Genomic DNA, 57,671 nt, shown 5'->3' with positions numbered 1-57,671 from the left:
CACCGACATCGCCGCCGGCCGGAAGGGCTGAGGCGGGCGACTGGCGCTACTGGTCCGCCGCGGCCCCGGGGAGCTCTCCCCGGGGCCGTCGCGTACCCGGCCTAGAGTTCCCGGTAGTGGTTGCCGAGCGGGCCCAGGGTGCGGCGGATCCGGGCGACCATCCGCGGGTCGGCCAGGAGTTCGTCCACCAGGACCGGCTCGCCCTCGCTGCTGGTGAGCGGGATCCGCCAGTTCGGGTACTCGGTGCTGGTCCCCGGCTGGTTCTGCATACGCCGCTCCCCCACAACGTCGGTGAGCGCCACCCCGAGCATCCGGGCCGGCGTCGCCGCGAGATAGGCGTGCATCGCCGCGACCACGGCGGCCGGATCGCCGACCGGGTCGGCGTCCTCCTCGAGGAACCCCAGGTACACCAGCAGCGCGCACCACTGGTCCACCCGGGCCTCGGAGTCCGCCAGTTCCTCCGCGGCGGGCCGGTCGAGCAGGCCCAGGCGGTCACGCAGTTCGACGTGCTCGGCGGACAGGTAGGAGGCGACCGGCGGGAGGTCGTGGGTGGCCACGGTGGCCAGGCAGTCCCGGCGCCACCGGTCGGGCTCGCACGGCCGCCCCTCCTCGTCGTTCTCGAACCACAGCACGGACGTACCGAGGATGCCCCGGCCCGCCAGGTGGTCGCGGACCCACGGCTCGACGGTCCCCAGGTCCTCCCCGATGACCACCGCGTCGGCCCGGTGGGCCGCCAGCGCCAGGGTGCCGACCATGCCCTCGTGGTCGAAGCGCAGGTAGGTCCCCTGGTCGGCGGAGGCGCCCTCGGGTACGCACCACAGGCGGAACATGCCCATGACGTGGTCCATCCGCAGGCCGCCCGCGTGGCGCAGGCTCTGGGAGAGGATCTGGCGGAAGGGCCCGTACCCGAGCTGGGCCAGACGGGTCGGGTTCCAGGGCGGCTGCCCCCAGTCCTGACCGAGCTGGTTGAACTCGTCCGGCGGGGCCCCCACGTGCAGCCCGGGGACGAGCGCGTCGCCGTACATCCACGCGTCCGCGCCGCCCGCCTGCACACCGATCGCGAGGTCGTGCACGATCCCGAGGCGCATACCGCTGTCGAGGGCGCTCTCCTGCGCCTGGGCGAGCTGTTCGTCGAGGATCCACTGGAGCCAGCGGTGGAACTCCACCCGCGGCCACAGCCTCAGGGCCTCCCGGCCCACCGCGAGCGAGCCGACGTCGCGCAGGTGCGCGGGCCAGGAACGGAAGTCGGGCCCGTGTTCCTCCGCCAGCGCCGACCACGTCGCGAACTCGACCAGGGGCTGGCCCTCGCGTTCCTGGTAGCGGCGGAGTGCCTCCTCCCGGCCCGGGGCGCGGGGCACCTGGAAGAGGATCTCCAGTGCGGTGCGCTTGGCCTCCCAGACGGCGTCCCGGTCGAGCAGGTCGGCGGTGCGGCCGTGTTCCCGCAGCGGCCGTGCCAGGCGCTGCACCCCCTCGCGCTGCGCGGGGTCGAGGCGTGCGTACTCGGGCACGTCCTCCACCCGGATGTAGAGCGGGCTCGCGTAGCGGCGGCTGACCGGCAGATAGGGGGAGGGTTCGACGGGCACCAGCGGTTCGGTGGCGTGTACCGGGTTGACGAGGGTGAAGTCCGCTCCGAGGTCGCGGGCGCTCCAGTCGGCGAGCTCGGAGAGGTCGCGCAGATCGCCGGTGCCCCAGGAAGCGCGGGAGCGCACGCTGTAGACCTGTGCCATCAGGCCCCACAGGCGCGGGTTCTCCCGCAGCGCGGTGGGGTCGATCCGGTCGGGGACCACCAGGAGCGGGGCGTCGTGTTCAGCGCCGTTGTCGGTCACCCGCAGGGTGTGCGTCCCCAGCGGCAGCCCCGGGTCGAACGGCAGCAGGGAGCCGTCGGCGGTCTCCACGGTGCTGCGGGCCCCCTCGGGCAGCACCAGATCGGGCGCCTTGCCCTCGCGAACCACCACCGCGGGCGGCAGCGGGCCGCGGCCCGGTCCCTGGCCGGGGTCCCGCGGATCCACCCCCAGGGCGGACAGGACATGGCGGATCGTGTCCGGACTGACGGGCACCTGTCGTCCCCGCCAGTCCTCGTACGTGGTCGCGACCCCGTGCTGCTCGGCCACCCGGGCCAGCTGAACGTCCCTCACAGAAACCGATCATGCCCCACAGGGGCCCGTGTACACCGGAGGACGGCCCGGTGTGGGGGCAGAAGATCCCGTCAGCCCTGTTTCTGTGTTCCCCATGGACCTCCCCTTTCCCACGACTTTTCGTCACCGTCCCGCGTTCGGGCAGTACGGGGCGCTCATCCCGTCGCGGATGTCGTGGACGAACTGCATAATCGGTGTCGTGCTCGCGAACTACCGGCGGCTCTTCGCCGTTCCCCACGTCCTGTCCCTGTTGAGCTGGTCCCTGGCGGCCCGGTTCTACACCCCGGGGCTGATGATCGCGGTCACCTTCCTGGTACAGGGCTGGACGGACTCCTACACGCTGGCCGGTCTGGTCGCCGGTGCCTTCACCCTGGGCATAGCCCTGGTCGGGCCGCTGCGCGGGCGGATGGCGGACCGCGGCAACAGCGACCGGCTGGTGCTGGTGTGCGGGGTGGTGTTCACCGTCGGCCTGACGACCCTGGCGCTGCTGCCCGCGTCCGTGTGGTGGCTGTCGGTTCCCCTAGCCCTGGGCACCGGGCTCTTCGGCACCCCGGCCAACCAGATCGTGCGCGCGCTGTGGCCGCGGCTGACCAGCGGCCCGGAGCGGCAGGCCGTCTACGCGGCCGAGGCGACCACCCAGGAACTGCTGTTCGTCTTCTCCCCGATCCTGACCGCCGGTGTCGTGGCGATGGCGGGAGCGCGCTGGGCCCTGTTGCTCTTGGGTGTTCTGGGGCTGATGGGCGCGGTGGGGTTCGCGTTGTCACTGCGCCGGGCAGGGGTGACCGGTCCGGCCCCGCGGGAGGCCGAGGGGGACGGTGGTTCCACCGGCGGGGGCCGGGGCACCGGTGCCCGTCCCGGTCGCAGCCTGCTGCTCCACCCGGCACTGTGCCTAGTGTTCGTGATGTGCATGCTCATCGTCTCCGGCGTGGTCAACATGGACCTGGTGATCGTCGCCTGGGCCAACGAGTTGAACGCACCCCAGTACGTGATGGCGCTGGCCTCGGTGTGGGCCCTGGGCTCCCTGGTCGGCGGTGCGGTCGCCGGCGCGGTGAAGGGCACCCCGAGGCTCCGGCTGCGGGCCTTCGCGGCGGCCCTGGGGATCGCGGTGCTGGTCCCGTTCGTCCCGCCGGTCACCCATCTGTCCACGCCCCTGCTGATCACCCCGCTGCTCTTCGTGTCGGGGCTGGCGATAGCGCCCACCCTGGCCGCCGTGATGGGACGGCTGGGCGAGACCGCGCCCTCCCACCGGCGGGCGGAGGCGTTCGGGTGGATGGCCACGGCGATGGGGGCCGGGAGCGGCCTCGCCGGTCCGGTGGCCGGAGCCCTGGTGGACACCCACGGGATCGCGGGCGGGGTACTGGGCGCGACCGGACTACTCCTGCTGGCCGCAGTACTGAGCCTGTTCCTGCCCCGCCCGGCCGCGCCGGCTCCGGTCAGTGCCACCCCTCGGGAACCCGGTGCGCCCATGGACGGGCCCGCTCCAACTGGGCCGACAGGGACAACAGGGTCCCCTCCCCGCCCCGCGGGCCGGTGAGCATCACACCGATCGGCAGCCCGCCGCGCGACCAGTGCAGCGGGACGTTCACCGAGGGCTGCCCGGACACGTTGTAGAGCGAGGTGAAGGGGGTGAACTCGGTCATGAGCCGGAACTCGTCCGCGGGACCGCCCGAGGTGAAGTGTCCGACCGGCACCGGGGGGCGGGCCAGGGTGGGGGCGAGCACGGCGTCGAAGCGCGCCGTGTCCGTCAGCATCGCGCGTGTGCCGTGCAGGAGCCGGGCGCTGGCCGCGAGGTACTCGGGGAGCGGGGTGGCGCGGGCGCTTTCGCGCAGCCACCGGTAGATCGGGGTCAGTTCGCCCTCGCGCGCGGGGTCGACGGGGGTGACCGAGGCGGTGGCCGCCCACAGGTACCGGAAGTCCTCGGCGAAGGTCCCGCCGAAGGCGGTGTCGGCGGGGTTGTCGATCTCCTCGACCTCGTGGCCCAGGTCCAGGAGCGTTCGGGTGGCCTCCTCGTGGGCGGCGAGCACGTCGGGGTGTACGGGGATCCCGGCGGAGCCGGTGTCGGCGTAGCGTCCGATGCGCAGTCTTCCCGGTTCGCGGCGGGCGTGGTCGGCGAAGGTCCGGCCGGGCGGCAGCGGCGGGGCGGTGTAGGGGTCGCCGGGCAGGTTGACCGCCATGACGTCCAGGAGGAGGGCCGCGTCCAGGACCGTCCGGGTGAGGGGGCCCGCCGTGGAAAGGCCCGTCAGGTCGACCTGGGCGGGGCCGCCGGAGATCCGTCCCCGGGTGGGTTTGAGGCCGAACAGGCCGCAGGCGCTGGCGGGGATGCGGATGGATCCGCCGCCGTCGCTGGCCTGTGCTGCGGGTGCGAGCCCGGCGGCCACCGCCGCGGCGGCGCCACCGCTGGACCCGCCCGGGGAGAGGTCGGTGTCCCAGGGGTTGCGGCTGGGCGGCGCAACCTCGTTCTCGGTGTAGCAGGTCGCACCGAACTCGGGGGTGTTGGTCTTGCCGAGGAAGACCGCGCCGGCGGCGCGCAGTTGGGCGACCACGGCGGAGTCGGCGGGGGCCGGGAGGCCGGGGACGGCACGTGAGCCGAAGGTGGTGCGGACACCGGCGAGGGTGTCCAGGTCCTTGATGGGCAGGGGGACGCCGAGAAGGGGCGGCAGTTCGTCCGGCGTGTCGCTCAACACCCGCTTCTCCGCATTTCGGGCCTGTTCCAAGGCCAATTCCTCAGTGACCGTAACGTAGGCACCGCAACGCTCGCCAAGCCGCCGAATTCGTTCCAGATAGTACTCAGCGATCTCAACAGGCGACAGTTCACGACTGCGGACCAAGGCCGCGAGTCGGTGCACGGGAAGGTCGTGGATTCGGGTCATGGCACCCGAGATTAACCGGGTGGTCCAACGGGCACCACGGCGGTGAGGCGGGACTTCTCCAGAGAGGTGGCCAAAGATCAGTCCTTCCCCGCCCCGCCGCCCACAACACGTATGGACACAGGGGCACAGGGGAAGAAAAGTGTGAGAAGTAATGCACTAGGACTCGGATATGGATGGAACTAACCTGTCCGTCGTGGAATCGGCAACCAGAGTGAACGGTCGTAGCCCATCGTCCGAAGGGTCGAAGCCCGAACGACCCGAATCCCTCTTCTTCCCCAACCAGCGCAAGGAATCCAGCGCCTCGAACACCAGGGCCCTCTACGGGGCCCTGAAGTCCAACGAGGCCGCGCGCAGGTGGGTCGTCCGGGGGCTGGTCGCGGCGGCGGCCGCGGGCGCCTTCGGCATGCTCACCGGCGACTGGAGGATCGGCTTCACCTTCGGACTCCTCACCCTGGTCTCGGTCATGGTGTGGAGCGCCCGGCGTGAGTCCGAGATCCCCCGCTGGCGCAAGCCCTCGGCGGCGCAGCGCCGCACCGAGGCCCAGCTCAAGCTCATGAAGCAGCTCGGTTACCGCGTGCTTCACGCACGCGCCGTACCCGGTGGCAACGGCCAGATCGACCACTTCATCGTGGGTCGGCGCGGTGCGTTCGCCATCGACTCGGAGTCCTGGGACAAGCGTCTCCCGCTGCGCAACAAGCTGGAGAAGCTCTACCACGGCCGGTTCAGCAAGAACGAACGGATCGACGAGGCCCTGGAGGAGGCCAAGCGCGCGGAGGAGCTCATCAGCAAGGAGCTCGGCCGGGACATCTCGGTGCGCGCCTCCCTGGCCATCTACGGCCCGGGCATGCCCTGGGACAGCCACCGGCTGCGGGGCGTGGACATCATCACCGGAACCAAGGTCCGCAAGTGGTTGCGCAGCGGGCGCGACCGCCTGAGCGAAACGGAGATCGAGGAGATCTACCAGGCCGCGAAGAAAGCCCTGCCGCCCCGCCACTGACGCCGTCCCGCCCCTCCCTCCCGGGCCCGGGAGACCACACCGCCGTGGTCTCCCGGGCCCGGGCCGTGTACGGGTCCCGCCAGGACCCGCTCCACCGGGCCCCACCAGGGCCGAAACCGGCACCCCCACCCAGCCCATCTCAACATGCGGAACACCTGTCTTTCGGGGCGAGACCGAAGCTGTTCCCCGAGGGGACTACCATCGAGGGGAAACACCCGTAACGATGGGAGTACGCCCCATGCCCGCCCTACGCTCACGCACGGTCACCCACGGCAGGAACATGGCAGGCGCGCGCGCCCTCATGCGCGCCACCGGCGTGGAGCGGGAGGACTTCGGCAAGCCCATCGTGGCCGTGGCCAACAGCTTCACCGAGTTCGTGCCCGGACACGTGCACCTGCGCGAGGTCGCCGAGGTCGTCGCGAACGCCATCCGCGAAGCCGGCGGAGTCCCCCGCGAGTTCAACTCCATCGCCGTCGACGACGGCATCGCGATGGGCCACGGGGGCATGCTGTACTCGCTGCCCAGCCGCGAGCTCATCGCCGACTCCCTCGAGTACATGGTCAACGCGCACTGCGCCGACGCCCTGGTGTGCGTGTCCAACTGCGACAAGATCACCCCGGGCATGCTGCTCGCGGCGATGCGCCTCAACATCCCCACCGTGTTCGTCTCCGGCGGCCCCATGGAGGCCGGAAAGGTCACGGTGGTCGACGGCACCGCCACCACGGTCCGCAAGCTCGACCTGATCAACCCCATGATCGCCGCGGCCGACGAGAGCGTCTCCCAGGCCGAGCTGGACGAGATGGAGGAGAACGCCTGCCCGACCTGCGGTTCCTGCTCGGGCATGTTCACCGCCAACTCGATGAACTGCCTCACCGAGGCCCTGGGCCTGGCCCTGCCCGGCAACGGCACGGTCCTGGCCACGCACACCGCCCGCAGGGCCCTGTACGAGGACGCCGGACGCCGGGTCGTGGAGGCCGCCAAGCGCTACTACGAGGACGACGACTCCTCGGTGCTGCCGCTGTCCATCGCCACCCCGGCCGCCTTCGGCAACGCCATGGCCCTGGACGTGGCCATGGGCGGTTCCACCAACACGATCCTGCACCTGCTGGCCACCGCCACCGAGGCCGGAGTGGACTTCGGGCTGCCCGAGATCGACGAGGTCTCCCGACGCGTCCCCTGCCTGTGCAAGGTCGCGCCGAACACCGAGAAGTACCACATCGAGGACGTGCACCGGGCCGGCGGCATCCCCGCCATCCTGGGCGAACTGGCCCGCGGTGGCCTGCTCGACACCTCGCTGCCGACCGTGCACGGCAAGACCATCGGAGAGTTCATCGGCGAGTGGGACATCGCCTCGGACACCGTGCTGCCCGAGGCCGTGGAGCTCTTCCACGCCGCCCCCGGCGGCAGGCGCACCACCAAGGCCTACTCGCAGAGCGTCCGGTGGGACACGCTGGACGAGGACCGGGAGGAGGGCTGCATCCGCTCGGTGGAGCACGCCTACACCAGGGACGGCGGCCTGGCCGTCCTGTTCGGCAACCTCGCCCCGGACGGCGCCATCGTCAAGACCGCCGGTGTGGAGGAGGAGCTGTGGACCTTCTCCGGGCCCGCCAAGGTGTTCGAGTCGCAGGATGACGCCGTCGACGGCATCCTCAACAAGCAGATCGAGCCCGGTGACGTGGTCGTCATCCGCTACGAGGGCCCCAAGGGCGGCCCCGGCATGCAGGAGATGCTGTACCCGACGAGCTTCCTCAAGGGCCGCGGTCTCGGCAAGGCGTGCGCGCTCATCACCGACGGGCGCTTCTCCGGCGGCACCTCGGGGCTCTCCATCGGCCACGCCTCACCCGAGGCGGCCGCGGGCGGCGACATCGCCCTGGTCGAGGACGGCGACACCATCAGCATCGACATCCCCAACCGGGGCCTCGTGCTGGAAGTCGCCGAGGACGAGCTGGACGCCCGCCGGGAGCGCCTGCTCAAGGAACTGGGCCGGTTCCGGCCGCGCGACCGCCAGCGGCCGGTGACCGCCGCGCTGCGCGCCTACGCGGCGATGGCCACCTCGGCCTCGACCGGCGCGGCGCGCGACGTCAGCCAGATCGAGAAGTAGGGCCGACAGCCTCAGGAACAGCAGCCGCCCCCGCAGCAGCCTCCGCCACCGGAGGACGCGGGGGCGGCGGCGCGTCCGCCCACGGCCACGGTGGACAGCAGTCGGACGGTGTCACCGTGGCCCCGGGGGCAGTCGGCGGGGGCGTCGGAGTCCGCCATGGGGCGGGAGAGCTCGAAGGTGTCGCCGCACTCGCGGCAGCGGAAGTCGTATCTGGGCATGGGCCAAGGATAGGTCCCCGGTCCGGCCCCGGACAGGGGGGCGCCCCCGAGAGTCGCCGAGAGGGGTTCGGCGCTTTCGAGGGCGCTGTCTGGGCCGGGTGGGACGCCCGGTTCCGACCCTTGCGACCGCTATGCGGCCAGATGTGCCATGTACGGCTCCCACTGGGGGTCGCCGTGCAGGTCACCGTTGATCAACCGCCAGTGGGGGCCCTTGGGCACCTTGGGGGTGATGTGCAGCTCCCAGCCGATCTCGTCCAGGAACTTGTCCGCCTTCCGGTGGTTACACGGCTTGCAGGCCGCGACCACGTTCTCCCACACGTGGGCACCGCCGCGGCTGCGCGGGACGACGTGGTCGATCGTCTCGGCCTTCCTCCCGCAGTAACCGCAGATGTGCCTGTCCCGCCGCATGAGCGCCACCCGGGTGAGGGGCACCCTTCGGCTGTACGGGACGCTGATGTAGCGCCTGAGCCTGATCACCGACGGCACGTCGTAGGAACGTGTCGCCGAGTGCAGCACCGCCCCCGCTCCGTCATCGTGGACGACTTCCGCCTTCTCGCGCAGAACAAGCAGAATCGCCCTGCGCAGGGGCAGCGTCGTGAGCGGTTCAAAACTGGCGTTGAGCAGCAGCACGTGGCGGCGGGCGGTACCTGGTGGACCACCCTCCCGGCTGCGTCGGGCGCTCACAGCGTCGCCCCAACGGCCGTGTCCGACCGCCGTGTCTCCTCCCCGGCCAGCCGTTCGGCCAGCCAGGAAACCTCCCTGTGCACCGATCCGATGATCGGTGTCCTCTTACGCCTTGCCACACGGACCTCCCGGTGGTTCCCGCCGAGTTGCGTCCCGCATTCAGTTTGCTTGGTCGGACCACCCGGGCGCCACCCCAATTTGGTCCGGGCCACCCGGAAAACGCGCGTTGTCGCTTTCCGAGACCCATTGTGCGTCCGACAAACCCGGATTCACGTTGTCGCCGCGCCGAACACACACAGTGAGATAACGGTGGATAGGGTGCGAAGCATGCGTGAACTCCGCTATCCCCCGGCCACTCGGCTGGACATCGACGAAACCCTGCACGGCCACACGGTCCGTGACCCCTACCGGTGGCTGGAGGACGCCGACTCCACCGAGACCAAGGAGTGGTCCGCCGCCCAGGACACCCTGTACAACCAACTCTCCAGCGCGTACGAGACCCGCGACTGGTTCGCCGACCAGGTGCGTTCGCTGATGGGCGCCGGGCACGTCGGGGTACCCCTCTGGCGCGGTGAACGCCGTTTCCGCAGCCGCCGCAACCCCGGACAGGAGCACGCGGTGCTCCACGTCCGGGACGGCGGGGGCCCCGAACGCGCCCTGATCGACCCCGGGGCGCTCGACCCCTCCGGCCTGACCACCCTGGACGCCTGGCGGCCCTCACCGGACGGCCGGCTGCTCGCCTACCAGCTCTCCGAGGGCGGCGACGAGGAATCACTCCTGCGCGTCATCGACGTGGACTCCGGCGAGCTCGTCGACGAACCCATCGACCGCACCCGCTACAGCCCCGTGGCGTGGCTGCCCGACGGCTCGGCCTTCTACTACGTGCGCCGCCTGCCCGAGGACGAGGTGCCCGAGGACGAGACCTCCTACCACCGCAGGGTCTACCTGCACCGCCTGGGCACCCCCGCGGACCAGGACGCCCTGGTCTTCGGTGCGGGCAGGGACAAGACCGAGTACTTCGGGGTCTCCGTGAGCAGGGACGGGCGCTGGCTCCTGCTCACCTCCGTCAAGGGGACCTCCTCGGCCACCAACGCCTGGATCGCCGACCTGGCGGAGGGACCGCTGGAGAGCCCCCGCCTGGTGACCATCCAGGAGGACGTGGACCACGACCTGCACCCCGAGGTGGGCCGTGACGGCCGCCTGTACCTGTTCACCGACCGCGACGCCCCCCGCGGGCGCCTGTGCGTCACCGACCCGGCCGCCCCCGGCTACGAGAACTGGAGCACCCTGGTCGCGGAGGACCCCGAAGCGGTCCTGGAGGGCCACGCCCTGCTCGACGGAGAGGGACTCGACTCCCCCGAGCTGCTCGTGGCCTGGAGCCGGCACGCGATCAGCGAGATCAGCAGGCACGACGCGGGTTCCGGCGAGCGCCTGGGCACACTCGCGATGCCCGGCCTGGGCAGTCTCAACGGGCTCAGCACCCGCCCCGAGGGCGGGCACGAGGCGTGGTTCGGCTACACCGACAACACACACCCCTCGTCCGTGTACCACTACGACGCCCGGAGCGGGGAGGTGACGCGGTGGGCCGACCCGCCGGGCGAGATCGAGCTGCCCGGGGTACGCACCGAACAGGTCGCCTTCAGCTCGAAGGACGGCACCACCGTACGCATGCTGGTGGTCTCCCCGGCCGAGCCCGCGGACGGTCCGCTCCCGACCGTTCTCTACGGTTACGGCGGTTTCCAGATCTCCCTCACCCCGGGGTACTCGGCCGCGATCCTGGCCTGGGTGCGCGCCGGGGGCGTGTACGCCGTCGCCAACCTGCGCGGCGGGCTGGAGGAGGGCGAGGAGTGGCACCGGGGCGGCATGCTCGGCAACAAGCAGAACGTCTTCGACGACTGCGCCGCGGCCGCCGAACACCTGGTCTCCAGCGGGATCACCAGCACGGAGCGGCTCGCGGTCATGGGCGGCAGCAACGGCGGACTGCTGGTGGGCGCCATGGTCACCCAGCGACCGGACCTGTTCGCTGCCGCGGTGTGCTCCGCGCCCCTGCTCGACATGGTGCGGTACGAGCGGTTCGGCCTGGGCCAGCTGTGGAACGTGGAGTACGGCAGCGCCGAGGACCCCGAGCAGCTGGGCTGGCTGCTGGGCTACTCCCCCTACCACAACGTGCGTTCGGGTACCCGTTACCCGGCCACCCTGTTCACCGTGTTCGACAACGACACCCGGGTCGACCCGATGCACGCCCGCAAGCTGTGCGCCTGGATGCAGCACGCCACCTCGGCGCCGATCGGAGAACACCCGGTCCTCATCCGCAGGGAGGCCGAGGTCGGACACAGCTCCCGCTCGGTGAGCCGGAGCGTCGCCCTGACCTCCGAACAGCTCGCCTTCCTCGCCCACCACCTGGGCCTTTCGATCCCCTGACCAGGGCACCGGGCCCCTGTCGGAGAGATCAAGGACACAGGAACCGGACATCCCCTGCCGGGGTTCCCGCGAGGTGTCTTTGGGACAATCGGAGAAGACCACAGGCGTGTCCCGTGCGTCACGACGAGCGCGTGAGGCACGGGATACGCCCGACCCGGGGAGGACCATCCGGGAGAGCATCGGGAGAGGACCCAGGACGTGACACAGATCGAGGCCGAGAGCCCCACCAGCGCCGAGCCCCAGCGGTACGTACACCTGGCCCAGGTGCGCTACGCCGACCTTGACCCGCAGCAGCACGTCAACAACGTCCGGATGCTCACCTACCTGGAGGACGCCCGCGTGGGCTTCCTGAACTTCGGGGTCGGCGGCCACGACCCCGAGGCGTTCGGCGCCACGGTCGTGGCCCGCCAGGAGGCCGACTACGTCGCCCCGCTGCTGCCCCGCACCGACCCGGTGCGCGTGGAGCTGTGGGTGACCGAGGTGCGCAACGCCAGCTTCAGCATGGCCTACGAGATCCTCGACGACGAGCGGGTCTACCTGCGCGCCAGGACGGTCCTGGTCGGCTTCGACGTGGCGACGCAGAGCGCCCGACGCCTCAACGACGCCGAGCGCGCACTCCTGAACAAGTACTCCTGACGACCCGCGGACACCCCGAACGGTGTCCGGGAGGGTTCACCTCCTCAGGGAGATGGTGACGGCCTCGCCGTCGTCATCGTCCCCCGTGTCCCCGCTGTCGCGGCGCACCCTGCCGTCGCCGCCCACCCGCAGTGAGGTCGGGTTGGCCACCTCCGGGGGCGTGGCCTCCTCGGCGACGTTCACCATGCTGTGCGCGGCCATGACCATGTACTCCCAGAGCTGGCGCTCGAGGGCCTCGTGCAGGCCGAGGGAGTCCACGGCGGCGCGCATGTGCTGGAGCCACAGGTCGCGCTCGGTCGCGCCGATCCGGAACGGGACGTGCCGCATCCGCAGACGCGGGTGGCCGCGCTGCTCGTTGTAGGTACGCGGACCGCCCCAGTACTGGATGAGGAACAGGCGCAGGCGCTCCTCAGCGGGTCCCAGGTCCTCCTCGGGGTACATGGGCCGCAGCACGGGGTCGTCGGCGACGCCCTCGTAGAAACGGCGGACCAGGCGGGTGAAGGTCTGCTCACCGCCCACGGCCTCGTAGAACGTCATCTGTACGGGCTCTTCGCCCGCACCCTGGTGGTCATCACGCGCGGAAGTCATCGCGTCCAGGGTATGCCACGTTCGCGGGCTCCTCCGTGGGCCGTACGTCCCGGAACGGTTCCGCACCGTCCGGCGCCGGGGCGTGTTCGGCGGACAGGCCCCGGGGCGGCGCCGTCAGGCCGAGGCTTCCAGGAGCGCGGTGAGCAGGCGGTCCCGGACCCCTCCGTCAGCGTCCAGCTCCTCGTCGGGCGCCCAGGTGCACCCGACGCTCAGCGCGGTGACCCGGCCGGTTTCCAGGACCGTGCGGACGGCGGTGAGGACCTCGTCGGTCCGCGGGCCGCCCGGCGTGGGGAAGAGCAGACCGGGCGCTTCGGAGGCGTCGATGACGTCCAGGTCCACGTGGAGCAGGAGGGGGCCCTCCGGGAGCACCGTCGGCTCGATCCCGGCGACCGTGCTCCGCCGCACGGCGGACCCGCGCAGGTACTCCACCTCCGGTGGATCGAGGTCCCGTCCGTCGACGAGCAGGAGCCGCTCCTCGTCGATGTCACGCAGCCCCAACCGGTCGGTCGCCGGGTCCGGCCGGTAACCCGCGAGCACGCGCAACGGGATCCCGCCCTCGTAACCCGACGCGCTGGTCTGCATGGTCTGGACGTCCCCGTGCGCGTCGAACCAGACGACGGCGGGGTCCACCCCCGCCCGCTGCACCCCTGCGGTGGTGCCGAGAGCCACCATGCAGTCGCCGGACAGCACCTTCGGGACACGGCCCGCGCGCACGTGAGCGGCGACACGATCGGCGACCGCCCCGTGGAGCGCCGCCATCCGGGTCCACCTGTCGGCGTCCGGCAGGTCCGCCTCCACCGTCCCAACGCGTTCCGGCAGCCGGAACCGGAAGCGGGGCAGGTACTCGTCCAGGTGATAGGGCACGCACAGAATCGTCATGCCGGGACCCTAGCCGCGGCCGTGCCCGCCCGTACACGGGTTTTCCGCGGCCCCTCGGTTCCCCGCACGGCAGGGATCCGCCCCCGGTTCCGAGCACGACCTGCTCCGAGGCGCGACCCGCGCCCCGGGCGGACGAAGGCCCCGCCGTCCGGACGGATCCGGTCGGCGGGGCCCGTGTGCCCGAGCGGTGCGGCTAGTCGCGGGTGAGCTTGCGGTGGGTGACCGCGTGCGGGCGCGCGGCCTCCGGGCCCAGGCGCTCGACCTTGTTCTTCTCGTAGGACTCGAAGTTGCCCTCGAACCAGTACCAGGAGGAGCCCCCTTCCCACGCGAGGATGTGCGTGGCGACGCGGTCCAGGAACCACCGGTCGTGGGAGGTGATCACGGCGCAGCCCGGGAAGTCCAGGATGGCGTTCTCCAGCGAGCCGAGGGTCTCGACGTCCAGGTCGTTGGTGGGCTCGTCCAGGAGCAGCAGGTTGCCGCCCTGCTTGAGGGTGAGCGCCAGGTTGACGCGGTTGCGCTCACCGCCGGAGAGCACACCGGCGGACTTCTGCTGGTCCGAGCCCTTGAATCCGAAGGCGGCGACATAGGCGCGGCTGGGGATCTCGACCTTGCCGACCGTGATGAAGGACTCGCCGTCGGAGATGGTCTCCCAGACGTTCTTGGAGTCGTCGATACGGCCCCGGTACTGGTCCACGTAGGAGATGTCGACGGTGTCGCCGACCCTGATCTTGCCCTCGTCGGGGGTCTCCTCGCCGACGATCATCTTGAACAGGGTCGTCTTGCCGACACCGTTCGGGCCGATGATGCCGACGATGCCGTTGGGCGGCAGCGAGAAGCTGAGGTCCTCGATGAGCAGCCGGTCCTCGAAACCCTTGCTGAGGTTGCTGACCTCGACCACGGTGTTGCCCAGACGCGGACCCGGCGGGATCTGGATCTCCTCGAAGTCCAGCTTGCGGGTCTTGTCGGCCTCGGCGGCCATCTCCTCGTAGCGGGCCAGACGGGACTTGCTCTTGGTCTGGCGGGCCTTGGCGTTGGAGCGGACCCACTCCAGCTCGTCCTTGAGGCGCTTGGCCTTCTTGACGTCCTTCTGCCCCTCGACCTTCAGGCGGGCCTGCTTGGTCTCCAGGTAGGTGCTGTAGTTGCCCTCGTAGGGGTAGAACTGGCCGCGGTCCAGCTCCAGGATCCACGTGGCGACGTGGTCCAGGAAGTACCTGTCGTGTGTGATCGCGATGACGGTGCCCGCGTACTTGGCCAGGTGCTGCTCCAGCCAGTTCACGCTCTCCGCGTCGAGGTGGTTGGTGGGCTCGTCGAGCAGCAGGAGGTCGGGGGCCTCCAGCAGGAGCTTGCAGAGCGCGACGCGGCGCTTCTCACCACCGGAGAGCTGGGGGACGGAGGCGTCGCCGGGAGGGCAGCGCAGGGCGTCCATGGCCTGCGCCAGCTGGCTGTCGAGGTCCCAGGCGTTGCGGTGGTCGAGCTGCTCCTGGAGCTTGCCCATCTCTTCGAGGAGGTCGTCGGAGTAGTCCGTCGCCATCTTCTCGGCGATCTCGTTGAAGCGGTTCAGCATCGCCTTGGTCTCGGCGACGCCGTCCTCGACGTTCTCCAGGACCGACTTGTTCTCGTCGAGTCGGGGTTCCTGGGCGAGCAGGCCCACAGTGAACCCGGGCATGAGCCGCGCCTCACCGTTGGACGGCTGCTCGATGCCGGCCATGATCTTCAGCAGCGTCGACTTACCCGAGCCGTTGGGGCCCACGACACCGATCTTGGCTCCGGGCAGGAACGACCCCGAAACGTTGTCAAGGACGACCTTGTCGCCGTGCGCCTTGCGCACGTTTTGCATGGTGTAGATGTACTCCGGCATGCCTCCAAGCCTAGGGCGTCGGAAACGGTGCCCCCGCCATCACCGGGGCCCGCACGCGGGCCCCGGTGCCCGGAGGACGCCGACGCGTACCGGAGCACGTCGGCACGCCCCCCGCGCGGGACCGATACGGCCCGGGCGAAGCGACCCGGTCCCGGGCCGGAACCGACGGGGAAACCGACGGTCCGGTATCCCGGTCCGGTTCACCCCCGGTCGGGGCCGGAGAACTCCCCGTCCTCCGGTTGCTCCCCGCCGTCGAGGCGTGTGGCCACGAACCCGCGCCAGCGTTCGGCGGGCAGCCCCCACCTGAGGGCCCGGGCCATGAGCACCGCCATCGCGTACCCGGGGTCAGCCGCCAGGGCCACGTCCAGCGCCGCCCGGGCCAACCGCTGGTCGTCGTACTGCCAGGCGGCCACCGCGAGCAGTGCGGCAGGGGCCGGGCGGTGACGTTCGGGGACGTGGCGGACCACCCTGGACCAGAGGCGGACGTGGATCTCGGCGCTCTCGGGGGTGATACGGGTCCACACGGCGTCGCGCACCCTGAGTTCGGTGAGGCGGACGCCCAGCCGGGCCAGGGCCGCCGGTTCGGTCACCCTCCGGTGTCCCTCCCCGCGCAGCGCCGCGAGCACCTCGGGAAGCCACCGGTCCCTCAGGGCCTCCTCCGCGTCCTCCTGGCGGACCCGCTCCTCCTCCGCCTCCGCTGCCTCGGCGGCCTCCGCCCGCGGGGCACCGAGTACCGGATCCAGAAGGAACCGGGTACGGGCGCTGCCTCCCCCGCCGCCCGGCACCAGGCCGCGCAGGACCGCCTCGGCCGGCACCGGGGAGGCGTCGGGGTCGAAGGGCACGCCCCCGGGCGGGCAGCAGCCGGGATCGCGGCAGACGTAGGACCAGTAGCGGTTCCCCGTCACCCTGAGGGCCTCCGGGACCGGCAACCCCCTGGCCCCGGCCCGGGCCAGGAGCGCGTCCACGTGCGGGGTGACGCGTTCGGGAGGGCCGAAACCGGCCACGAGCATGCCGGTACCGCCGGCGGCCAGCGCCGCGTCGACGGCCGCCGTGCCGCTCCGGGCCGGGGTGAGGACGTGGTCCAGGTGGTCGAGTTCGCCGTACAGGACGCCCAGGACGCTCCCCCGCCCGAGCACGAGGGAGACCACCGCGTCGGTCAGGGGGTGGGTCACCAGGTAGGGCAGGGCGGCGAGGAGGTCGGCCGGGTTGCGCAACCGGAGGGGGACGGCTGCGGGATCGGGGGTGACGGACGGGTCTTCGAAGGGATCAGTGGAGGGTTCATGCTGATCACAGGGCATACCCTCACGTTCGGTCATCGGGAGCGCACCCGCAAGCGACCCCCGGCGAACCTGTGGAAAACCCACCCCGCCTCCGCCATCGCCACAGGTCAGGAAGGTTCTCCCGGGCTGCCAGCCGAATCGGGGATCTCACCGCCGCGAGGGCCCGGGATCTTCCCGCTCACCTCGGGTCGTCCGACCGGCAGGCACACGCGGTCGCGACCGGTCTCCTTCGCCCGGTAGAGCGCGAGGTCGGCCGCGGTCAGCAGTTCGACGAGGTCGTTGCCGTGGTCGCCGACGACGGCGACACCGACCGAGATGGTGATCGACACCTGGACGCCGTCCACCGCGATCTCCATCCGTCCGACCTGGGAGCGCAGTCGCTCCGCCGCCTGCCAGGCCTCCGTGGTGTCGGTTCCGGGCAGCATGACCACGAACTCCTCGCCGCCGAACCTGCCGAGCAGGTCGGACTGGCGCAGCTGCTGGGCTATGGTCGTCGCGACACCGAGGAGGACCTGGTCGCCGAACAGGTGGCCGTGGTTGTCGTTGACCCGCTTGAAGTGGTCGATGTCGACGATGAGCACCGCCGCGCGCCCCCGGGCCGAACGGGTCCTGGCGATCTCCGCGGCCGCCTCCTGCTCCCAGGTGGGCGCGTTGAGCAGACCGGTCTTGGGGTCGGTCCGGGCCGCGGCCTGCAACTGCTGGTACACCAGGCTGCGCTGGAGCAGAAGGACCGGTGGAACCGCGATGACCAGGAGGAACAGGGAGATCTGCCCGAGGATGGCGACGGTGACCCCGACACATAATTCGACGGAGTCCACGAGGAACGCCTCTCGGTCCCACATGCTGCGGATACCGCCCGACCCCCCGCTCAGTCCGGCGCCCATGAACACCAGGAACGTGTTCATCAGGGTGAACCCGGCGCAGCAGGCCAACGCGACGAACACACCGTTGACGGTGGTCAGGACCTGGTGTGCGGCCGGGGAACCGCCGATCCCGGCGAGCAGCCCCACCTCGGTACCGTGCCAGACCACCGAGGCGAGGAACCCCGAGACGCCCACGGAGGCCGCGTTGAACACCCGGCGGTGCGGCAGCGTGCGTCGGCTCCGGCGCTGGAGCAGCAGGTACACGGGCACCGGAATGAGAAGCGAGTACACCGGCGGCAGGAGAAGCATGGCCGGGAACCACCAGGCTCCCAGCAGGTCGCGGGTCAGGCCGGCCGGCATGTCGATGCGGCGAATGGCCTCCACACACACCACCGCGGAGACCACGAGGGCGAAGAAGAGCGTGAGGTCCAGAACGGTCAGGGCCGTCTGCGCGGCGGCCACCCCGAACAGGAACAACGCGACGAAGACCAACAGGAGCAGGTAGACGACCAGCCCGAGGGGCTGCTGGAAGATCGGCCAGGTCCGGCGGTCGCCGGGGCGGCGTTCCTCCGCCGCCATCGGCTTCTCCGAGATGCTCACCGCTCCATCCTCCCTCCCTGTGTCACCCTCTGCCTCCGGAGCCCTACACCTGACTCTGATGTGCCCACCGCCTCCCACGGTTCTCCTTTCGACGAACCGGATTCGCCCCGCGTTCCGCCGCGGTGCCACTCGGTGACCAGGGCGGCTCCACATCCTCCCTGGTGGGCCTCTGGCAAGCACACCCTCCCTACTTTACATTACTTTGGGTAATAACTTAATTGCCTATTGTATGTGCCTTGCAGGCTGAGGCTACCGCAGCCATCACCCTCTGTTCCAGAGGGGGTTGGTTGGCGTCACGATTTAGGGCATCCTGCCAGAGGGCGCCGACGGTTTCGGCCAGAAATCTGGTCCGGTTCGTCCGTCCGTCTGTCGTACCGACCGTTCGACGCCCGTCAGCACTCAGCACTCGAACCAAGGAGCATCACATGGCCAAGAAGGTCCTTCACTGGCTGTAGTCCCCCCTTCCTGACACGAGCGGGGACGGGCCGCCGACAGGCGGCCCGTCCCCGGTCCGGGCCGGCCGGGTCTCGTCCCGGCCGGCCTTCGCTGTGTTCGTGTGCTGCTGTGGTTCGCACGCCCCCGTGTACGTCCTGCGGGTGCGGCCCGATCCGGTGGCGGTTCCGTCAGTCCCGGATCCGCGCCACCTCGTAGGCGGCCCGGAAGGCCCGGTAGCGCGCCAGTTCCTCCTCCATCGGGGCGACGACCCTCAGGCCCGCGATCTCCCGGACCCGCTCCTGAGCGGCGCGCTCCACGTTCTCGCGGCGCTGGACGGCGGCGACCTCCACGAGGTTTCCGCAGCCCACCCCGGTCAGCCAGCCCACCAGGAGGCTGGCGCCGACCACGGCACCCGAGTAGGCGATGAAGACCGGGTCGTCGAACATCCGCAGGCCGGTGATACCGCCCCCGAGCCAGCTCAACAGGGACAGCAGCGCCCAGGCGAACCCCACCCCGGCCACGGCCAGCAGCGAGTACTGCACGGTCCGGGCCAACCGCCACCACGACGGGCTGCGGTCCGGGTCACCGACCGCGCCGGCGACGGCCTCGCCCAGTTCGGCGGGGAGTTCGGCGGCACCGCTGCGAGCCGCCGCCCGCATCCGGCGGCGCCACGGGCCGGGCATCCCCTCGGACACCTCGTCCGCGGCCTCACCCAGGGCCGTCTCCAACTCGGCCTCGTGCGCGTCGACCCGGCCGCCGACACCCGGTTCGTCACGGCGCAGGAAGTCCAACTGCACGGTGGCGAGGGGGTCCTTGCGGAGCTTGGCGACGTAGCGGGCCATCGGCCAGCCGACGCGGCGCTTGCCCCTGCGGACGTCGTTGGTCTCCACCACGTCGGCGACCGCGGTGACACCGGCCGCGTTGGCCAGCCCCTCCCGGACCCGGGACCGGGTCTGCACGGATACCGTCCCGGGGACCTCCCTGTCCCCGTAGAACTCCTCGAACGGCGCGATGACCTGGTCGAGGTCGGCGACGAGCCGGTCCACCAGGGCGTGCCGCTCGGTGACCGTCTCGCTCAGGAAGTCGCGCACGTCGCGAACACCCTGGCCGGTCACGGTGGAGGTGGTGATCACCCGCGGATGCACACCCGACTCCGACTCCAGGAGGCGGCGCAGGTCGGTGAGAAGCTCCTCCAGCTCGTCCGACGCGACCTTGTCGACCTGGTTGAGGACTGCGACGGTGACCGCACCGTGCCCGGCCATCTTGGCCAGGTAGCGGTGGTGCACGGCCGCGTCGGCGTACTTCTGCGGGTCGAGCACCCACACGAGCAGGTCGACGGAGCCGATGAGCCGGTCGGCCTCGGCGGTGTGCATGCTGCGGACCGAGTCGTGGTCGGGAAGGTCGAGCAGGACCAGGCCGGTCAGTTCGGAGTTGCCCGAGTCCAGGACGCTGGTGCGCGAGTGGCGGTACCGGGTGGGCACCCCCAGCCAGCTGAGGAGCGCGTCGGCGCCCTCGTGCCCCCACACACAGGCGTGTGCCTTGGAGGTGGTGGGGCGGGTGACGCCGGTCTGCGAGAGTTCGAGCCCGCACAAGGCGTTGAACAGGGAGGACTTGCCGCTTCCGGTACCTCCGGCCAGGGCCACGACCGTGTGTTCGCCGGACAGGCGCAGACGCGCCCCGGCGTGGTCGAGCAACTGCCCGGCCCGGCCCAGGACCTCCTCGGGCAGATCGTCCCGGCCGAGTTCGGCGAGGGTGCTCAGGGCGTCCAACCGCTCGATGAGCTCGGCCCGGCTGGTGGTACTGGTGGGCTGCCAGTGGTCGTGGGTGGTGGGGCGGTACTCCTCCTCGGGTTCCTCCGAGGCGGTGTCCTCCCGTTCGTACGCGGACCGGGCGTCCCACTCGGGTACGGCCCCGGGTTCCGTCCCGGGCGCGGTTTCCGTCCCGGGCGCGGAGGTCTCGGCACCGACCGCCCGGAAGGCTCCCGAGACCGCGGAGGGCCCGGGGACCCTGCGGGGCAGGGGCGGCGGGTCGTCGTCCGTGGTCCCGTGCGGTCCCCCGGCACCGGTGCCCGCGACGGGGTCCGCGGGGCCGATGGCTTCGGTGCGCTCGGGCTCCGGGGCCGCCTCGGGAGCGCGCTCCCCGGCCGTCTCCCCGTCCCGCTCGTCCTGTTCCGGGCCGGGCACCCAGGTGGCGGTGGCCCGTGTCCGCGTGGCGCCGGGCGCCGGGCGGCGGGTGTGGCGCCGGGGCGCATCCTCTGCCTCGGAGGCCTCCGGAGCGCTCTGGGCGGGCTGTTCCGCGGCCGGGTCGGCCGTCGGCTCCGCGGGGCGCTCGGTCTCCGGGGTGACCACCGGGAAGCTGCCGGTGCTGCGACCGGCGATGCGGGTGTCGTCAGCGGCCTCGGTAAGGCTGCCGACCCATCCCGCGAGGCCGTCGGGGTCGTCCTCCTGCGCGGTGTGACCCTGGCGGCGCCGCTCCCCCTCAGCGTCCGCCCAGGCGCGGGCGTGGCGCCCGAAACGCCGTTGCCGGGCCTTGGCGGCCTCCGCCGACTCAGCTTCCGGCCGTGTCGAAGCGTCGGTGACGGCTTCCGGGGCCTGCTGGGGCGCGTTCTGCGCCGCCCCGGCTCCGGAGGGATCCGGGTACCCGGCGATCCCGTCGTAGGCCGGGGGCTCGTGGGCGGGCGGTTCCTCCGCGGCCCGTTCACGCTCCTCGGCGTGCTCGGGATGCTCCGGCACCGGCATGGTGTAGCCGCGCCAGGGGCTGCTCTCGTAGGAGGCGGGGCCCCCGGACGGAGCGGGGGACGCGTGCCCCCGGGCGGGTTCGTCGTTCCAGGGTCCGGACGCGGCGGGTCCGCTCTCGCGCTCCTCGCCCTCGGCCCGGAGCTCCCCGTGGTCGGCGTCCCCCGCCTGGGGGGAGTTCCACTGAGTCGTCATCGTGCAATCTCAAGGTTGTACGTGGCCTGATAGAGCTGGACGGCGCTGTCCTCGGACGGGATGCCCGCCGCGGCCAGGGCGTGGTCGAAGGGCGTGCGCTCGTGGGAGAGCAGCCCGAGGACCCGCCGGCGCAGGTTCTCCCGTGCGCTCCCGCCGATGCTGCGCAACGACTGGGCGCCGAACAGCCCCTTGAGCAGGCGCTGCGGGGACGGCCCGGAGGCGTCGGCCGCGTGGGCGCCGCCTCCGGAGTTGGATCGTTCGTAACCGAGCAGGTCGATGATCATGACCAGGGCGACGATGTCGTGGTCAAAGGTGACGAAGCGGGCAACCGACCGCTTGGTGGCGCCGTTGGCCGCGGTCATCTCCGCGACCTCCCGCTGCCACTCGGTGATCTCCTGGCGGAGCTGCTTGGCGAGCGTGCCCGATCCAGGCTGGTCGAGGGCCCTGTCGGCCAGTGCGGCACCGCCGGGCACCTCCCGCCAGCGCTGTTCGATCTGTTCCGAGGCCCGCTCCTCGGCGGAGACCACCAGGGCCTCCAGGGCGTCTCGGACGGCCCGTTCCAGGGCGCTGACCCGCTGCCCGCGCTCGGCCTGTTCGGCACGGCCCTTGCGGGCGCGCCTGCCGCGCAGGCGCAGGCTCTTGGCGAGCTCACCGCTGGCCGCGACCTCCTGCCAGCGGGCCAGGAGGGAGCCGCGCAGCAGGGTGCCGTCGCCCAGGGCGGTGTCGATGCGCGCGGCCGCTCCCGCGTACGCGTCGTCGACGGCGGCCCCCAGGGAGCGTCCGGTCTCGATCTGCGCCTCCACCTGGCGGACGAGTTCGGGGACACGGGTGCGGAAGCTGTCGATGACACCGATGAAGGTGCGCCTGGAGACCCGGTCGCGCTGTTCGGCCTCTCCGGCCACGTCCGCCAGGTACTCGCGGATGTGGTCGGCGACGTTGGAGGTGAAGCGTTCGCCCTCGATCTGGTCGGTCTCGGGGATCGCGAAGCGGGCCGCGTTGCCCAGGCCGTTGGCCTCCAGCATCGCACCGAAGTGGTCCAGGAGCTGGCGGCGGCCCTTGCGGGGGACCCGGGACAGGACGACGGCCAGGGAGGTGTCCCGGTCCCGGGCCACCTGGAGGAACTCCCACACGCGCGCGTCCGCGTACCGGCCGCTGGTGGTGACGAACACCCACAGGTCGGCGGCGTCCAGGAACTTGGCGGCGAACTCGTGGTGGGCGGCGACGGCGGAGTCGACGTCGGGGGTGTCCAGGAGCGCCACGCCCGGGGGCATGGCCTCGGTGGCGGCGAGCACCAGCATGCCGTCCTTGCCCGGCATGGCCAGGCCCTGCTGGCGCACCCGGGGCAGGGAGGGGATGAAGGAGGCCTCGCTGAACCAGTCCACGTCGGCGGGGTTGCAGGCCAGCACCGGGCTGTTGGTGGTGGGCCGGCGCACGCCGGTGGTGGTGACCTGCTCGCCGACCAGGCTGTTGACCAGGGTCGACTTGCCCGCGCCGGTCGAACCGGCGACGGCGATGAGCAGGGGGATGTCGGGGCGGCGCACACGGGGCAGGACGTAGTCGGAAAGCTGGGCCAGGACGTCCTCCCGGAGCGCCCTGCCCTCCTCGGCGCCGACCAGACCCTCGGCGAAGTCGAGGTCGCGGATCTGCCTGCGCAGGGACTCCAGTACCTGCTCGAAGTGGTCGTCCTCGTTCGTGGGGGCCCGGTGCTTGGCCGGTCCGGCGGACACGGGGACCGTGGGCCCCCGGCGTCCGGCTTCGGTCCCGCCGGGCCGGGGCGCGGCTGGGGCGCCCGGGGCGGCGGGCTGGGCGGAGGTGGGGTCCGGTCCGGTTCCGAACCGGTCCGAGGCACCGGATCCCGAGGCGTCCGGTGCGGCCGACGGCCGGGTCATGATCGGTATGCCCTCCTCATCGAGTGTCTGGGGCGGGTGCCCCTCCGCCAGGGAGGGGGCCCGTTACCGGTACTGAGGTTCCCCCGTCGGCCCCGCTGGCGTGCGCCGCCGCCAGAGGTCCTAGTGGAGATCGCGCCCGGTCGCCATTCGATCGATCTCGACCTGGGCTCCCGTGTGCAGTATGTCAAGATCCCGCGCTGTTTTGACCACTTCTCCGATGATCACCACGGCGGGGGGCCGGACTTGGGCCGCTCGGACCGAGGCGGCGATGTCCGCCAGCGTACCCGTCACCGTCCGCTGACCCGGCAGAGTCGCCTCCTGGACCACCGCCACGGGGGTCTGCGGGGACCGGCCGTGCTCGATCAGGGCCTCGGTGATGGCCTCGATCCGCTGCACACCCATGAGGGCGACCACGGTGCCGTCGGCCCGGGCCAGCCCGGCCCAGTCGACCGTGGAGCGGCCGTCACCCGGGGCGACGTGCGCGGAGACGATGTGCACGTCCTGGGAGACGCCCCGGTGCGTGGCGGGGATGCCGGCGCTGGCGGGGGCTGCCAGGGCACTGGTGACACCGGGGACGGCGGTCACGGGGATCCCGGCGGCCGCGCAGGCCGCGGCCTCCTCACTGCCCCGGCCGAAGAGGAAGGAGTCGCCGCCCTTGAGGCGGACCACGAACTTGCCCTCCCTGGCGCGCTCGACGAGGACGGAATTGATCGCCTCCTGCGCCATGGAGCGGCCGTAGGGGATCTTGGAGGCGTCCACGATCTCGACGTCCGCGGGCAGGCGGTCCAGGAGGGAGGTCGGTGCGAGGCGGTCCACGACCACCACGTCGGCCTGGGACAGGAGCTGCTGGCCCCGGACCGTGATGAGGCCGGGGTCGCCGGGGCCGCCGCCGACCAGGGCGACGCCGCGCAGGCGTTCACGGCCGCGCCGGGCGTCCAGGGTGCCGTCGGTCAGTCCGTCGATGACGGCGTCGCGCAGACCGGCGGAGCGGCGCGGGTCACCCGAGGCGACCACGCCGACGGTGATGCCGTTGGCGGAGCCGCTGGCGGGGGTCCACGCGGAGGAGGCGTGCCGGTCGTCCGCGCGCACGCACCAGATCCGCGCGCCCTCGGACTCCTCGGCGACGGCCGCGTTGACCTCGGGCGAGTCCGTGGCCGCGTGCACGAGCCAGAAGAGGGGCGCCTCGGGGCCGCGGACGTCACCCGGCTCCCAGGCGCGGCGAAGCCAGGTCAGGTGCCCGGCGGCGGCGAGGTCCTCGAGCGCGGCGGACACCTCCGGAGAGATGAGGGTGACGCGGGCACCGGCCTCGAGCAGGACGGGGACCCGGCGTTGGGCCACCCTCCCGCCTCCGACGACGAGGACGTCACGGTCCCGCATGCGCAAGCCAAGGAGATAGGTCACGGATCGCACCCCTTCGGTCGTCCGCACCGGCCCCCGGCTTCGACGGCGGGGTGCGCGCGTGGGAGATGGGCCCCGCGCGCCGCCGGCGATATTCGGCGATTGCTCCAAATTACCTTGTCAAAGCGGTGTTACATCGCGGTAAAGGGGTGACCCCCGAAGGGCGTGACCCAGGACGCATCCACCCCCGGGCCCCGACCCCTGCGGCCGGGGCCCGTCGTTCGCTCCCCTCGGGGCCGTGCCCCTACCGGGCAGTGGACACACCGGCCGTGTCGAAGGTGGCCACGTTGCGCAGCGCCCGCGCCGAACCCTGCAGCAGCGGCAGCGCCAGCAGCGCCCCCGACCCCTCGCCGAGGCGCATCGACAGGTCCACCAGCGGGGTCAGGCCCAGGTGCTCCAGCGCCACCCCGTGGCCGGGTTCGGCGGAACGGTGTCCGGCGAAGCAGGCGCTCATCGACTCCGGGGAGACGGCGGCGGCGACCAGTGCGGCCGAACCGGCGATCACCCCGTCCAGCAGCACCGGCACCCGCAGCGCCGCACCGCCGAGGATGAACCCGGCCAGCGCGGCGTGCTCCAGCCCGCCGAGCGCCGCGAGCGTGCCGATGGGGTCCTCCGGGTCCACCGGGTTGGCCTCCAGCGCCCGGCGCACCACGTTCACCTTGTTCTCGTAGGTGGCGTCGTCCACCCCGGTCCCGCGCCCGGTCGCCACGGACGGGTCCGCCCCGGTGAAGGCGCAGACCAGCGCCGCTGCGGGGGTCGTGTTCCCGATCCCCATGTCACCGGTGACCAGGCAGCGGTTGCCCGCCGAAACCAGGTCACGGGCGACCTCGACACCGCCTTCCAGGGCCTGGAGGGCCTGGTCGCGGGTCATCGCCGGGCCCTGGGTGAAGTCCGCGGTCCCCCGGGCGACCTTGCGGGGCAGCAGCCCGGCCGCCCCGGGAAGATCGCCGACCACGCCGACGTCCACCACGGTCACCTCGGCGCCCACCTGCTCGGCGAAGGCGTTGACCACGGCCCCGCCGTCGAGGAAGTTCTGCACCATCTGCGCGGTGACCTCCTGCGGCCAGGAGGTCACCCCCTGGGCGTACACCCCGTGGTCACCGGCGAAGACAGCCACGGCGGCGGGTTCGGGCACCGGCGGCGGGCACTCCCCCGCCAGCCCGGCCAACTGGACCGAAACCTCTTCGAGGAGGCCGAGGGAACCCTGGGGCTTGGTCATCCGGGCCTGCCGGTCTCTCGCCTCCTCCACGGCTCGGGCGTTGAGCGCTCCGATGGCGGCGATGGTCTCCTCCAGCAGGGTGGTCGGCTCGTGGCCGGGCAGACCGCGGCGACCGTAGCGGTCGCGGTGCACCGCCCAGGACAGGGGACGCCCCTTCGCCCAGCCGCCGAGGCCGAGTTCGGGTTCGGTGGGGAACTCCTCGACGTAACCGACGCACAGGTAGGCGACGACCTCGAGGTGGGAGGGGAGTTCGAGTGCTCCGGCGACCTCGCGCTCGTCGGTGACGGCGACCCAGCCGACACCGAGCCCTTCAGCCCTGGCGGCCAGCCACAGGTTCTCGACCGCGAGCGCGGCGGAGTAGGAGGCGGGCCGGGAGTGCCGGCCGGCGCCGTGCGCGCCCCTGCTGGGGTCGACGGTGACGGCGATGTTGAGCGGGCTCTCCAGGACGGCCTCGACCTTGAGGCCGGAGAAGGCGTGCGCGCGGGGGCCGGGGCGTGCCCGGGAGCGGGTGTCGCGCTCGTCGCGGGCGAGGTCGCGCACGCGCGAACGCAGTTCCCGGTCCTCCACGACCAGGAAGTCCCACGGCTGTGTGTGCCCGACACTGGGCGCCTGGTGGGCGGCTTCCAGGACTCGGGTGAGCACGTCGGCGGGGACCGGGTCGGGCCGGAAGCCCGCGCGGACGTCGCGGCGTTCGCGGATGGCGCGGTAGACGGCGGCGCGCTCGGCGTCGTCGAAGGCGTGGCCGCCGTGGCCCCAGGCGTCGCCGGAGGGGGCGGGGGCGGCCCGGACGGACCGGGGCCGGTCCTCCTCGGGCGCCTGGGTCTCCTCCGGTTCGGCCCGCTGCTGCGGTCCGGTGTGCTGCGGCTCCGGGAGGGGCGCCGCTGCTTCGTGTGCGTGCACGTTGTCGCTCTGCTTCGGTTCGGTGGTGATGGGGTTCTCGTCCGCGTGAGCGGGGTCGGCGGGCGCGGGCTGCCGGGGCCCGGCCTGGGCCGGGTGGGTCTGCCCGGCCTGGGGTTCGGGCTGCTGGGGTTCGGGCTGCTGGGCCCCGGTGTCCCGAGGACCCCCTCGGAAGGGGATGACGTTGAACCGGGGTTCGTTCACGGGGGCCGCCGGGGCGGGGTCCGGGGGCGCCGAGGTCTTTGCGAAGGGGGCCGGGGGCTGCTTCTCCGACTGTTCGGGCCGCGCGGGGGGCGCGGCCTCGGGTTCGGGGCGCGGCGGCTCGGGCGGCGTCTCCGGCTCGTGGAGGGGGCGCCGGAAGGGGTTGCCCGGAGCAGCGCCCCTCGACTCCTGCTCCTGACCCGTCCGGGTTCCCCTGCCGCTCTCCGGCAGTCCGTCCAGGAGGCCGCCCAGCCCCGGGCCCAGACCGGGCGCGGGACGGTTTCCACGCCATCGCGCACCCTCCTGATCGCCGCGGCGGGCGTCCTCGCGGTCATCGTTGGTCATGATCGCTCCCGAAGGTTCAAGAGGCCTGTGGGCTGCCCGTTTCCACCTGGTCCGACATGGATTCGGACCAGCGTAGTCCGCGGTGTCGGCACCGCTCACACGGGTCCCCCGACCCGGGGCGCAGCCTGCCCCGGTACGAACACCGGGGTCCTCAAGTCAGGACCAACTGTGCCAGAGTCCGCACGGCCGCGCGCTGGCTGCCGGGGAAGGCCCCGGCGCCGCAGCCGCGGCGGAGACCGTGCCGCGCGTCCCCGGGGAACTCGTGGCCCGAGAGGTTGTCGTGGCCCGGGAGACCACTGTGACAAGCGGGTTTTCGGACGGGAGCAAAAGCGCGCCACGGCATCCCGCCCCCCACGCGGGAGTGTCCTGGGTCACACCCCTGTGGCACTCTGTTCCGGTGCCCGCACCCACTGCCCCGGGAACCACCCCAGAACGGAACGGATCACCCATGCGTCGGCGTACCTTCCTGACCAGTGCCACCGCAGCGGCCGGCCTGAGCGCGCTCGCTCCCGCCCCGGCCGCCCCGGCCGCGGCCTCGGACACCCGCACCGCCCCCAGGGTCCTGGCCGAGCGGGCCACCGCCACCGGCACGGTCGTGCGCCCCGGGCACCGCTTCGACCTCGTCTCCGTCGCCCACCGCCCCGAGGCCCTCGCCCGGGGCTCCGAGACCGCCGCCGTGCGCTTCGAGACCGCCGACGGGGTTCTGGGCGGCTGGCAGGACCTGCACCCGCACACCGGCGGCCCCGAGCACCTGCCGCCGTCCGCCTCCGCGCTGGTGCGGGCGCCCGAGGGCGCGGTCGGTTACCAGGTGCGCGGCGCGGACGGCGCCGACCTGGCCGCCGTGAACGTGCGCGACGGCGAGGAGCTGCGGTTCGGCGGCCGGGAGCGGGTGTCGCTCTCCGCGCGGGACCAGGGGGTCACGACGCTCTCCGGGGGTTCGGTGCTGCGCGTGCGCACCCGGGCGGGGTGGGGCGCCGACGAGTCGCTGCGGTTCGACGAGGAGGGCAACGACCTGTGGCCCGCCGAGTTCCACCGGGTCCAGGCGCTGACCGTGCACCACACGGCGATGGCGACCACCGGCGACCACGCCGCGGACGTACGGGCGGTGTACCACCTGCACGCGGCCGAACAGGGCTGGGGCGACATCGGCTACCACCTGTTGGTCGACCCCCGGGGCGCGGTGTACGAGGGGCGCCACTCCGGCGGCGGCCTGCCGGTCTTCGACGGGCTGCCGCTGCCCGGTCTGGCGAGGTCGGTGACGGCCGGGCACGCGTTCGGGTTCAACCACGCCAACATCGGGGTGTGTCTGCTCGGCGACTTCACCGGGGAGCTCCCCACCCGGGCGGCCCAGGACTCGCTCGTGGACGTTCTGCGGGTGCTGTGCGCGCTGACGGGCGTGGATCCGGCCGAACGGATCGAGTACGCGAACCCGGTCAACGGGGCGGTGACCCCGCAGGAGGCGGTGGCGCGGCACCGGGACTGGCTGGACACCGAGTGCCCGGGCAACGCCTTCGCGGAGGCGTTCGACACGGTGATCCGGCAACGGGTCGTCGACGGCTGGCTGTGAACCGGAGCACCGGAGCCCCCGTGCCGCGGGCGGTGCGGCGGAAGGCGCGGTGACGGGCCGCGGCGCGGGCGCTCCCGCAGGGCCCCTCCGCGGCTTCGGCGCGCAGGGCCCCGGCGGTCGCGCACACCGGTGGGGCGCGTATCGTGATCGCACCCCAGCGCGATGCCAGCAGTCCGAAGCACAGAGGGAACACCCGTCATGGCCACCGTCCAGAGCGCTCCGATCATGCCCGCGGTCATCCTGGAGACCGATCGGCTGCGCCTGCGTTCCCTGCTCGAACGCGACATCGAAGACGTGTACACCTCGTGTGTGGACCCCGAGTTGCAGCGGTGGATCCCGCTCCCCGCCCCGGGGAGGGAGTACACCCGGGAGACGGCCGAACACTTCTGCCTGAACGTCGCCCCGGCCATCCGCACCGGTGGTGACGGCCAGCACTGGGCGATGGTGGACCGGGAGAGCGGCGGGTTCACCGGTTCGGTGGCGCTGATGCGCACGCAGTGGCCCGCCATGGTGACCGAGATCGGTTACTGGGTCTCGCCGTGGGGCCGGGGCCGCGGGTACGCCGCCGAGGCCGTGGTCGCCGTCTCCCGGTGGGCCCTGGACCAGGGGTTCCAGCGGGTGGAGCTCAAGGCCGCCACGGCCAACACCGGATCGTGCCGGGTGGCGGAGTCGGCCGGGTTCGTCCGGGAGGGCACCGAACGCAACGCGATGCCGCTGCACGAGGGCCGTTCCGACCTCGCGGTGTTCGGTCTCGTGCCCTCGGACGTGCGGCCCTAGCGTGCGGCCCTGGGAGGGACCGCTGACGGCCGGGCCCCGGACTGCCCCGTCGGCGGTTCAGCCCCACACCCGGGAGAGCAGCCACCCGCCCGTCGCGGTGTCGTGGCGCAGCTCGTACACGCCCTGCGCGTAGGCCGACCCGGCCTCCACCCGCCAGTGCCTGTGCTCGGGCACCTGGGAGCCCGAGCCCGGGGTCCAGCCGCCGTGCAGGGTCACCCAGTGGTCGATGATCCTGCGTATCCCGTACACCCTGCCGTTCCAAGTGAACCGGCTGGGCCGCCCGTCAGCCTCGACGACCGTGACCTCCGCCCCGTAGTACCGCCCCACGACAGCTCTCCCCAGCATCGACCGATCCCTGTGTCTGGCGTCCGGACGCGTGCGCGGGCACACCACCGGCTGGCCTGCCCGTGGGGAAGTACGGCCAGGCTTTCGAACGTACATTCGAATACTAGCGAAGGCCGGGGGCCCGTGGAACTGTTTCCGCGTTTCCGGCATCACCACCAGTGACGGCGGTACCGGCGCGGCCCCGCTCGCGTACGCCTCGCCCGAACCGCGCACCCCAGCCGTTACCACCGCGGCGGCCGAACCGCACCCCGGCCGGAAAACGACCGGGAACCACCGGAACACGTGGGCGTATCGACATCGGTACGCTGTTAGCCGCGAAGCACACGATCCATACGAGGGACCCCCAACTGTGACGTCCAACGGGCACGAAAGCGGCAAACCCCTGCGCGCGGGGGACCCGCGCGAACTCGACGGTTACCGCATCGTCAGTCGCCTGGGACGCGGCGGCATGGGCACCGTCTACCTCGCCAAGGACGCCGCCGAACGGTCCGTGGCCGTCAAACTGATCCACCCCGACCTGGCCGACGACGAGTCCTTCCGGCTGCGCTTCGCCCGCGAGGTCGCCTCCGCCCGCCGGGTCGCCCGCTTCTCCACCGCCGGGGTCATCGACGCCCGCCTGGAGGGCGAACCGCTGTTCATCGTCTCCGAGTACGTGCCCGGACCGAACCTGGACGAGGCGGTCCGCAGCGGCGAGCCGATGCACGGCGGGACCCTGGAGGGCCTCGCCATGGGTGTGGCGGCCGCCCTCACCGCCATCCACGGGTCGGGGATCGTGCACCGCGACCTCAAGCCCGCCAACGTGCTGCTCTCCCCCGTGGGGCCCAAGGTGATCGACTTCGGGATCGCCCGCGCACTGGACGACTCCGGCGGCGCGGTCACCCGGTCCAGCCAGCTCATGGGCACCCCCTCCTACATGGCCCCCGAACTGATCCTGGGCGAGCAGGCCACGGCCGCGGCCGACATCTTCGCCTGGGGCTGCCTGGTGGCCTTCGCCGGAACCGGCCACGCGCCCTTCGACGCGGCCACCGTCCCCGCGGTCCTGCACAACATCTCCTCGGCCCAACCCAGGCTCGACGGTCTCGACCCGAGCCTGCTGGACCTGGTCGGATCCGCTCTCGACAAGAACCCCGGTAACCGGCCCACCTCCCAGCAGCTGCTGGCCCGGCTGACCGGCCAGCAGGATCCGGAGGAGGCGGAGATCCGGCGCACCATCACCACCTCGTGGGCGCCCCCGAGCAGTTCCCCGGTGCCCGGGCGGCCGCCGGAAGCAGCCGGGCAGGAGCTGCGGGGGCAGGCCGCCGAGGGCCCCGCCGCGCCGGAGGAGCGGCCCGCGCAGGCGCTCACCCAGAACGGGCCGGTGCCCCCGACACGGCACATGCAGCCGCAGGGGCAGCCCGCCCAACAGGGACAGCCGCTCCCCCAGGGGCAGTACCCCCATCCGAACGCCCCGCAGTCCGGTCCCCAGCAGGGTGTACCGCAGAGCCAGATCGGCTACGGGGGGCCGAGCGGCGGCCACCCGTCCGTCCCGCCGTACCAGCAGCCGGGCCAGCCCCAGTACGGGCAGGCACAGTACGCCCAGACCCCGTACGGGCAGACGGCCCAACACGGCCAGACCCCGTACGGGCAGTCGCCGCCCCACGGCCAGCCCGCCCACGCCGCCCACAGCGGGCCCGGCGGGCCCAGCGGCCCGCAGCAGCCCCCGACCGCCCGGAACGGCGGCAGGGCTCCGGGCGGCCGTCGCGGGGCGCTGCTCGTCGGCGGAGCCGCGGCCGCGGTCCTGCTGGTCGTCGGCGTCGGCGCCACCGCTCTGCTCTCCGGCTCGGAGGACCCCCCGGAGAACACCACGAGCATCTACATCACCGACTTCGCCACCGAACCCGACTGGTCCGGTCTCGGTGTCTTCGACCCGGAGGATTCGGACGGCTACTGGAACGAACAGAACGCCGTGGTGCTCCGGCACGATCCCGGTGACAGTTCCTACGAATCCCGCGGCACGGTGGCCCCCTACGACCGGCAGACCCCGGACCGCGTCCTCATCAGCACCAACCTCGCGCCTCTGGAGGGCCCCGGCGAGAGCAACTTCGGGGTGCGCTGCTGGGACCAGGACGGCGAGGACGAGCGCACCATGTACGAGGCCCTGCTCCGCTTCGACGGCCAGGAGGCGCAGATCCGCAGGGTGACCGAGGAGAGCGGCAACAGCGCGATCGCCGAGACCACGGACGTCCGGGGCTTCCAGACCTACGACCTCTTCGACGAGGACTCCGTGGTGCAGGGCCTGCCCTACGAGGTGCGGACCGACGACCTGGTCACCAACAACCTCAAGTTCTCCTGCGAGTACGTGGCCGAGGACGGCGAGGAGCCGTTCATGGACATGCGCATGTGGGTCAACGACGAACTCGTGCTCTCCGCCACGGACGAGCCGCCGCTCCCCGACGACACCGGCCTGGACGACGAGGACCGGCGCCGGATCGGCATCGTGATGCGCCCCGGAGCGGGTACGGAACCGATCGCCTCCCTGTACACGGACTTCGCCCTGTACAGGATCAACGTCGAGGGCTGAACACCCGCCGGCCCCGGACAGCCGCCCCGCCCCGAACCCGCACCGAGAACCCCACACCGGCCCGGCACCGGCCCCCGGAACCAGCCACCAACTGAGGAGAACCATGCGTGCGATCGTGATCGAGGAGTACGGCGGCCCCGAGGTCCTGCGGCTGACCGAGACCGAGGCTCCCGAACCGGGGCCGGGCGAGGTCCTCGTGGACGTCGAGGCCCGGGGCGTCAACTTCATCGACCTCTACCAGCGCAGCGGCGCGTACCAGGTACCCCTCCCCTACGTCCCCGGCATGGAGGCCGCCGGTGTGGTCGCGGCCCTGGGCGAGGGGGTCACCGACCTGCGGGTGGGCCAGCGGGTGGGCTGGGCGATGGCCCCGGGCGGGTACGCCGACCGGGCCGTGGTGAAGGCGTCCCTGCTCGTGCCGGTGCCCGACGCGGTCTCCGCGGACCAGGCCGCCGCGCTGCTGCTCCAGGGCATGACCGCCCACTACCTCACCCACTCGGTGCACCCGGTGGCCGAGGGCGAGACCGTGCTGGTGCACGCCGCGGCCGGCGGGACCGGGCTGCTCCTGACCCAGCTGGCCAAGGCACGCGGCGCCCGGGTCATCGGCACCGTCTCCACCGACGCCAAGGAGCGGATCGCCCGGGAGGCGGGAGCCGACGAGATCATCCGCTACACCCGGGACCCGGTCGCCCCGGCCGTGCGCGAGCTCACCGGGGGCGAGGGCGTCGCGGCGGTCTACGACGGGGTCGGCCGGGACACCTTCGACGCCAGCCTGGACTCCCTGCGCCCGCGCGGTGTGCTGGCCCTGTTCGGGCAGTCCAGCGGACCGGTCGAGCCCGTGGACCCGCAGCGGCTCAACAAGGCCGGAGCGGTGTACCTGACCCGGCCCTCGCTCGCCTACTTCGTAGCCGACCGACAGGAGCTGCTGGGACGCGCCGACGACCTGTTCGGCCTGGTGGAACAGGGCCGCCTGGACGTGCGGATCGGCGGCCGGTACGAGCTCGGCGAGGCCGGCCGGGCACAGAGCGACCTCGCCTCCCGGGGCACCACCGGCAAGCTGCTGCTGGTCTGAGCCGACCGGCCCGGGCGGACGGCCCGCAGCACCAACGTCCGACATGACGACGGCGGTGGCCGCCCCGAGGAGGGGCCGCCACCGCCGTTCCCGTCCGTCCCGCCCGACCGCACCCGCGGGGGCACGCCGGAACGGGCGGGCACTCACTCGCTCTGACGCGGCTCCGGGGTGCTCCCCATCCGGGCGCCGGCCCGGCGGACGTCGTCGCGCGCGTCGGCGACCGCGCGTTCCGCGGCCTCGGCGGCCTCCGCCGCCGCCTGCGCCGACGCGGAGCTCTGCGCCGGGTCGGGCCCGGTGATCTGCGCCGGCCCCTCGGCGTCCTCCTCGGACTGCTCCTTGGTGGTGGAGGGGGCGCTGCTGGCGGCCTCGCCGGCGAAGGCGTGGCTGACGTTCTTGACCGCCTCGGTCAGCTCACCCGGGATCACCCAGAAGGTGTTGCCCTCGCCCTCGGCCAGGCTCGGCAGCGTCTCCAGGTACTTGTAGGCGAGCAGCTTGGCGTCGGCGTTGTTGGCGTGCACCGCCTGGAAGACCCGCTCGATCGCCTTGGCCTCACCGTCGGCGCGCAGGATCGCCGCCTGCTGGTCGCCCTGGGCCTCCAGGATGGCCTGCTGGCGGGCGCCCTCGGCCTTGAGGATGCGGGACTGGCGCTCACCCTCGGCGTGCAGGATGGCCGCGCGCTTGTCGCGGTCGGCCCGCATCTGCTTCTCCATCGCCTCCTTGATGGTGGGCGGCGGGTCGATCGCCTTGATCTCGACCCGGTTGATGCGGATACCCCACTTGCCGGTGGTCTCGTCCAGGACCCCGCGCAGCCGGGTGTTGATCTCCTCCCGGGAGGTGAGGGTCTTCTCCAGGTCCATGGAACCTATGACGTTGCGCAGCGTGGTGACGGTGAGCTGGTCTATGGCCTGGATGTAGTTGGCGACCTCGTAGGCGGCGGCCTTGGGCTGGGTGATCTGGTAGTAGAGCACCGTGTCTATGTTGACCACGAGGTTGTCCTCGGTGATCACCGGCTGCGGACGCGAGCTGAAGACCTGCTCTCGCAGGTCGAACTTGGTGTTGACCCGGTCCACCCCCGGGATGATGAAGTTCAGTCCCGGGTCGAGGGTGCGGATGTAGCGGCCGAAGCGCTCGATGTTGTACGCCCGCGCCTGCGGGACGATACGGATCGCCGACAACGCCACGGCGACCAGGAGGACGGCGAGGATGATGAAGGGTATGGCAGATTCCATGTTCTGCACCTGTGCCTAGGTCCGGGAAAGCAACTGTGTTCCGGCTCAGTTCTGTTCGGGTCGGTTCTGTTCGGGCAGTTCGGGCAGCGCCTCACGCGGGTAGACCACGGCCGTGGCGCCGTCGATCTCCATGACGTCGACGTGCGCTCCCACCGGGATCACGAGGTCCTCGTCGATACAGCGTGCTGACCACTCCTCTCCCTGCAGTTTGATCCTGCCGTCGTCGCCGCCGACCTCCTGGAGGACCACGCCGGAGCGGCCCACCAGGGCGGCCGTGCCGGAACGGGCGTCCGGCCCCCGGGTGAGCTGGCGGTCCATGATGGGCTTGACCAGGACGATCCCGGCGGCGGCAGCGGCGGCGAAACCGATGACCTGCACGACCACGGGGAGTCCGATGGCGCCGAGGAGCGCGGCGACGAGTGCGGCCGCCGCCAGTAGGCCCAGGACGAAGGTCAGGGTGAAGAACTCGGCGGCCCCGAGCGCGGCCGCGAGGATGATCCAGATCAGCCAGGCAGGCATTTCCTGTGGCCCTCCCGCTGTGGTTTCGGGTAGTCCCTAAGCTACCCACACAGACCCGGCACACCACAAGATCCCGAGAAGGGATACACGATCGCGGCCCGCGGCGCCCCCGTCGCCGGGGCACCGCGGGCCGTGTCCTCCCGGGGCCGCCCCCGGATCCGGGCTACCTTCCGCCGGAGAACTGGTAGACGAGCTGGTAGGTGGGCCGGTTCTGCCAGGCGATCGGCCACATGTTGATACCGCCCACCGCCTGGTGGGCCACGGAGTCCGCGCAGACCTGGTCGCCCGCCGAGCAGACGCCGTCCCCGGGGTAGACCTCGCCCGCGGGGACCGCCGCCGCCTCGGCGAGGCTGTCCAGCAGGACGGTGCGGCAGGACCCGGTGTCGCCCCCGCCGCAGTAGGCCCCGTCGCCGAGCTCGCCCTCCACGTCCTGGCCCAGGACCGTGCGCAGGTCCTTGTGCACGTAGGACCACCAGCCGTACTGGAAGGCCGAGCCCACGTGCCCGACACCCGACGGGGACTCGTCGACCGGGGCGGCGCGGGTCAGCTCCGTGTACAGGTCCCCGCCCAGTTCGGGTTCGAACTGGGCCCGGACCAGCCGCGGCCACCAGGCATCCAGGACCCGGGCGGCGTCCGCGTGCTCGTAGTACCCGGCGTCGCGGTGGGGTTCGCGGCGCAGGGAACCGGACTCGGTCCAGGCGCGCAGGGCCTCCACCGTCCCGGCGAGTCCGGGGTCCTGCACCGCCTCGGTGTCGATGACCTCCAACAACAGCGGGAGGACCTGTTCTGCGCGCAGGTCGGCGACCCCGGCCTCCATCATCGTGGCGGTGAGCGAGGCGGGGGTGAACTGGTGCCCCTGCCCGATCAGCCCGGAGACCCGGGCGTCCAGCAGGTCGCCCCGGTGCACGGGACCGGTGGACCAGGGCGAGGTGTACCCCTGGGCGGGCTTGTTGTTCCAGTTGACGATGTAGTCCGGGTTGATCTGCTGCGGGTGGTCCTCCTGCGGGTGGTAGTCGGCCTCGTTGGTGGCGGGGTCCCAGCCGGACCAGCCGGACGCGGAGTAGGCGTCGATGGGCAGGGTCGGGTTGGTGCCCTCGACCCGGACCGGGTTGGTGCCGGAGTTGATGAAGGCGATGTCCTCGTCATCCACGTAGTGCCAGTTGAAGGCGTATCCGACGTCCCCGGCCGCCTCGGTGAAGGTCTCGGCGGAGGTGATCTCCCCGGGGTCGTTGAACCGCTGGAAGCCGAGGATGGAGTCGACCTCGCGCATGTAGGTGGACCGCAGCTCGGTGAAGGCGACCGGGGCGCCGTCGACGGTGGCGAACGAGCGCACCAGGCCGAACTCGGACCGCAGGGAGGTCAGGGTGTAACCGCCCTCCGGGGTCCCGTCGGCGACGCTGGGCGACCAGTCGTTGCTGACGCTCAACTCCTCGAAGTCCGTGCACTCCCCGGACGTGTCGACGTATGAGCGCGAGGAGGTGGAGGGTTCTGAGCCGTCGGTCTCGCACAGCTCGACCGCGAAGGTGTCGGTGATGTCCTGGCCCGCCGAGGTGGCGCTCCAGGCGTAGTCGACGCCGCGGCCCATCTGGACGTAGAAGCTCACCCCCGCGAAGGAGGCGCCCCTGGCGCTGATCCCGGGGCCCTGGAGTTCCTGGAGCATGAGGAGCTGCGGGGAGAAGTAGCCGGTCTGGGGGCCCATCACCGCGACGGGGTTGCCGCTCTCGGTGTGCTCCCCGGAGACGAGCAGGGCGTTGGACATGCCGCGGGGGTCGAGGAAGTCCTCCGGCAGGACGCCCTCGTTGAAGACGCCCTCGGCCGCGGACAGGTCGCCCTCCTCGACCATCTCCTCGAGTTCGGCCCGCTGATGCTCGGGAAGCTCCTCCACCGTGGACGCCTCGTCCTCGGGCGCCTCCTCCTGTGCCTGTGCGGCCAGGGGTGCGGCGACGGCCGCGTCGGAGGCGGCGGAGCCGTACTCGTCGTGGACGATGTCGTAGGGCTCGACGGAGCCGGGGTCGGGCACCGCCTCGCCGACCGGGTTCTCGGGGGTCCGGGCGTAGGGGAACTCGCCCTCGACGCTGACCAGCGCCTCGGGGTCGTTCTCCATCCGCCAGTCCTGCCAGAGCTCGGCGCCCTCCTGCGCGCCGTAGCGGTCCTGGAAGTTGGCGAGCACGATCGCGGCCTGGACCTCGCCGCCGCCACCGCCGCCGAAGATGCCGCCGACCATCGCGGCGATCCCGACGACGTCGGTGGGCGTGAAGTGTTCGATCTCCCCGGAGTTGGTGATGGCGTCCTTGTGCCCGGTCAGGACGTACTCGCCCGGGAAGTAGCGGCCGCTGTCGGCCTCGTCGATGTAGCTGTTGACGCCGTCGAGGTAGGCGTCGACGTCGGCGAGGGCCCGGGCTCCGCGTTCACCGCTGGCCGCGACCCGGTCGATCTGGGCCTGCTTGTCCGCCTCGGTGTAGGGCGCGGTGTTCCACAGGTCCTGCTCGAGGCCGCGGTTGCCCGGGGCGCCCCCGGCGAAGGGGGTGAGCTCGCCCCGGCCGACCCTGCGCAGGACGTCCATGAGGAAGAGGCGGTCCTCGCCCGCTGCGTACCCGGCGCCGAACATGGTGCCCTCGCGGGTGGTGCCCTGGACGTGCGGGATGCCGTGCTGGGAGTCGCGGGTGATCGTGACGTCCTCGCGCGGCCGGTACTCGCGGCCGACCTCGCCCTCACCGACCCCGAAGGTGGCGTCGTTGAAGAAGGCGTCGAGGCCGTCGTCGGTGAGTCCGTCGTAGTGGTGCACGAGGTTGTCGTACATGTCGAGCTGGCTGGAGGAGTGCTCGGGCCGGGTGCCGAAGGCCTGGTGGCCGAGGATCTCGACCAGGGTGGCGCTGCCGTTCTGGCCGGGTGGGAGGACGTCGAGGCAGCCGGAGGGCGCGCAGTAGTCCTCGAAGGCTGGTTCAGCCAGGACCGGCGCGGCCGGCAGTGCGGCGGCCGTGGACGCCGCGACCGCGAGGGCCGCGCCCACGGCGCCGGTGCGGAGCCTCAGTCGGAGGGAGGGGGGCATGTGCTGTCACCACCTGGGGGGAGCGGGCGATGGATCTGCCGCATGCTACGTACGAGTGGGGAAATCGCGAAAGACTTTCATGTTTCTTGGCCCGCAGTGGTTCCCGGTACCCGAAACCCCGTGGTTTACGGTGACCCACACCACACCAGGACAAATCCGTGCGTGCGTCCCGTACCGGTCCCGACACCCACCGTCGGAACTGGCCACATCCGGCCACAACCGGTTTTCGTTCAGGGTCGGGGAACGGAGTCCACGGCCGCCTTTGAGACAATCGCTGCCATGAACCAGTACCCCGACCCCCACCAGGGTGAGCCCTGGCAGCAGCCCAGCGGTGGAAATCCCGGCTGGGGCCTGCCCCCCGAACCGCACACCGGCGGCCAGCTCGAGCCCTACGGCAACCCCACCGGCGGCTACCAGCCCGCCGGCATGGGTGGGATGCCCGAGCCCACCGAGCCCACCCTCGACACCATCGGCGACATCGCGATCACGCAGAACACCGTGATCACACCGTCCGGGCGCTTCCCCATCAGGGGCACCGTGTGGACGACGACCGACATGAGCCGCACCGAGCAGTCCACCCCCGTCTGGGCGATCATCGTCGCGATCCTGTTCATCTGGACCTGCCTGCTCAGCCTGCTCTTCCTCCTGGTCAAGGACACCAAGACGACCGGGCACATCCAGGTCACCGTCCAGGGTGGCGGTCACTACCACGCGACCCAGATCATGGTGAGCAACAGCGCCTACGTGCAGCACGTCCAGCAGCAGGTCAACTACGCGCGCAGCCTCGCGGCCTGACCCACCGGCCCGCCAGCGGCACCGGGGCCACCCGGCGGGATGAACGGCATCCCGCCGGAGCCGCCGCTCAGCGGACGACCGCGGCGACCAGAGCCCCCAGATTGACGGCGCGGGCCAGCAGGACCGCCCGCCGGATGTCCGCGACGTCCACGGCGGGCCCCTCCCCCATCATCGGCCGGTGCTCCGCACGGTCCCCGTAGGTGTTGGTGCCGCCCAGGGTCCGGCCGAGCGCACCGGCGAACGCGGCCTCGCACTGACCGGCGTTGGGGCTCGGGTGGGCGGCGCGGTCCCGCCGCCACACCCGCCACGCCTGGCGGGCGGACCCGCCCACCACCGGAGCCGCCGCCACGGCGAGCAGCGCGGTCAACCGCGAGGGCGCCCACCCGGCCACGTCGTCGAGGCGGGCAGAGGCCTTCCCGAAATACTCGTACCTGGGGTTCCGGTGCCCGACCATGGCATCCAGAGTGTTCACCGCACGGAAGCCCGCCAGCCCGCCGACCCCGCAGAGCGAACCCCACACCAGGGGCCCCACCACGGCGTCCGAGGTGTTCTCCGCCACCGACTCCACCACGGCGCGGGCGATACCCGCCTCGTCCAGGAACTCCGGATCGCGCCCGCACAGCCCGCGCACCAGGGTCCGCGCCCGCTCCAGGTCGCCCTGCTCCAGGGCGTCGGCGACCCGTTCGGCCTCACGCCCCAGCATGCTGCCGCCCAGCACCGCCCAGGCGGACAGGGCGACCAGGGCCGGATGGCGCACCCGCGATCCCGCGAGGACGACCGGCAGGACAGCGGCGCCCGCGAAGACCGCCCCGGCCCCCACCGAGTCCCGGTACAGCCGGCGCTCCAGGTGCGCGGCCGCGGTGCCGAAGAGCGCCACCGGGTGGCCCCGCTGCGGATCCCGCACGATCCCGTCCAACAGGAACCCGGCGACCAGGCCCCGGCGCAGCCCCCTCCGTCCGGCAGACCGAAAACCCCTGCCCAGTACCTTCTTCAGCCGCGCAGTCAACGGCACCCCCAGTCATCCCCAAACCGCGGCAAACCAGCGTTTGCCACGCAATGTATTCGCCCATACACGTAGAGCACCCTTACAGTCGACCCAGAGAGGGGGCGGCTCATGCTGTTCGCGCTGGCGTCACTGCTGATCCTGGCAGGTCAGTGGTGGCTCTTCTGACCCGCCAGGCCGCCCCGGGGCCGGGGCGGCCCCGGAGTTCACGAAACGCCAGCAGCACAGCAGCGCACCAGGGGTTAATCACCGGTAACGTGGGGCGCGAGGCCCATAGCGACCGGTTTGGTGGAACGCGCGTGATAACGAGACGCAACTACGAATCACCGTAGTTGGTGAGGCTTTGCCCTCCCTTGGGCGACATCCGAGGAATACCCTAGAATGTCGGTCCGGGACCACGGCACGCCCCCACCCGGCCGTAGGATCACCACCCCGGCCCCACAACCGGCAACAGCCGGTCGCGCCCTGCCGCAGAGGGCCACAATTGAATCAGGCACCCGTAGCTCAGTGGATAGAGCACCGGACTTCTAATCCGATGGCCGCAGGTTCGAATCCTGCCGGGTGCGCCACAAAATCCCAGGTCACAGCCTCATCTGGGCATGGGACAGCCTCGCCGTCCCTGTGGTGGGTCCATGGTGGGACCCAGGTGGGACCAACACCGAACCCCGCCGACCAGCCCTGCCCCACACCTGCCGACGAACCCGACCCGCATCCCGCAGCACCAGCGACGCCGTCCGCTCGGCCGCTTCACGCGCCACTTGCGGCAGCACACTGGCATAGGTGTCCGCGGTCAACACGATGCTCGCATGCCCCAACATCGCCTGGACCACCTTCAGATCCACCCCGGCCGCCAACGCCAACGTCGCCGCACCGTGCCGCAGATCGTGCAACCGCACCGGCGGCAACCCGCTGGCGGTGTTCAACTTCCGAAACAAGCGCGAGAGCCGCTCCGGCGCCAACACCCCGCCACCAACCGCCGTGAACACATACCCACCCCGGTCCCACACCCGGCCGTGCTCCTGGGCCTCCTGTTGTTGACGCCACCGGTGGCGGCGCAACACACCCACCGTGGTGTGGTCCACCATCAACGTGCGCCGGCTCGCCGCGCTCTTGGGCGCCACCTCCACCAACCCCGCACCCCGGTGGGCCTGGAGCTGGCGCACCACCCGCACCGTCCCCCGCTCCAGGTCGACGTCCTCCCACCGCAGCCCCACAACCTCGCCGCGGCGCAGCCCCGTCATCACCACCAGATGGAACAGCGCGTACAACCGGTCGCCGGACACGTGGTCCAGAAAAGCGCGGGTCTGCTCCACCGTCCACACCGCCACCGCCGGCCGCACCCCACTGTTGCGCCAGTCCGCGACGGCCTGCTCGGTCCAGACCATGGGCCGCGCGCTCTGCCCGCCCGCCAACCGCAGTCCGTTGGCCGGGTTGGAGCCCAGCAACCACTCGCGCACGGCGGTGTTCAACGCCGCCCGCAACGTGGCCCGCACCCGCTGCACCGTCGCCGCAGCCACCCGCTGACCCCGGGGCGTGATGTGCCCGGCGATCCCTTCGAAGGCTCGCTGCACCCGGGCGGGCGTCAACTCCTCCAACACCGCCTCACCCAGATGCGGGACGAGATAGCGGTCGATGTGTTCCTGATAGCTCACCCGGGTACGGGCCCGCAACCTGCTGCGCCCGTCCAGCCAGTGCTGCAACCAGGCCGCCACCGTCCACACCACCGGCTCCGCAGCCCCCACCTCGTCGCCTCGGGCCCTGCGCAAGGCCGCACGGGCGGCCTCACGGGAAGCGAACCCGCCCCGCCGCACCCGACACCGACCACCCGGAGCCTGGCCCGACTCCAGCGAGAAGTACCAGCTCCCATGCCCACGGGAGCGCAACCGCGGACAACCACTCCCCCACCTGCTCGAAGACCCGGCCACCCGGCACCCGCACCGCTTGAACACCGACCCCGACCCGAACATCCCCACCACCTCCAACCCCAGTCTCAACCTGAGGGCCAGAGAAGACGAGTGATGGAAGGCGATCCTGTCTGTTGAATCAATAGCAAAGATCAGTAGCTCGTTCAGGGGTTCTCAAAGTACCCATACGGGTCCAGACGCTCCCCCTCCCCTGTCCAAGTGACATCGAACGGGTAGAAACGCAACGGTGCCTCAAGTCCTTCCTCATGGGGGAAAAATTCTATATCTTTAGAACCCCATATGTAGGAATAGAGGTAATCCAGGAAGCCACCATTGAAGTGTTCGATATCGTCCTCCCTGGAGGCTGCGGCAATAGTCCAGTTGTTCGGATCTCCGGGCGAGGTAACCCAAAACATCAAGTCGCCGTCGATTGTGTGAGCCCATGGCAGCCATCCGCCTTGCTCCGGAAAGAGAGGATACGGCTGCTCATATTTACTTTGAAGTTGTTCATCAAGCTCACGATGGTGCTCGAAGGCATCTCTCGCCAACCGAAGTCCGCCCGCCAGATCGATGTTTTCTAGCTCCACCCCTGGGGTGTAGGCATACAGGAAGTCACCAAAGTGCCCCGGACCGAACCAGTACACGTACTCCTTGTAGTCCAGAGGCAAGGGTGCCCCAACTTCCGCCTCCGCGCGACTCCAGTCGACCCGATACCGCCGCGGCGCGTCGAGCCCCGAACTGTTGGCGAGGCCTTCAACACTAACCATTACTGTCCACCCGTCGCAGGTCTTCCGTCCTTCGTATTATGCACAGTCCAGTGAGCATTATACCCCTGATCGCCAAATGCGTACAATTCGACCGTTGTCGGGACGGGATTATTGCCATCATACGTCGGAATGGATGCGTAGAAGATGCGCTCAGAAGGATTGCTATCAAGCCGAGCGCGGACCTCATCCTCATATCTCTTCATAATAACAGAATTTGCCCTACCGTGCAGCAGCACAAGGTTTCTCCTGTCATCTCCAACGCCACCAAGCTGCCGACCGAGGAGATGGCCGCGCGCGTAGGTTCTTCCGTCCCCTGAATTCCATCCGGGAGCAGGGTTTGTCATGGTATCACCGTTACCGCGACGCGTGTCGCTACCCACAATTTCAGTGCTCTTTTGAGTATCTAGCTTTTTTCCTCGACCTTTATAGTCGATCTGGTCAGCGTGCAGACAGGCAGTGACTCCGGTAGCTCTTCCTTGAGAATCAAGAGGGTGATAGTACACCCAGGAATTATCCCCGGCCAGACAATTGACATCCTGGTTGTACCAGCCGTCCACTGAATTCTCAAATTTTGCACGACGGTCAGCATCATTCTGAAATGAAGGGAAGTACTTGAAGTAATCCTTGAGCTGATTGTCTGTTAGGTTGCCGAGATCCTCGAGTGCCCGCGTGAATGAGTCGTCGACGAACTGCTCGTATTCGGAGTCCGCTGACTCCTCTGTTGCGGGGCGCGCGTGCTCGGTCGCAAGAACCGCTGCCAGGATCTCGCTCCACGGCGGAGGAGGAGGCGGGCCTGCCGGGGCACTGTCGGAAGGGGCACTACCGCACCGCCAGCACGAACCGCCGCCACCGCCGCCACCGCCGCCAATGCTCCAGCCCGTGGCAGTGGCAGTCGCAGTCTTGGCGTCCTTATGCCTTTCGCAGATCCACGGGGATCTGAAACAGAGGTCCTCATACGGATTACCGGGTTTCGAATCCGGGTAACAGGGACCTCCGCACGTACCATCGGCCAGAGTGCCGGGCGTAGCGATGACGATTACACCCGCAAGACCAACAACGAATACCGCACTAGGAACTAAGGCGCCCAGCCTACTAAGAATGCGACTTCCCGCTCCCAAGCCGTTTGAACCGGAACCGCTCTGCGGTGTTTTTCCTGAATTCGCACCACCGTCACGGGGTCTGGGAAGACACGGAGTCTTCGGGTCGCATCTCGTAATCGTATCGTGACCGCTGAGGTCCACTGCGTTGAGCGGGGTGCCGTTGCCGTAGGTGTACCGGTTGGCTTGGATGGACGGAGTGGGCTTCAGGGTCCAGGAGTCGCGGGAGGAGAAGCCGCCTGTCGTCGGGTCGTACCAGCGGGCGTGCATGTTCACCCGCCCGGTGTCCGGGTCGGTGTACTCCCCCTGGTAGCCCAGGGAGCCTGTGGTGCCCTGCTCGTCGGTGACCTCGCCGAAGGGCGTGTAGGTCCGCGAACCCGTGACCGTCCCGGCCATCGGATCCACCGCGGCGATCACGTCACCGTGGGCGTCGCTGATGGAGACCGTGGCTCCGGTGCCATCGGCGGCGGTCGTGGCCAACGGTGCGCCGTTCAGGTCTCGGGCGATCAGCTCCCCGCCGACGGAGACCGCGTTGTTGCTCTGGTCGGCGTAACGCAGGCTCTGGCCGCCGCGTTGGATGAGACGGTTCAGAGCGTCGTAGGCGTAGGTGGTCTCGCCATCGCTGATCATGCGGCCACGGGCATCGTAGGTGAACTCCGTGGCGGTGTTGTCGGAGTCCGTGGTCTGGGCCAGGGTTCCCCTGGGAGCCCAGGTGTAGTCGGTTCCGGCGGCGCTGATCAGGCGATTGCGCTCGTCGTAGGTCGCCTTCTCTTCACCGGAGGAGGTGCGGTTTCCTGAGGCGTCCCAGGTGTAGTCGGTGACCGTGCCAGCCGGGTCGGTCCACCCACTCAGACGGCCCGCGTGGTCATAGGTGTAGGTGTTCTCTCCCGCTCCGGCGATGCCCGCGGTGGTCTTGCCAGTGATCCTGTTGGCGTCGTCGTAGCTGTAGGAGACCGAGACGGCCGGTACCGGCCCGGGTGCGATGGTGGAGTCGCTGACTAGTCGGCCTTGGGCGTCGTAGTCGAACGAACGCTCCACGGCCGAGGTGTCGCCGTAGACGATGCCGTCCAGTCGACCGGCACCGTCGTAGGAGTAGTGGTGATCGGTGCCGGTGAGTGGATCGGAGGCGGTGGCCAGGCGTCCTGCGGTGTCGTAGGCGAAAGCGGTGGCGCCCGCGGCGTCATCGCGCTGGGTGAGTCGACCGTCCGTGTCATAGGCGAAGGACGACGTACCGGATTCGCCGTCGGCGGTGAGGATCTGGCCGCGGTCGTTGTAGGTGTAGGTGTTGGCACCCACGGTCGTGGGTCGTCCGGCCAGGTCGTAGCCGAAGGTGTCGCTCTGGGTGGTGGCTTCGGCGCCGCTGCCGGTGACCTCGGTGATGCGTCCCAGGGCGTCGTAGGTGGTGCTCTGGACGACACCGCCCGGTTTGTGCTCCTCGACGGGTTGTCCGGCCGTGTCGTAGACGGTGGTCCAGGTGCGGTCGGCCAGGTCCGGGTGGGTGTCGGTGGCCGGTTCGATCACCGACTCCAGCAGTCCGTGCGTGGTGAAGGTGTACCAGGTGGTGTTGCCCCGTCCGTCGGTGAGCCGGGTGCGGTTGCCCGCGGCGTCGTAGCCGAAGGTCGTGGTGATGGACGTGGTGTCGTCGACCGGTTCGGTGAGGGTGGTGACGCGTCCGATCGGGTCGTAGGCGCGGTCGGTGGTGTGACCGAGGGCATCGGTGACCGTGACTGGGCGCGAGTCGGCGTCGTAGCCGGTGCTCGTGGTCGCCAGGGTGGCCCCGGATGCGTCCTCGATGGTGGTGCCGGTGGGTCGGCCCGCGAGGTCGTGGGAGGTGCGGACGGTGGTGCCCGCGGGGTCGGTGACGGCGGTGGCCAGACCGGTGGGTCCGTAGGCGTAGGTGGTGGTCTGGCTGGCCGGTTCGGTTCTCGTGACCGGTTGGCCGGAGGCATTGAAGGCCGTAGAGGTGCTCACACCCGCCGGGGTGGTGGTCGAGGTGCGGTTTCCGGCGTCGTCGTAGGTGTAGGTGGTGGTGAGGGCGGCGGGCGCGGGGTGGCGTTCGATCTCGGTCGCGGTGATCTGACGGCCGAGGTCGTCGTAGGTGGCCTCGGTGCGGGCGCCGGTCGGTCCGGTCACTGAGAGCTGCTCGCCGAGCAGGTCGTGAGTGAGGGTGGTGACCGGAGTGGTCCCGCCTTCCTCGGCCGGGGGCTCGGTGATGCGGGCAGGGTTGCCGAGTTGGTCGTAGGCGTAGGTGGTGGTACCGCCCCGGGGATCGGTCTCGGAGGCGACGCGTCCCGCGCTGTCGTAGGTGGTGGAGTAGGTGGACGTCAGGGCCGTGCTGGAGCTATCGGGTGTGTAGTCGGGCAGGGTCGTGCTGACCGTTCGGCCCAGCCGGTCGTAGACGGCGCGGGTGGTGTTTCCTCGTTCGTCCTGCTCGTGGGTGAGGTCACCGAAGGCGTTGTAGCCGAAGGTCGTGGTGGGTCGTGCGGTGACCGCCTCGGTGTTCCATTCCTCGACCTCGACGGCCGGGCTGCGGCTGGTGGTGAGGTTGCCGAGGACGTCGTAGCCGTACTCGGTGGTGGCTCCGCCCGGTGTGGTTTCCGAGAGGGCCAGGCCGCGCTGGTCGACCACACGGGTGGTGGTGAGGTCCTCGGTGCCGTTTTCGACAGTGCGACTGGTCCAGGCCCCTGTCGCGTCGCGCTGGTAGGTGACCTTCTCGGCGCGGGTCCCCCCGGCGCCGGTGAGGGTCTCGGTGAGGACCGCGCCGGTGGCGTCGTGGGTGTAGGCGGTGCGCCGTGCCAGGCCGTCCGGATCGAGGACGGTGGCGGTGGTCAGCCCGGCGGCGTCGATCTCGTAGGCGGTGGTGACCGTGCCGTTGCCGGTGGTTTCCCGGGTCAGGTGGCCCGCCGCGTCGTAGGTGTAGGAGGCCAGGACGATGTCGCGTGTGGAGCCGTCCTGCTCACGGAAGCCGACGCGCGTCTCTTGCGCGGCCAGGCCGTCGTCGTAGTAGGTGTACCGGGTGGTACGTCCCATCGCGTCGGTGTGTTCGGCCAGGCGCCCCACGGGGTCGTAGGCGTAGGAGTCCAGGACGGCGTCGGTGGCGGGCTGCGGGTCCTCGGGGTGACCGGTGTATCCGGTGAGTACGACTTCGGCCAGGTCACCGCTGGGGGTGTAGGAGTAGCGGAAGGTCTCCCCGTCAGCTGTGGTGCGTGTGGCCTGGTTGCCGTAGGTGTCGTAGGTGTAGTTCTCCGTCTGGTCCTCGGCGTCGGTGGTCGAGGCTCGGCGGCCGTGGGAGTCGTAGGTGTGGGTTGTCGTGCGGGGTTCGTCGACGCCTTCGAGGTCGGCGACGGTCTCGGTCAGAACCAGGCCATCGGCATCGTAGGTGTAGGTGGTCGATGTCTGGTGGGAGTCCCCGGTGACGGCATTGGTGGTGGTCGGTCCGGTCGTGGAGACGACGCGGGACTCCCCGTCATAGGTGTAGGCGGTGGTGATGCCGTCGGGGTGGTCGTCTGTGACGACGGTGTTGGAGATCTCCCGGCCGAGGGCGTCATAGGTGTGGGAGTTGACCAGATCGTTCGGGGCCGTCACCTGCACCAGGTCGCCGGCGGCGGAGTAGGCGTAGGAGGTGACTCCGCCCTTGGCGTCGGTCGCGGTGAGCAACAGCCCTGCGGGGACTGTGCCGCCTCCGACCGCGTCCTCGGTGCCTTCGGTGAAGGTCTGGCTGTTCGACCGGCCTTCGGGAAAACCGCTGGTGGCCGGGGTGGTGGTGGAGACCCGGTCACCGTTGGAGTTGTAGCCGTAGGTGGTCAGGTACGTGTCGTCGCTCGGTCCGCTGGAGCGGGCGTCGCGTTCGGCGATCAACTGGTCGTTGCGTGGGTCCAGCGGATCGTCTGCGTTGTGGAAGTAGTCGTAGTAGCTGGTGGAGCACGACTGCTCGTCGTCGGCGTCACGGCAGGTGGTCTGGGAGACCTTGTTGCCTCGCTCATCGCGACCGGTCCGCGTCACGGTGCCGTCCGGCGCGGTGGTGGCGGCGAGGAACCCTCCGGTGTCGTAGGCGAACGTCGCGGTATTGCCGGACACGTCCGTCTGTGAGAGCAGGCGGTGGCCGTTGAGCGGGTCGTAGGTGTAGGTGGAGTCTCGGTCGTCGGGGTCGGTGACGGTCACCGTGACCGTCGGGTCCCCGGAGCTCGTCTCCTGGTCGTCGCTGTCCTCAGCGCCGGTCAGGGTGTGGTCGGAGACCTGGTAGGTGGCACCACCCGAGTCGGTGTACTCGCTGACGCGGTCGTGAACGGCATCGTGGGCCAACTGCACCTGCGTGCGTCCGCTCGGCAGGGTGGACGCGGTCAACTTCTGGGAGACCGTGCCGGCCGCGTGGTGCTCGGCCACGGTCTGGGCACCGAGGGGGCGACCGTAGACGGCGACTTCGTCCATGTCCCCGGAGAAGTGGGACGTCTCGCCGCTGGTGGCGGGCCAATTCCTCCAGTACCCCGCGCCTGCGTACACATAGCGCTGGTTGTTCTGGGTGATCTCACCGGTCACCGTGTCGACGAGGGTGCCGTCCAGGTAGAGGGACTGGCTGTCACCGGAGGCGGTCAGGGCGGCGTGGTGCCAGGCACCGTCGTTCACCGCTGTGCCGGAGGTGATGGGGTCGGCCGTACCGTTCCAGAACTGTCCGCGGAGCTTGCCGTCGGTACCGACGTAGAGCGCTGGGGTGTAGGACCCGGTGGTCGCCTCCTCCAGGCTGTGGTTCTGGTAGCTGAAAAGCACACCGTCGTCACTCGTGCGGAACCAGAGCTCAACCGTCAGGTAGGGGGTGTCGGTGACCAGCCAGTCCGGCAGCTGCACGCGGGAGGAGTTGCCGTTGAAGGTCGCCGCAGTCTCGGGGCTGCCCTGGAGAGCTCCCGGGGTGCCGAGCTGGACGTCCTGGTAGGAGCCTGTGTGACGGTCCTCGTCCAGAGGCAGGTCACTGGTGGCGTCGCCGGAGCCCTGGCCCTCCCCGAACCGCCAGTGGGCGACGGGACCCGTGTCGTGGACGACGGTGCGGTAGTGGGAGCCGTCGGTGTAGGTGTAACTGGTGCAGGCACCGTCGGCGTCCTCAGGGCCGCAGACTTGGGTGAGCCGATCGCCGTCGTAGGTGTAGGCCCACGCCAGTGGTTCGGTCCCGTTCTCGGGGGCGTCCGTGGTGACGGTGCTGACGCGGCCGCTTTCCCAGGTGAAGTGCAGACTGCGGCCACCGGGGTTACTGACACTGGCCAACGTGCCGTCAGCGGCGTAGTCGAAGGACTGGGCGCGACCGCGGAAGTCGGTGACCTCAACGATTCGGCCGTCGGCGTCGAAGACGTAGGAGGTCTGGTTCTTGTCGCTCAGGCGCCACCCGTCCTCACTGGTCGTGGTGAGGGTCGCGAAGCTGCCGAACGGGGGCGCGTAGGTGCCGTCGGGGTTGTGTCCGAACCGGACCTGCTGGCCGTTCGGATAGGTGACGACGACGTTGCCGCTACCGTCACCGTCGGGTTTCACCCGCATGTCGAACCGGGTGCTCCAGCCAGCCCCGAACACATTGCCGGTGCGCGGGTCACGGCTGTTGTAGGTCCGGTTGATGGACAGCGCCGGTCCGACGGCGGAGATCTCGGCGTCGGTGGCGGTGGTGGTGTAGTTACCGACCAGAGGGTCAACGTCGCGTCCGGCACCGCTGAGACCGACCCCGCCCAGGTGGCGGGTGATGGCGGGCTGTTCGACAGCGGTGACGACGGGGTAGTAGGGGCTAGCTGGACTTTCCTGGGCTCCCTCTCGGGTCTGCACCCGCCAGAGGAACTGCTCGCCCCAGGTCAGGGTGTCTTCGGGAACAGTCCAGGTGCGGGCGTCTTGCCACCCCGAGTCGACGCAGTTCGCGGGCTCGCCGTCGCTGTCGTCGCAGACCTCGAACCAGTACTCCACTGTGGCGTCGGCGGGCCAGTCGTCGATGCTCTCGGCGTCAGCGAAGAGGCTGGGGGTGAGGCTGCCGACTTGGCCGCCCGGGCGGGGGTAGACGTCATTGATCCGGGGGCCCACGTCTTGTGAGGTGACACTGGCCGTGGACACGGGCACACTCTGGTCGGAAAGCCAGGTCTGGTCCCGCAACCGCTGCATGTCGAAGTTGAGCAGGTACTCACCCGGAGCAAGAGAGGGGATACGGGCGTCGAGAGTGGCCGAGTCGCCGGGCGTGAGCCGTTCGGTCAGACGGGTGAAGGCGACCGCATCCAGAAGATCTCCGGTGCCCTTGTCCCGGACGCGGGTGCCCAGTCGCAGTTCGTTCCAGCCCTGGGGTTCCCAGTCGAAGTCACCGAGGTTGGTGACCGTCACGGTGACCTCGCCGCCCTGACCGCCGGTCACCGGTTCGGTCAAGGAACCGACATCGTAGGAGGCGCCCCAAGCGCTGTGGGTGATGGCCAGGTAGGGGGCGTTGGCGGACTGGCGGCTACCGAAACGCTTCCAGGTGTAGCTGGAGTCGAAGTCGGCCTGGATCGACAGTCCGTAGTTGGACTCGGACCCCTCGACCCATCCCTGGACCAGATCGACTCCGTTCTTGCCGAGGTCGATGTTCTCCCACTCCGAGCCGCCACAAGTCTCCCCGTGGGCGAAGGACTTGGCCGCGACGGCGGAACCTCTGGAGGAGGGGCGGTTGTTCCAGGTGACCGTGGTCGCCGACCACGACTCGGTGACCTGGTGGACGCGGACCTCGCGCGGGTCGCACTTGGACGACCAGTGGTTGAACAGCACGAGGTCGGCGTTGAGGATGTACCGGTCGTTCAGCTGGCTGGTGACGTCGCTGAACTTCATGTAGCTGATGGCCCTGCTTGCGCCACCGTTGTAGCTGCCCACCTTGAGTTCGTCGTCGCCGCTGTAGTTGGTGGTGGGCCAGTCGTCCTGGACGAAGGAGTCCCCGTTGGTGTCGATGTCGGCGACGCTCGGGTCCACCTGGACGGGGTAGACGCGGTCGGGGTCGTCGAGCCAGGCGTCATCCAGCTCGACGACGAGGGACCACTGGCCGCTGTCCTCCTCCAGCCGGTAGCGAACGTCACCGGAGACGGCGGGGCCGCCCGTCTGCGGATCGTGGGAGGAGTCCTCCATCCATCCGGTGGGGATGATCGCCTGCGCCTCGCCCTCCGTGTCCAGGAAGACGACGGCTCCCTGGTCGTCCAGCTCCGGGAGCAGCCCGTTGAGCTCGAGCGGGAAGGTCCACTCCCGGGGCGCGTCGGACGAGTTCAGGATGATCGTCTCTTTGACCATCCCTGGCGCGGCCTGCAGTGTCAGGTCGGCATCGGGCCTGACGTCCTCATAGCGGACAGTGTCTTCCTGGACACTTCCCACGACGTCGGAGGCGTCGTCGACACCGAACGTGACGCTGTGCTCGCCGTCATCGTCCACACCGAGAGCAGCGAGATCCGGAGTGTCCCCATCGGTGGAGACGGTGAGGTCCGTCTCCTCTGCGGACATGGCGAGGCGTGTTCCGTCGCCGCTGCTCATGGTGCGCGCACCGGTTGCCTCGGTATCCGGAACCAGCGTCGTGTCGATCTCCTGCCAGACGCCGCCGTCCTGGAAATGCACCGGTTCGGGGTAGACCTGCGTGGTGGCGGTGCCGTCCGGGTTTTCGAACTCCTTGGTCCAGCGTGTCCGCTGCTCGGGCAGTTCCACGCTGCGTTCGGGGTCGAAGCCCGTGCCCTCGGCTGTGGTGGGGGTGTCGGACTGCTGCGTGAACTCCTGTGAGTCGATCTCCGGCTCGACCGGGGCGAACGGAGTCGTCTCCCCTTCCAAGGGCAGCGCGTCCTCGCCAGCCGTGAGGTCACCGGCGTTGAGTTCGTTGGCCCCGGTGGCGTCGGTCTGCTCGGCGGACGCCTCGTGTTCACGCCCTGACGCGCTTCCGCTGAGCTGTTCGGGACCTGCGGGTGTCTCGGCCGCGGGGGCCGTAGGCGCGTCTTGGGCCAGAGTTGGCTGTGACAGAAGGCTGAGCACCAAGGAAAGAGCCACGGCACTGGCCAGCGACAGCCTCCAGGTCCGCTTGTCCAAGATTCCGCCACGGTGCGACGCGTGCACGAGGCTCCTTCGCTCGAAGTCCAACAGCAACGAGTCGGCCCCGTGAAGCTGAGAGGCCGACTCGACAGAACTCGGACACTGTAGAACAAAGATGGCTAGAATCGTGTAAACGTTAAATAACAAGATATAAGTAACGAATAAGTATAAATATTCGCAAACTTCGTGATCAGCGCGAGACTCTAGAGGGTTATGGTTCCGCCGTTCACCTGTTTCGGCTGAAGGGGACCGATGAAGCGCAAGGGCTCTCAGCTGCCCACATCTCGGAAGTGGCTCGCTGCGATGGCGGGGCTACTGATGCTCGGTGGCACGGGCACGTACGCCCTCGTTGCGAGCACGAGCGATCCCCGTGCGGATTCCTATGACTTCAACGGAGACGGGTATCCCGATCTAGCCGTCGGACTCCCCGGAGACACCCTGAATGGCAGACCGAACGCCGGATCGGTCGCTATCGCCACGGGCAGCACTTCGAGGCTCATCGGAAGCAGCGACCTCCTCAACCAAGACTCGGCCCACGTTGCCGGTGCGCCAGAGGAGGGAGACAGCTTCGGTCAGGCGTTGACCAGCGGTGACTTCGATGCAGACGGATACGCTGACCTGGTGGTGAGCAGCCCCTTCGAGGCCATCGGCAGCACGGAGGGCGCCGGTTACGTCACCATTCAGTACGGTAGTGATTCGGGGCTTATCAACGATCGCAGCCAGTCCATTCACGAAGACAGCGCGGGCATACCCGGGGATGTGGTCAAGGACGAGATCTTCGGGTACTCCCTCGCCACCGGGGACCTCAACAACGACGGATACGACGATCTCGCCATCGGACAACCCCTCGACTCGGCCAACGGCAAGCCGAACGCGGGCACGGCCCGCATCGTCTTCGGGTCCGCTTCCGGACTCGACATGAGCACGACAATCTCGATCGACCAGCTGACCGAGAACGTTCCCGGCGTCCCCGAGCCCGGAGACCGGTTCGGCGAACAGATCGCCATCGGCGACATCAACGGTGACGGCAACGACGACCTCGTGTCCGGAACCATCGGCGAACAGCTCTCCAGGAGTTCGGACCGGGGATCCATCCACGTGTTGTTCGGCCCCTTCACCGATGCTCCGGCCGGTTGGGACACCATCAACTCCCCCGACGTCGACGGTATCGGCGAGTTCGCCGGAAGCGCCCTGGCCCTCGGCCACTTCGACGGCGACCAATACCTCGATGTCGCGGTCGGAGTCTCCGACGAGAAGGTCGGAGAGGATGGTGCGGCCGGACGGTTGGCGATCTTCCACGCGAGCGCAGACGGACTCTCCCCGGACAACGTCGAACTCTTCGACCAGGACACCCCCGGAATCCCTGGCGCTCCCGAAGAAGAGGACTACTTCGCGGCAGACCTGGCTGCAGGCGACGTTGACGGTGACGGCATCGACGATCTGGTCGTGGGCATGCGCAGCGAGGCCATCGGCAACGCGACGGGTTCAGGAGCCGCTCTGGTCCTATTCGGCAACGCCACCGGTGGTATCGCCGCCACGGACTCAGTCTGGATCGACCAGGACGTGGCAGGTGTCCCGGGAGTCGTCTGGGAGAACGACCACTTCGGCTGGACTGTGGGTGTGCTGGACATGAACGGAGATGGGATCGCGGAGCCCCTGATCGGAGCGCCGGGCAACAGTCACGGCACCGTCACACTCCTTGAGATGGAACGGGGCTCCCTGGTCTCCGCGACGGCTTACTCCCAAGCTGACCTCGAACTCGAGGAGGGGTCCGGAGAAGACGCTTTCGGTATCGCACTGCCCAAATAAGAGCGGACAGACGGCCGGCACATGCCCTGTTCCGGTATGTGGGGCTCCCGGCGCAAAGCAGCAACTGCGAGCCTAGCCATGCTCAAACCCGGTACCACCAGGGCGCAGCCACAGGCACAGGCGGGTTCAGGGCCCGATCTCTTCGGATTCGCTAGCGGATGACGGGGGCGATCCCGGAACACCTCACAGCCTCGATAGCGCCTGATCAAGACGAATGCGTCTCAGTCCAGCTCGCCTGATACCGGCCCGAGGGACTCGAACTCCGCAGACGGGATGATGCCGAGGACGGCTGCGACGTGGACGGAGATGAGTGTCGGTGCGGGATGGGACCATCCGGGAATGCAACTGAGAATCGACCCGGACCGCCAGAGCACCCCCTTCACCTGCGGCCACTGCAGCTCCGAGCACCTGAGGATCTGCGGCTTCGTCAACAACGAACACGGCGCGTTCGCGGTCTACTACGCCCACCTCTACAACCACGGTGACGTGCACGAGGCCTACGTCGACATCGTCATGGACGATGACTGGAAGCCCGGCAGTCCCTTGGAGGCCAGTCCCAAGCGGACGACCTTCGGTTGCCGGGTCGGCCCGGTGGAGGGCTCCCCCGCTCCCGCGTGCTCGCTCGTCCAGGCGGCCGAGTTCCACGAGGGGGACCCTTTCTACGGTGACCGGCTCGATCGGGAAAGAGCCCTGCCGCACCCGTGGCTGCCGCTGTTCTGGGACACCGTCGACCACCTCCTCGAACACGAACCCGACGTGAACGCGCACGTGTACTGCGTCAACGCCGCCACGCAAGAAGACTGAGCAGATACGTGGAGGGGCTCCTTGTGCCGCGGTCCGGCGAACATACGTTCTCCGCCGGGGCGCGGGGCCCGGCGATGGCTCAGCACTCCTCAACCGTGCCGGCAGAGATCGCTTGACCGGATAGGGGACGGCGGTGCATCCAGGATGGAGCACCGCCTTCAGCCCGTGGTCGGCGAGGACCTCGCCAGGTGCCATCGGACGCCGCCAGGGGCCGGTGTGTGCTCCGTTTGTGCTCCGCAGTTTTGGACCGGGGCAACATCAGGCGGCACGACGCGGCACGGGATGGCATCACGGATCGGATGGCGCGAGACAGAACGGTACGTAGCGACACGTCACGATACGTGACCATGGAACTTCTAATCCGATGGCCGCAGGTTCGAATCCTGCCGGGTGCGCCACAAAACCCCAGGTCATACAGGGTGCGCGAGTCGAACAGACGAGGCGCCGAGCCTGAATCGGGGCCTGAAATGCTCCGTGTGTGCTCCCCAGTGCAAGGTCCAGTACAAGGTGGGACCCACCTCGCGGAGCACTTTGCCGTTCCGTGACCCTGGGACCCCGGACCGGGGCGGCCCGTGTCCGCCCACCAACGCCCCACCCTGGCACCCCACGGCCCCACCCGAGCGGCACGCCCCGACCGCCGCAGTGGGCCGCACATAGCCACACACACGCCGGATCCGCACGGACACGCCACTAACACACCCCGTCCGTGTTTCGTCACCCCCAAACCCGCCCATCAGCTGGAACACCCCAGCACGGCGAAGAACATCCATGAGCCGCTACTCCTTCGATCCCACCAACCACACCATCTGGCCCGCCCCGCTCGGCAACACCACCACCCAACTCACCACCCTGGCTCCCACCACACCCCAACGCAGGCCCTCCAGCTCGCCAGCACCCTCAAGACCTTTCCCACACCCGTTAAGACCTCTACAGCTGACCGCCCACACCCGCCGAACTCCGCAGCCCCGATAGCGAAGAGGCACGGCACCACCACGAACGCCAGACCCTCAGCCACGTAAGCAAAATGCAAATCTGACCGCCCGGGAAACGGACACAACGACAGGGAGCGAGGCACCCATGGGCACGCTTCAACAGCAGTTTTACGAGGTCATCCGCAACAAGGCCGACGCCAGCCACGCTGCCTTCTTCAACCCTCAAGAGGCCAGAAGGCCTTGTCCCATCACAGGATGGCCTGAAAACTAAAGTGGCATTTTAGGAACGTAAAATAGTACTTTACAATCGCCATAGGGCGAGGAGCTGGCGGCAACCAGTCCCCGCCCCGACGAAACGAGGCCCCGGCACAGACCCTACAAGCTCAGGCCAGGCCCTCACTACTGGCCCCGGCCTCATTGACCGAGGCCGGGGTCAGTTCCCCAACTCCCTGATCAGGATGCGTACCAACAGGTCAATCAGACGCCACAACGCATCCAACCTCCGCTGCGGGTCACGTCCAGGCACGCCCATTGAAATCCTCTCTTCTCGTCCGGATCCCGTTGCGTTCCGACGACTGGTTGCCGACGCCGCGCGCCCGCGACGGCAAACCCATGAGGACTCCCTAGGAGAGGGTTCGTACAGTCAATCTACATCGCCACCACAGCACCCGTTGATTTTCTGTACCAGAAAGCCGACGACAACACCTCTATTAAGCAACACACTCTATATACAGTTTAGCCCGACGTCTTGCCCACACATTCCGCCGACCTGCGGAAACGGCCCCAAGGACTCTCCGAGGACACACGTCGAGTGATCTGCATCACTCTTATAATCGGGCACTGTTTTGTCTCGAAAAGTCGATCTCTGTCGTTAGGGCTCAGCGAGGGCGGCCGTGGGGTACTCATCTCCACGGCCCGCCACTCAGCTCACCAACCAGAGCACCTGTCTACCGGCGTGCGGGATTGAGCATCGCCTCCGTCGCCTCATCTGCCGCCCTGGCCACCTCCGAAAACACCGACTGGTACGTGTCTTGCGTGAAATGCGTGGTCACGTGCCTCAGCTCGGTCGACGCCACCCTTTGGCACAGCCCGTGCAATGTGATCGGCGGCAACCCACCCGCCGCACGGCAGACGCAGATCGCAGCCTCTGCCCTCGCTCAGGCGATTGGCGAGACGTTCACCGTGCACAGTTCGGTTTGCGGCTGGGGCCAGGGTCAGCCAGATGTCACTCCCCGAGCGGCCATGCTCGCGCACGTGCTGGGAGAAGACAGCCAGGACAGCGCGGAAGTTGCGACACCCGTAGTTGCGCTCATCCAAGGACGCATCAAGGACCAGCGTCCGGTTCTTGAACTCTTTGGCGGTGGGGTGTGGGTGGAGATGTCGTTGAACGCGCACAGCAAGAGCTTCTGGGGCGCTCGCGTCACGGACTGGCCGAGCGGCCGGATCGACCTCGGCGGCCAGAGTGCCCCAGTACTCGTACCCCGAGCACACCGCCACCAGGCGCTTGCTGGCGTTAGCCTCGGTGCCCACCCCCACCCAATTGTCGTGCTCACGCAGCCACCCAGCAGCGCTGAGTAGTCGCTGTCCCCGGTGAACAGGACGAACAACTCCGCCTTGGGGTGGACGAAGACCGGCTTCACCGCGTCCCCGGACAGACAGATGTCGGCGCCGTTCCTGCCAGCGCTGGGGTCCGGGGGAATGTGGACTAGCTCGATACCGTTATCGGCCAACTTGTCCTGGTGGGCGAAGGACCGGCTCCAGTCGGCGTAGGCGGTGCGGATTGCGGCGTTGCCGTAGTGACAGCACATCTGGCCCAACGCCACAGTTGGCACAGGGGCGGCTCCGCCCGGGCTCTTATGGACCCTGCCGATGAGGTTCTCGAAATTGATGAAGACCGCGACCTGCCGGCGCCGATCCGATCGATAGCTGACTATCGCCAAACCCAGAGAGACAGGGAA

The 57,671-nt window shown here is 70.1% G+C and carries 35 protein-coding genes, 1 tRNA gene and 1 pseudogene (2 of these 37 cut by a window edge); 14 read left to right on the top strand and 23 right to left on the bottom strand.

Annotated features, from left to right (window positions below):
- Positions 1-31 carry the end of an aminopeptidase N gene (gene pepN / locus IE195_RS17620; RefSeq protein ID WP_191272868.1) on the top strand. It extends 2,513 nt beyond the left edge of the window, so only the last 31 of its 2,544 coding nucleotides appear in the window; its start codon lies beyond the left edge, outside the window; it ends in the stop codon at positions 29-31.
- A gap of 70 nt (positions 32-101) precedes the next feature.
- Here the strand turns inward: pepN and malQ are convergent, their stop codons facing one another.
- A complete protein-coding gene (gene malQ, locus IE195_RS17615) occupies positions 102-2,135 on the bottom strand; it encodes a 4-alpha-glucanotransferase (RefSeq protein ID WP_191272866.1) in 2,034 nt (677 codons plus the stop codon).
- 199 nt (positions 2,136-2,334) lie between these two features.
- Between malQ and IE195_RS17610 the strand changes: the two genes are divergently transcribed.
- On the top strand, positions 2,335-3,669 hold the full coding sequence (locus tag IE195_RS17610; protein ID WP_191272863.1) for an MFS transporter: 1,335 nt from the start codon (positions 2,335-2,337) through the stop codon (positions 3,667-3,669).
- Here the strand turns inward: IE195_RS17610 and IE195_RS17605 are convergent.
- Positions 3,569-5,005, bottom strand: coding sequence for an amidase (locus tag IE195_RS17605; protein WP_191272861.1), 1,437 nt, complete (start codon positions 5,003-5,005; stop codon positions 3,569-3,571). The genes IE195_RS17610 and IE195_RS17605 overlap by 101 nt on opposite strands.
- Before the next feature lie 211 nt (positions 5,006-5,216).
- Between IE195_RS17605 and IE195_RS17600 the strand changes: the two genes are divergently transcribed.
- Together IE195_RS17600 and ilvD are read left to right on the top strand one after the other, a co-directional pair.
- On the top strand, positions 5,217-6,002 hold the full coding sequence (locus IE195_RS17600) for a nuclease-related domain-containing protein (protein WP_191273686.1): 786 nt from the start codon (positions 5,217-5,219) through the stop codon (positions 6,000-6,002).
- Positions 6,003-6,240: 238 nt separating this feature from the next.
- Positions 6,241-8,103: a dihydroxy-acid dehydratase gene (gene ilvD / locus IE195_RS17595; protein WP_191272859.1), complete on the top strand. Its 1,863-nt coding sequence runs from the start codon at positions 6,241-6,243 to the stop codon at positions 8,101-8,103.
- Between the two features lie 11 nt (positions 8,104-8,114).
- Here ilvD and IE195_RS17590 read toward each other — a convergent pair whose 3' ends face one another.
- Complete coding sequence (locus tag IE195_RS17590) at positions 8,115-8,321, bottom strand: FmdB family zinc ribbon protein (protein WP_191272857.1); 207 nt, start codon at positions 8,319-8,321, stop codon at positions 8,115-8,117.
- A gap of 129 nt (positions 8,322-8,450) precedes the next feature.
- Complete coding sequence (locus IE195_RS17585) at positions 8,451-8,951, bottom strand: HNH endonuclease (protein ID WP_191273684.1); 501 nt, start codon at positions 8,949-8,951, stop codon at positions 8,451-8,453.
- 381 nt (positions 8,952-9,332) lie between these two features.
- Here IE195_RS17585 and IE195_RS17580 point away from each other — a divergent pair, with 381 nt between their 5' ends.
- Both IE195_RS17580 and IE195_RS17575 read left to right on the top strand, forming a co-directional pair.
- Positions 9,333-11,426, top strand: a complete 2,094-nt coding sequence (locus IE195_RS17580) for a prolyl oligopeptidase family serine peptidase (protein WP_191272855.1) — start codon at positions 9,333-9,335, stop codon at positions 11,424-11,426.
- A 198-nt stretch (positions 11,427-11,624) separates the two neighbouring features.
- A complete protein-coding gene (locus IE195_RS17575; RefSeq protein WP_191272853.1) occupies positions 11,625-12,062 on the top strand; it encodes an acyl-CoA thioesterase in 438 nt (145 codons plus the stop codon).
- A gap of 36 nt (positions 12,063-12,098) precedes the next feature.
- Here the strand turns inward: IE195_RS17575 and IE195_RS17570 are convergent, their stop codons facing one another.
- The 9 genes from IE195_RS17570 to cobT form a co-directional block, all read right to left on the bottom strand.
- Positions 12,099-12,650: a globin gene (locus IE195_RS17570; protein ID WP_191272851.1), complete on the bottom strand. Its 552-nt coding sequence runs from the start codon at positions 12,648-12,650 to the stop codon at positions 12,099-12,101.
- A 114-nt stretch (positions 12,651-12,764) separates the two neighbouring features.
- Positions 12,765-13,529 carry an arginase family protein gene (locus tag IE195_RS17565; RefSeq protein WP_225942353.1) on the bottom strand — a complete coding sequence of 255 codons (765 nt, stop codon included), beginning with the start codon at positions 13,527-13,529 and terminating at the stop codon, positions 12,765-12,767.
- Positions 13,530-13,722: 193 nt separating this feature from the next.
- Positions 13,723-15,387 carry an energy-dependent translational throttle protein EttA gene (gene ettA, locus IE195_RS17560; protein ID WP_191272849.1) on the bottom strand — a complete coding sequence of 555 codons (1,665 nt, stop codon included), beginning with the start codon at positions 15,385-15,387 and terminating at the stop codon, positions 13,723-13,725.
- Between the two features lie 200 nt (positions 15,388-15,587).
- Entirely contained in the window at positions 15,588-16,703 is a 1,116-nt protein-coding gene (locus IE195_RS17555; RefSeq protein ID WP_225942352.1) for a DUF4192 domain-containing protein, read from the bottom strand.
- Between the two features lie 71 nt (positions 16,704-16,774).
- Positions 16,775-18,130 carry a GGDEF domain-containing protein gene (locus IE195_RS17550; RefSeq protein WP_191272847.1) on the bottom strand — a complete coding sequence of 452 codons (1,356 nt, stop codon included), beginning with the start codon at positions 18,128-18,130 and terminating at the stop codon, positions 16,775-16,777.
- 623 nt (positions 18,131-18,753) lie between these two features.
- Positions 18,754-21,495, bottom strand: coding sequence for a GTPase (locus IE195_RS17545; protein ID WP_191272845.1), 2,742 nt, complete (start codon positions 21,493-21,495; stop codon positions 18,754-18,756).
- Positions 21,492-23,384: a dynamin family protein gene (locus tag IE195_RS17540; protein WP_191272843.1), complete on the bottom strand. Its 1,893-nt coding sequence runs from the start codon at positions 23,382-23,384 to the stop codon at positions 21,492-21,494. The genes IE195_RS17545 and IE195_RS17540 overlap by 4 nt, the downstream gene beginning before the upstream one ends.
- Positions 23,385-23,504: 120 nt before the next feature.
- A complete protein-coding gene (cobA, locus tag IE195_RS17535) occupies positions 23,505-24,785 on the bottom strand; it encodes a uroporphyrinogen-III C-methyltransferase (RefSeq protein ID WP_195826294.1) in 1,281 nt (426 codons plus the stop codon).
- Positions 24,786-25,026: 241 nt separating this feature from the next.
- Positions 25,027-27,444 carry a nicotinate-nucleotide--dimethylbenzimidazole phosphoribosyltransferase gene (gene cobT / locus IE195_RS17530; protein WP_191272841.1) on the bottom strand — a complete coding sequence of 806 codons (2,418 nt, stop codon included), beginning with the start codon at positions 27,442-27,444 and terminating at the stop codon, positions 25,027-25,029.
- Between the two features lie 448 nt (positions 27,445-27,892).
- Between cobT and IE195_RS17525 the strand changes: the two genes are divergently transcribed.
- Positions 27,893-29,011, top strand: coding sequence for a peptidoglycan recognition protein family protein (locus IE195_RS17525; RefSeq protein WP_191272839.1), 1,119 nt, complete (start codon positions 27,893-27,895; stop codon positions 29,009-29,011).
- 198 nt (positions 29,012-29,209) lie between these two features.
- Positions 29,210-29,788 (top strand): GNAT family N-acetyltransferase, encoded by a 579-nt coding sequence (locus IE195_RS17520; RefSeq protein ID WP_191272837.1) that lies wholly within the window; start codon positions 29,210-29,212, stop codon positions 29,786-29,788.
- Between the two features lie 57 nt (positions 29,789-29,845).
- On the opposite strand, the gene IE195_RS17515 is transcribed toward IE195_RS17520, so the two are convergent.
- Positions 29,846-30,133 carry a DUF6504 family protein gene (locus IE195_RS17515; protein WP_191272835.1) on the bottom strand — a complete coding sequence of 96 codons (288 nt, stop codon included), beginning with the start codon at positions 30,131-30,133 and terminating at the stop codon, positions 29,846-29,848.
- Positions 30,134-30,482: 349 nt separating this feature from the next.
- On the opposite strand from IE195_RS17515, the gene IE195_RS17510 reads away from it, so the two are divergent.
- Together IE195_RS17510 and IE195_RS17505 are read left to right on the top strand one after the other, a co-directional pair.
- Entirely contained in the window at positions 30,483-32,693 is a 2,211-nt protein-coding gene (locus tag IE195_RS17510) for a serine/threonine-protein kinase (RefSeq protein ID WP_191272833.1), read from the top strand.
- Positions 32,694-32,796: 103 nt separating this feature from the next.
- Complete coding sequence (locus tag IE195_RS17505; protein ID WP_191272831.1) at positions 32,797-33,762, top strand: quinone oxidoreductase family protein; 966 nt, start codon at positions 32,797-32,799, stop codon at positions 33,760-33,762.
- Positions 33,763-33,905: 143 nt separating this feature from the next.
- Here IE195_RS17505 and IE195_RS17500 read toward each other — a convergent pair whose 3' ends face one another.
- The 3 genes from IE195_RS17500 to IE195_RS17490 form a co-directional block, all read right to left on the bottom strand.
- Positions 33,906-34,991 carry an SPFH domain-containing protein gene (locus IE195_RS17500; protein WP_191272829.1) on the bottom strand — a complete coding sequence of 362 codons (1,086 nt, stop codon included), beginning with the start codon at positions 34,989-34,991 and terminating at the stop codon, positions 33,906-33,908.
- A 45-nt stretch (positions 34,992-35,036) separates the two neighbouring features.
- A complete protein-coding gene (locus IE195_RS17495; protein WP_191272827.1) occupies positions 35,037-35,510 on the bottom strand; it encodes an NfeD family protein in 474 nt (157 codons plus the stop codon).
- A 163-nt stretch (positions 35,511-35,673) separates the two neighbouring features.
- Entirely contained in the window at positions 35,674-38,559 is a 2,886-nt protein-coding gene (locus IE195_RS17490) for a penicillin acylase family protein (protein WP_191272825.1), read from the bottom strand.
- A 279-nt stretch (positions 38,560-38,838) separates the two neighbouring features.
- Between IE195_RS17490 and IE195_RS17485 the strand changes: the two genes are divergently transcribed.
- Entirely contained in the window at positions 38,839-39,354 is a 516-nt protein-coding gene (locus tag IE195_RS17485) for a hypothetical protein (protein WP_191272823.1), read from the top strand.
- A 67-nt stretch (positions 39,355-39,421) separates the two neighbouring features.
- On the opposite strand, the gene IE195_RS17480 is transcribed toward IE195_RS17485, so the two are convergent.
- Positions 39,422-40,288 carry a cobalamin biosynthesis protein gene (locus tag IE195_RS17480; RefSeq protein ID WP_191273676.1) on the bottom strand — a complete coding sequence of 289 codons (867 nt, stop codon included), beginning with the start codon at positions 40,286-40,288 and terminating at the stop codon, positions 39,422-39,424.
- 562 nt (positions 40,289-40,850) lie between these two features.
- On the opposite strand from IE195_RS17480, the gene IE195_RS17475 reads away from it, so the two are divergent.
- Positions 40,851-40,926: transfer RNA gene (locus tag IE195_RS17475), tRNA-Arg, on the top strand.
- A 12-nt stretch (positions 40,927-40,938) separates the two neighbouring features.
- Here IE195_RS17475 and IE195_RS17470 read toward each other — a convergent pair.
- The 3 genes from IE195_RS17470 to IE195_RS17460 all read right to left on the bottom strand — a co-directional run bounded on the left by IE195_RS17470 (position 40,939) and on the right by IE195_RS17460 (position 52,111).
- The gene (locus IE195_RS17470) at positions 40,939-42,069 is read right to left on the bottom strand and encodes a tyrosine-type recombinase/integrase (RefSeq protein ID WP_229826277.1); all 1,131 of its coding nucleotides are present in this window, start codon (positions 42,067-42,069) and stop codon (positions 40,939-40,941) included.
- 356 nt (positions 42,070-42,425) lie between these two features.
- Positions 42,426-42,905: a hypothetical protein gene (locus IE195_RS17465; protein WP_192733300.1), complete on the bottom strand. Its 480-nt coding sequence runs from the start codon at positions 42,903-42,905 to the stop codon at positions 42,426-42,428.
- 122 nt (positions 42,906-43,027) lie between these two features.
- Positions 43,028-52,111, bottom strand: coding sequence for a DNRLRE domain-containing protein (locus IE195_RS17460; protein ID WP_191272816.1), 9,084 nt, complete (start codon positions 52,109-52,111; stop codon positions 43,028-43,030).
- 309 nt (positions 52,112-52,420) lie between these two features.
- Between IE195_RS17460 and IE195_RS17455 the strand changes: the two genes are divergently transcribed.
- A complete protein-coding gene (locus tag IE195_RS17455) occupies positions 52,421-53,977 on the top strand; it encodes an FG-GAP-like repeat-containing protein (protein ID WP_191272814.1) in 1,557 nt (518 codons plus the stop codon).
- A gap of 339 nt (positions 53,978-54,316) precedes the next feature.
- Complete coding sequence (locus tag IE195_RS17450; protein ID WP_191272811.1) at positions 54,317-54,781, top strand: hypothetical protein; 465 nt, start codon at positions 54,317-54,319, stop codon at positions 54,779-54,781.
- Positions 54,782-56,660: 1,879 nt separating this feature from the next.
- On the opposite strand, the pseudogene IE195_RS26760 reads toward IE195_RS17450, so the two are convergent.
- Positions 56,661-56,834, bottom strand: a pseudogene (locus IE195_RS26760) (site-specific integrase); the annotation flags it as partial.
- 93 nt (positions 56,835-56,927) lie between these two features.
- A protein-coding gene (locus IE195_RS26755; protein ID WP_191272809.1) for an NYN domain-containing protein crosses the window boundary here: on the bottom strand, positions 56,928-57,671 show its 3' portion. 30 nt of this gene lie beyond the right edge of the window; the window shows 744 of its 774 coding nt (coding positions 31-774); the start codon falls outside the window, past its right edge — the gene reads right to left on this strand; its stop codon occupies positions 56,928-56,930.

Origin of the sequence: Nocardiopsis terrae (genome assembly GCF_014651695.1) — a bacterium.
Classification (GTDB): Bacteria; Actinomycetota; Actinomycetes; order Streptosporangiales; family Streptosporangiaceae; genus Nocardiopsis; species Nocardiopsis terrae.
The sequence above is the reverse complement of the archived record's forward strand: the minus strand, read 5'-3'. Positions and strand labels throughout refer to the sequence as shown.

Coding starts and splice junctions, on each gene's coding strand:
- IE195_RS17605 (WP_191272861.1), bottom strand. CDS start 5,005: ATGACCCGAATCCACGACCTTCCCGTGCACCGACTCGCGGCCTTGGTC.
- ilvD (WP_191272859.1), top strand. CDS start 6,241: ATGCCCGCCCTACGCTCACGCACGGTCACCCACGGCAGGAACATGGCA.
- IE195_RS17590 (WP_191272857.1), bottom strand. CDS start 8,321: ATGCCCAGATACGACTTCCGCTGCCGCGAGTGCGGCGACACCTTCGAG.
- IE195_RS17580 (WP_191272855.1), top strand. CDS start 9,333: ATGCGTGAACTCCGCTATCCCCCGGCCACTCGGCTGGACATCGACGAA.
- IE195_RS17570 (WP_191272851.1), bottom strand. CDS start 12,650: ATGACTTCCGCGCGTGATGACCACCAGGGTGCGGGCGAAGAGCCCGTA.
- IE195_RS17565 (WP_225942353.1), bottom strand. CDS start 13,529: ATGACGATTCTGTGCGTGCCCTATCACCTGGACGAGTACCTGCCCCGC.
- ettA (WP_191272849.1), bottom strand. CDS start 15,387: ATGCCGGAGTACATCTACACCATGCAAAACGTGCGCAAGGCGCACGGC.
- IE195_RS17555 (WP_225942352.1), bottom strand. CDS start 16,703: ATGACCGAACGTGAGGGTATGCCCTGTGATCAGCATGAACCCTCCACT.
- IE195_RS17545 (WP_191272845.1), bottom strand. CDS start 21,495: ATGACGACTCAGTGGAACTCCCCCCAGGCGGGGGACGCCGACCACGGG.
- IE195_RS17540 (WP_191272843.1), bottom strand. CDS start 23,384: ATGACCCGGCCGTCGGCCGCACCGGACGCCTCGGGATCCGGTGCCTCG.
- cobT (WP_191272841.1), bottom strand. CDS start 27,444: ATGACCAACGATGACCGCGAGGACGCCCGCCGCGGCGATCAGGAGGGT.
- IE195_RS17525 (WP_191272839.1), top strand. CDS start 27,893: ATGCGTCGGCGTACCTTCCTGACCAGTGCCACCGCAGCGGCCGGCCTG.
- IE195_RS17520 (WP_191272837.1), top strand. CDS start 29,210: ATGGCCACCGTCCAGAGCGCTCCGATCATGCCCGCGGTCATCCTGGAG.
- IE195_RS17515 (WP_191272835.1), bottom strand. CDS start 30,133: ATGCTGGGGAGAGCTGTCGTGGGGCGGTACTACGGGGCGGAGGTCACG.
- IE195_RS17505 (WP_191272831.1), top strand. CDS start 32,797: ATGCGTGCGATCGTGATCGAGGAGTACGGCGGCCCCGAGGTCCTGCGG.
- IE195_RS17500 (WP_191272829.1), bottom strand. CDS start 34,991: ATGGAATCTGCCATACCCTTCATCATCCTCGCCGTCCTCCTGGTCGCC.
- IE195_RS17495 (WP_191272827.1), bottom strand. CDS start 35,510: ATGCCTGCCTGGCTGATCTGGATCATCCTCGCGGCCGCGCTCGGGGCC.
- IE195_RS17490 (WP_191272825.1), bottom strand. CDS start 38,559: ATGCCCCCCTCCCTCCGACTGAGGCTCCGCACCGGCGCCGTGGGCGCG.
- IE195_RS17485 (WP_191272823.1), top strand. CDS start 38,839: ATGAACCAGTACCCCGACCCCCACCAGGGTGAGCCCTGGCAGCAGCCC.
- IE195_RS17455 (WP_191272814.1), top strand. CDS start 52,421: ATGAAGCGCAAGGGCTCTCAGCTGCCCACATCTCGGAAGTGGCTCGCT.
- IE195_RS17450 (WP_191272811.1), top strand. CDS start 54,317: ATGCAACTGAGAATCGACCCGGACCGCCAGAGCACCCCCTTCACCTGC.